General features: G+C 73.6%; 53 protein-coding genes and 1 riboswitch (2 of these 54 only partly in view). Of the genes, 22 read left to right on the forward strand and 31 right to left on the reverse strand.

The genetic code is table 11. The annotated features are described in order from the left end of the window. The 5 genes from SAM23877_RS10220 to rsmH form a co-directional block, all read right to left on the reverse strand. Positions 1-281, reverse strand: partial view of a UDP-N-acetylmuramoyl-tripeptide--D-alanyl-D-alanine ligase gene (locus SAM23877_RS10220; protein ID WP_053129386.1) — the start only. It extends 1,150 nt beyond the left edge of the window; the window shows 281 of its 1,431 coding nt (coding positions 1-281); it begins with the start codon at positions 279-281; its stop codon lies beyond the left edge, outside the window. Positions 282-318: 37 nt separating this feature from the next. Then, the gene (locus SAM23877_RS10225; RefSeq protein WP_053129389.1) at positions 319-1,854 is read right to left on the reverse strand and encodes a UDP-N-acetylmuramoyl-L-alanyl-D-glutamate--2,6-diaminopimelate ligase; all 1,536 of its coding nucleotides are present in this window, start codon (positions 1,852-1,854) and stop codon (positions 319-321) included. Between the two features lie 193 nt (positions 1,855-2,047). Continuing rightward, the gene (locus SAM23877_RS10230) at positions 2,048-4,015 is read right to left on the reverse strand and encodes a peptidoglycan D,D-transpeptidase FtsI family protein (RefSeq protein ID WP_053129393.1); all 1,968 of its coding nucleotides are present in this window, start codon (positions 4,013-4,015) and stop codon (positions 2,048-2,050) included. Further along, positions 4,012-4,578 (reverse strand): cell division protein FtsL, encoded by a 567-nt coding sequence (ftsL, locus tag SAM23877_RS10235; RefSeq protein ID WP_053129396.1) that lies wholly within the window; start codon positions 4,576-4,578, stop codon positions 4,012-4,014. The genes SAM23877_RS10230 and ftsL overlap by 4 nt, the downstream gene beginning before the upstream one ends. Before the next feature lie 60 nt (positions 4,579-4,638). Further along, complete coding sequence (rsmH, locus tag SAM23877_RS10240) at positions 4,639-5,595, reverse strand: 16S rRNA (cytosine(1402)-N(4))-methyltransferase RsmH (protein ID WP_079030121.1); 957 nt, start codon at positions 5,593-5,595, stop codon at positions 4,639-4,641. Between the two features lie 427 nt (positions 5,596-6,022). Here rsmH and SAM23877_RS10245 point away from each other — a divergent pair, with 427 nt between their 5' ends. The 4 genes from SAM23877_RS10245 (at position 6,023) to SAM23877_RS10260 (ending at position 11,728) form a co-directional block, all read left to right on the forward strand. After that, complete coding sequence (locus tag SAM23877_RS10245) at positions 6,023-6,571, forward strand: beta-class carbonic anhydrase (protein WP_053129402.1); 549 nt, start codon at positions 6,023-6,025, stop codon at positions 6,569-6,571. A 258-nt stretch (positions 6,572-6,829) separates the two neighbouring features. Then, on the forward strand, positions 6,830-7,867 hold the full coding sequence (locus SAM23877_RS10250) for an AAA family ATPase (RefSeq protein WP_053129404.1): 1,038 nt from the start codon (positions 6,830-6,832) through the stop codon (positions 7,865-7,867). Continuing rightward, a complete protein-coding gene (locus tag SAM23877_RS10255; protein ID WP_053129406.1) occupies positions 7,867-9,231 on the forward strand; it encodes a DUF58 domain-containing protein in 1,365 nt (454 codons plus the stop codon). Before SAM23877_RS10250 ends, SAM23877_RS10255 begins: the two co-directional genes overlap by 1 nt. A 106-nt stretch (positions 9,232-9,337) precedes the next feature. Further along, positions 9,338-11,728: a transglutaminase TgpA family protein gene (locus tag SAM23877_RS10260; RefSeq protein ID WP_053129409.1), complete on the forward strand. Its 2,391-nt coding sequence runs from the start codon at positions 9,338-9,340 to the stop codon at positions 11,726-11,728. Positions 11,729-11,971: 243 nt separating this feature from the next. Here the strand turns inward: SAM23877_RS10260 and SAM23877_RS10265 are convergent, their stop codons facing one another. The 3 genes from SAM23877_RS10265 to SAM23877_RS39640 all read right to left on the reverse strand — a co-directional run bounded on the left by SAM23877_RS10265 (position 11,972) and on the right by SAM23877_RS39640 (position 14,336). Beyond that, positions 11,972-12,373 (reverse strand): spore wall synthesis complex protein, encoded by a 402-nt coding sequence (locus SAM23877_RS10265; protein ID WP_053129412.1) that lies wholly within the window; start codon positions 12,371-12,373, stop codon positions 11,972-11,974. 276 nt (positions 12,374-12,649) lie between these two features. Then, positions 12,650-13,477 (reverse strand): methyltransferase, encoded by an 828-nt coding sequence (locus SAM23877_RS10270; protein ID WP_053129415.1) that lies wholly within the window; start codon positions 13,475-13,477, stop codon positions 12,650-12,652. A 202-nt stretch (positions 13,478-13,679) separates the two neighbouring features. After that, positions 13,680-14,336 (reverse strand): SAV_6107 family HEPN domain-containing protein, encoded by a 657-nt coding sequence (locus tag SAM23877_RS39640; protein WP_053129418.1) that lies wholly within the window; start codon positions 14,334-14,336, stop codon positions 13,680-13,682. A gap of 199 nt (positions 14,337-14,535) precedes the next feature. On the opposite strand from SAM23877_RS39640, the gene SAM23877_RS10280 reads away from it, so the two are divergent. The 4 genes from SAM23877_RS10280 (at position 14,536) to SAM23877_RS10295 (ending at position 20,211) form a co-directional block, all read left to right on the forward strand. Further along, a complete protein-coding gene (locus SAM23877_RS10280) occupies positions 14,536-15,462 on the forward strand; it encodes an ATP-binding cassette domain-containing protein (RefSeq protein WP_053129421.1) in 927 nt (308 codons plus the stop codon). Beyond that, positions 15,434-17,518 (forward strand): YhgE/Pip family protein, encoded by a 2,085-nt coding sequence (locus tag SAM23877_RS10285; RefSeq protein WP_053129424.1) that lies wholly within the window; start codon positions 15,434-15,436, stop codon positions 17,516-17,518. Before SAM23877_RS10280 ends, SAM23877_RS10285 begins: the two co-directional genes overlap by 29 nt. A gap of 55 nt (positions 17,519-17,573) precedes the next feature. Continuing rightward, complete coding sequence (locus SAM23877_RS10290; RefSeq protein ID WP_053129428.1) at positions 17,574-18,203, forward strand: TetR/AcrR family transcriptional regulator; 630 nt, start codon at positions 17,574-17,576, stop codon at positions 18,201-18,203. 487 nt (positions 18,204-18,690) lie between these two features. Further along, positions 18,691-20,211, forward strand: a complete 1,521-nt coding sequence (locus SAM23877_RS10295; protein ID WP_053129431.1) for a phytoene desaturase family protein — start codon at positions 18,691-18,693, stop codon at positions 20,209-20,211. Positions 20,212-20,248: 37 nt separating this feature from the next. On the opposite strand, the gene SAM23877_RS10300 is transcribed toward SAM23877_RS10295, so the two are convergent. The 6 genes from SAM23877_RS10300 to SAM23877_RS10325 form a co-directional block, all read right to left on the reverse strand. Next, complete coding sequence (locus SAM23877_RS10300; RefSeq protein WP_053129434.1) at positions 20,249-21,235, reverse strand: SCO2102 family sporulation regulator; 987 nt, start codon at positions 21,233-21,235, stop codon at positions 20,249-20,251. A 56-nt stretch (positions 21,236-21,291) separates the two neighbouring features. After that, on the reverse strand, positions 21,292-22,215 hold the full coding sequence (gene metF, locus SAM23877_RS10305) for a methylenetetrahydrofolate reductase [NAD(P)H] (protein ID WP_053129437.1): 924 nt from the start codon (positions 22,213-22,215) through the stop codon (positions 21,292-21,294). Between the two features lie 118 nt (positions 22,216-22,333). Further along, positions 22,334-22,993, reverse strand: a complete 660-nt coding sequence (thiE, locus tag SAM23877_RS10310) for a thiamine phosphate synthase (protein ID WP_053129440.1) — start codon at positions 22,991-22,993, stop codon at positions 22,334-22,336. 273 nt (positions 22,994-23,266) lie between these two features. After that, positions 23,267-23,632 (reverse strand): Rv2175c family DNA-binding protein, encoded by a 366-nt coding sequence (locus SAM23877_RS10315; RefSeq protein ID WP_053142343.1) that lies wholly within the window; start codon positions 23,630-23,632, stop codon positions 23,267-23,269. A gap of 88 nt (positions 23,633-23,720) precedes the next feature. After that, positions 23,721-24,992 carry an NAD(P)/FAD-dependent oxidoreductase gene (locus SAM23877_RS10320; RefSeq protein ID WP_053129442.1) on the reverse strand — a complete coding sequence of 424 codons (1,272 nt, stop codon included), beginning with the start codon at positions 24,990-24,992 and terminating at the stop codon, positions 23,721-23,723. Positions 24,993-25,024: 32 nt separating this feature from the next. Then, on the reverse strand, positions 25,025-25,375 hold the full coding sequence (locus SAM23877_RS10325; protein ID WP_053129445.1) for an avidin-fold protein: 351 nt from the start codon (positions 25,373-25,375) through the stop codon (positions 25,025-25,027). Between the two features lie 52 nt (positions 25,376-25,427). Further along, positions 25,428-25,539, forward strand: a riboswitch (TPP riboswitch). Here SAM23877_RS10325 and thiO point away from each other — a divergent pair. The 5 genes from thiO (at position 25,537) to SAM23877_RS10350 (ending at position 30,868) form a co-directional block, all read left to right on the forward strand. Next, positions 25,537-26,724, forward strand: a complete 1,188-nt coding sequence (thiO, locus tag SAM23877_RS10330; protein ID WP_053129448.1) for a glycine oxidase ThiO — start codon at positions 25,537-25,539, stop codon at positions 26,722-26,724. (Overlaps the previous riboswitch by 3 nt.) Next, the gene (gene thiS / locus SAM23877_RS10335) at positions 26,721-26,921 is read left to right on the forward strand and encodes a sulfur carrier protein ThiS (RefSeq protein ID WP_053129451.1); all 201 of its coding nucleotides are present in this window, start codon (positions 26,721-26,723) and stop codon (positions 26,919-26,921) included. The genes thiO and thiS overlap by 4 nt, the downstream gene beginning before the upstream one ends. A 2-nt stretch (positions 26,922-26,923) precedes the next feature. Further along, positions 26,924-27,718: a thiazole synthase gene (locus tag SAM23877_RS10340; protein ID WP_053129454.1), complete on the forward strand. Its 795-nt coding sequence runs from the start codon at positions 26,924-26,926 to the stop codon at positions 27,716-27,718. A 210-nt stretch (positions 27,719-27,928) separates the two neighbouring features. Next, a complete protein-coding gene (gene pknB / locus SAM23877_RS10345; RefSeq protein WP_053129458.1) occupies positions 27,929-29,911 on the forward strand; it encodes a Stk1 family PASTA domain-containing Ser/Thr kinase in 1,983 nt (660 codons plus the stop codon). Between the two features lie 57 nt (positions 29,912-29,968). Beyond that, a complete protein-coding gene (locus tag SAM23877_RS10350; RefSeq protein ID WP_053129461.1) occupies positions 29,969-30,868 on the forward strand; it encodes a deoxyribonuclease IV in 900 nt (299 codons plus the stop codon). A gap of 23 nt (positions 30,869-30,891) precedes the next feature. On the opposite strand, the gene SAM23877_RS10355 is transcribed toward SAM23877_RS10350, so the two are convergent. Then, positions 30,892-31,539, reverse strand: a complete 648-nt coding sequence (locus tag SAM23877_RS10355; RefSeq protein WP_053129464.1) for a sulfite oxidase-like oxidoreductase — start codon at positions 31,537-31,539, stop codon at positions 30,892-30,894. A gap of 182 nt (positions 31,540-31,721) precedes the next feature. On the opposite strand from SAM23877_RS10355, the gene bfr reads away from it, so the two are divergent. Beyond that, positions 31,722-32,225: a bacterioferritin gene (gene bfr, locus SAM23877_RS10360; RefSeq protein WP_053129467.1), complete on the forward strand. Its 504-nt coding sequence runs from the start codon at positions 31,722-31,724 to the stop codon at positions 32,223-32,225. A 16-nt stretch (positions 32,226-32,241) separates the two neighbouring features. On the opposite strand, the gene SAM23877_RS10365 is transcribed toward bfr, so the two are convergent. Together SAM23877_RS10365 and SAM23877_RS10370 are read right to left on the reverse strand one after the other, a co-directional pair. Further along, positions 32,242-32,475: a (2Fe-2S)-binding protein gene (locus SAM23877_RS10365; protein ID WP_053129480.1), complete on the reverse strand. Its 234-nt coding sequence runs from the start codon at positions 32,473-32,475 to the stop codon at positions 32,242-32,244. Positions 32,476-32,637: 162 nt separating this feature from the next. Continuing rightward, on the reverse strand, positions 32,638-33,990 hold the full coding sequence (locus SAM23877_RS10370; protein WP_053129483.1) for a class II 3-deoxy-7-phosphoheptulonate synthase: 1,353 nt from the start codon (positions 33,988-33,990) through the stop codon (positions 32,638-32,640). Positions 33,991-34,218: 228 nt separating this feature from the next. Between SAM23877_RS10370 and SAM23877_RS42065 the strand changes: the two genes are divergently transcribed. From SAM23877_RS42065 to SAM23877_RS10380, 4 genes are all read left to right on the forward strand, one after another. Continuing rightward, the gene (locus SAM23877_RS42065; protein ID WP_063796775.1) at positions 34,219-34,479 is read left to right on the forward strand and encodes an N-acetylmuramoyl-L-alanine amidase; all 261 of its coding nucleotides are present in this window, start codon (positions 34,219-34,221) and stop codon (positions 34,477-34,479) included. A gap of 28 nt (positions 34,480-34,507) precedes the next feature. Beyond that, a complete protein-coding gene (locus SAM23877_RS42070; protein ID WP_063796776.1) occupies positions 34,508-34,921 on the forward strand; it encodes a peptidoglycan recognition protein family protein in 414 nt (137 codons plus the stop codon). Positions 34,922-35,159: 238 nt separating this feature from the next. Continuing rightward, entirely contained in the window at positions 35,160-35,216 is a 57-nt protein-coding gene (locus tag SAM23877_RS42075; RefSeq protein ID WP_079033853.1) for a trp operon leader peptide, read from the forward strand. Between the two features lie 107 nt (positions 35,217-35,323). Beyond that, on the forward strand, positions 35,324-37,264 hold the full coding sequence (locus tag SAM23877_RS10380; RefSeq protein WP_053129487.1) for an anthranilate synthase family protein: 1,941 nt from the start codon (positions 35,324-35,326) through the stop codon (positions 37,262-37,264). Here the strand turns inward: SAM23877_RS10380 and SAM23877_RS10385 are convergent. The 5 genes from SAM23877_RS10385 to SAM23877_RS10405 all read right to left on the reverse strand — a co-directional run bounded on the left by SAM23877_RS10385 (position 37,216) and on the right by SAM23877_RS10405 (position 42,144). Then, positions 37,216-38,211, reverse strand: a complete 996-nt coding sequence (locus SAM23877_RS10385; protein WP_053129491.1) for a 2-hydroxyacid dehydrogenase — start codon at positions 38,209-38,211, stop codon at positions 37,216-37,218. The genes SAM23877_RS10380 and SAM23877_RS10385 overlap by 49 nt on opposite strands. 111 nt (positions 38,212-38,322) lie before the next feature. Beyond that, positions 38,323-39,351, reverse strand: coding sequence for a 6-phosphofructokinase (locus SAM23877_RS10390; RefSeq protein ID WP_053129494.1), 1,029 nt, complete (start codon positions 39,349-39,351; stop codon positions 38,323-38,325). 58 nt (positions 39,352-39,409) lie between these two features. Further along, the gene (locus SAM23877_RS10395; RefSeq protein ID WP_053142345.1) at positions 39,410-40,057 is read right to left on the reverse strand and encodes a response regulator; all 648 of its coding nucleotides are present in this window, start codon (positions 40,055-40,057) and stop codon (positions 39,410-39,412) included. Between the two features lie 22 nt (positions 40,058-40,079). Next, entirely contained in the window at positions 40,080-41,321 is a 1,242-nt protein-coding gene (macS, locus tag SAM23877_RS10400) for a MacS family sensor histidine kinase (protein ID WP_053129497.1), read from the reverse strand. 37 nt (positions 41,322-41,358) lie between these two features. Next, on the reverse strand, positions 41,359-42,144 hold the full coding sequence (locus SAM23877_RS10405) for a lysophospholipid acyltransferase family protein (protein ID WP_053142347.1): 786 nt from the start codon (positions 42,142-42,144) through the stop codon (positions 41,359-41,361). A 223-nt stretch (positions 42,145-42,367) separates the two neighbouring features. Here SAM23877_RS10405 and SAM23877_RS10410 point away from each other — a divergent pair, with 223 nt between their 5' ends. Both SAM23877_RS10410 and SAM23877_RS10415 read left to right on the forward strand, forming a co-directional pair. Beyond that, complete coding sequence (locus SAM23877_RS10410; protein WP_053129500.1) at positions 42,368-43,171, forward strand: alpha/beta hydrolase; 804 nt, start codon at positions 42,368-42,370, stop codon at positions 43,169-43,171. Beyond that, positions 43,164-43,820: a hypothetical protein gene (locus tag SAM23877_RS10415; RefSeq protein ID WP_053129503.1), complete on the forward strand. Its 657-nt coding sequence runs from the start codon at positions 43,164-43,166 to the stop codon at positions 43,818-43,820. Before SAM23877_RS10410 ends, SAM23877_RS10415 begins: the two co-directional genes overlap by 8 nt. Positions 43,821-43,878: 58 nt before the next feature. Here the strand turns inward: SAM23877_RS10415 and SAM23877_RS10420 are convergent, their stop codons facing one another. The 6 genes from SAM23877_RS10420 to SAM23877_RS10445 all read right to left on the reverse strand — a co-directional run bounded on the left by SAM23877_RS10420 (position 43,879) and on the right by SAM23877_RS10445 (position 49,733). Next, complete coding sequence (locus tag SAM23877_RS10420) at positions 43,879-44,643, reverse strand: endonuclease/exonuclease/phosphatase family protein (protein WP_053129506.1); 765 nt, start codon at positions 44,641-44,643, stop codon at positions 43,879-43,881. 510 nt (positions 44,644-45,153) lie between these two features. Then, entirely contained in the window at positions 45,154-46,107 is a 954-nt protein-coding gene (locus tag SAM23877_RS10425) for an ROK family glucokinase (RefSeq protein ID WP_053129509.1), read from the reverse strand. 54 nt (positions 46,108-46,161) lie between these two features. Next, positions 46,162-46,716 (reverse strand): DUF5304 domain-containing protein, encoded by a 555-nt coding sequence (locus SAM23877_RS10430; RefSeq protein ID WP_053129512.1) that lies wholly within the window; start codon positions 46,714-46,716, stop codon positions 46,162-46,164. A gap of 290 nt (positions 46,717-47,006) precedes the next feature. Further along, complete coding sequence (locus SAM23877_RS10435; RefSeq protein ID WP_053129515.1) at positions 47,007-48,182, reverse strand: ArsA family ATPase; 1,176 nt, start codon at positions 48,180-48,182, stop codon at positions 47,007-47,009. Positions 48,183-48,384: 202 nt separating this feature from the next. Further along, positions 48,385-48,825 carry an SRPBCC family protein gene (locus SAM23877_RS10440; protein ID WP_053129517.1) on the reverse strand — a complete coding sequence of 147 codons (441 nt, stop codon included), beginning with the start codon at positions 48,823-48,825 and terminating at the stop codon, positions 48,385-48,387. A 152-nt stretch (positions 48,826-48,977) separates the two neighbouring features. Further along, entirely contained in the window at positions 48,978-49,733 is a 756-nt protein-coding gene (locus SAM23877_RS10445; protein ID WP_053142348.1) for a metallophosphoesterase family protein, read from the reverse strand. Positions 49,734-50,072: 339 nt separating this feature from the next. Between SAM23877_RS10445 and SAM23877_RS10450 the strand changes: the two genes are divergently transcribed. Beyond that, complete coding sequence (locus SAM23877_RS10450; protein ID WP_053129531.1) at positions 50,073-51,869, forward strand: AMP-dependent synthetase/ligase; 1,797 nt, start codon at positions 50,073-50,075, stop codon at positions 51,867-51,869. Between the two features lie 112 nt (positions 51,870-51,981). Here SAM23877_RS10450 and SAM23877_RS10455 read toward each other — a convergent pair whose 3' ends face one another. Further along, positions 51,982-53,124 (reverse strand): glycosyltransferase family 4 protein, encoded by a 1,143-nt coding sequence (locus SAM23877_RS10455; protein WP_053129534.1) that lies wholly within the window; start codon positions 53,122-53,124, stop codon positions 51,982-51,984. Between the two features lie 136 nt (positions 53,125-53,260). On the opposite strand from SAM23877_RS10455, the gene SAM23877_RS10460 reads away from it, so the two are divergent. Further along, entirely contained in the window at positions 53,261-54,511 is a 1,251-nt protein-coding gene (locus tag SAM23877_RS10460) for a glycosyltransferase family 87 protein (RefSeq protein ID WP_053129537.1), read from the forward strand. On the opposite strand, the gene SAM23877_RS10465 is transcribed toward SAM23877_RS10460, so the two are convergent. After that, entirely contained in the window at positions 54,468-55,661 is a 1,194-nt protein-coding gene (locus tag SAM23877_RS10465; RefSeq protein WP_053129541.1) for a hypothetical protein, read from the reverse strand. The two genes, SAM23877_RS10460 and SAM23877_RS10465, sit on opposite strands and share 44 nt — an antisense overlap. 90 nt (positions 55,662-55,751) lie before the next feature. After that, positions 55,752-56,700: the 3' portion of a C40 family peptidase gene (locus SAM23877_RS10470; protein WP_053129545.1), read on the reverse strand. The gene runs 65 nt beyond the window's last position; 949 of the gene's 1,014 nt are visible here — the last part of the coding sequence; its start codon lies off the right edge, out of view; its stop codon occupies positions 55,752-55,754.

The following is a 56,700-nucleotide window of genomic DNA, read 5'->3' on the forward strand; positions in this document are numbered from 1 at the left end:
CGGGCGAGGGCCCCGAGGGCGGTCTGTACGTCGTCCACGACGATCGCGGGCACGCCGACGGGCCGGGAGCCGAGCACGGCCACCGCGCCCGCCTCGACGACCGACGGCGCGTAGTCGTGGCCGTCCACCCGCTCGCCGACGAAGGCGACGAACAGGCTGCCGGGCCCCGCTTCCCGCGAGTCCCGGACGACCGGCCCGGTGACCTGCACGGACGCGTCCGGTATGTCATGCATCCGCCCGCCGACGACTTCTGCGATCTCGGCGAGAGAGAGGGCGATCACAAGTTCATCCCCTGGATCATCTGGATCATTCGGGACTTCATCCCTGGGTCTTCTGGACGGGGGTCTTCCTGATGGCTTCGCGGAGCACCTGGCGGTCGTCGAAGGGACGGACCACCCCGGCGATGTCCTGGCCCTGCTCGTGGCCCTTGCCCGCCACCACCACGGTGTCGCCGGGCTCGGCCCGGGCGACGGCGGCGGCGATCGCGGCGGCCCGGTCCTCGAAGACCTGGACCTCGCCGCGCTCGTGCGCGGGCACGGAGGCCGCGCCCTGGAGCATGGTGGCGAGGATCGCGAGGGGGTCCTCGGAGCGGGGGTTGTCGGAGGTCAGCACCGCGGTGTCGGCGAACCGGGCCACGGCGGCGCCCATCGGCTCCCGCTTGGTGGTGTCCCGGTCGCCGCCGCAGCCGAGCACGGCGTGCAGCCTGCCCTCGGTGACCTTGCGCAGGGCGCGCAGGACGGACTCGACGGCGTCGGTCTTGTGGGCGTAGTCGACCACCGCGAGGTACGGCTGGCCCTCGTCCACGCGCTCCAGGCGGCCGGGCACGCCCGGCACCGCGGCGATGCCGTCCGCGGCCGTCTGCGCATCGAGGCCGGCGGCGGCGAGGGCGACGATCGCGGCGAGGGTGTTCGCCACGTTGAACGGGCCGGCCAGCGGCGACTTGGCCCGGACGCGCTCGCCCTTGGGCCCGAACACGGTGAACGACGAGTCCAGCGGGCCGACCTCGACCTCGTCGGCGCGCCAGTCGGCGTCGGGGTGGCCCTCGGCGGAGTAGGTGACGACCGGCACGGTGGCCTCGTTCGCGAGGCGGCGCCCGTACTCGTCGTCGACGTTGACGACGCCGAGCCTGCTGCGCTCCGGCGTGAAGAGCTGCGCCTTCGCCTGGAAGTAGTCCTCCATGCCGGAGTGGAACTCCATGTGCTCCGGGCTGAGGTTGGTGAAGACCGCGATGTCGAAGACGCACGCGTCGACCCGGCCGAGCACCAGCGCGTGGCTGGAGACCTCCATGGCGACCGCCTCGGTGCCGCGCTCGCGCATCACCGCGAACAGGGCCTGGAGGTCGGTGGCCTCGGGCGTGGTGCGCTCGGACTTGATGCGTTCGTCGCCGATGCGCATCTCGACCGTGCCGATCAGCCCGGTGGACCTCGCCGTGCGCAGACCGCCCTCGACGAGGTAGGCGGTGGTGGTCTTGCCGGAGGTGCCGGTGATGCCGATCTGGAGGAGATCGCGGCCGGGGTGGCCGTAGATCGTGGCGGCCAGCTCGCCCATCCGCGCGCGCGGGTCGTCGACGACGAGGGCCGGCAGGCCGGCGGCGGCGACGCGCTCCGCGCCGGCCGGGTCGGTCAGCACGGCGGCGGCGCCGAGGCCGGCGGCCTGGGTGGCGAAGTCGGCTCCGTGCAGCCGGGCGCCGGGCAGGGCGGCGTACAGGTCGCCGGGGCGGACGGCGCGCGAGTCATGGGTGATGCCCGTGACGGCGGCGGTGCCCTCCGGCACGGCGACACCCAGTTGACCGGCGAGTTCCGCGAGGGGTGTGGCGGAGTTCCGCACCGGACGGGGCGGTCCCGGGTAGGTCACGGGGTGGCCCTTCTGGGTGGTTTGGGACTGATCAGCGTGTGGCACGGCGGTGAGCGTACCGGGCGTACCCGCTTCCCGGCGAAGTGAGGGGCTGGGGTTGCTCTGGTTCCCGGGCTCGGGGGTGATCGTTGTCACGGGTGGTTCCTGGTGGCTCGGTACTGAAACGGCGCTGGCTCGGTACTGGCTCGGTTTGTCAGGGTTTGAAGGCGACCGGGAGCCTCGCGGGGGCGGCCCCGGTCGGTGGGATCTGGAGGGTCTTCAGGGCGAACTCCATGACCTGCTTGTAGATGGGGCCGCAGATCTGGCCGCCGAAGTAGCTGCCCTGCGTGGCGTTCTGGATGGCGCAGTAGACGGTGACGCGGGGCTTGTCGGCGGGGGCGAACCCGGCGAAGGAGGAGGTGTATCCCTTGTACTGGCCGGTGGCCGGATCCACCCGGTTGGCCGTCCCGGTCTTGCCCGCGACCCGGTAGCCGGGGATGCGGGCCTTGGTACCGGTGCCCTCCTCGTCGTCGACGACCGACTCCAGCATCCGCGAGAGGGTCTTGGCGGTCTTCTCGCTGATCACACGGGTCTTCTTGGGCTCGGGTGCCGGGGTGAAGCGGTCGTCGTCGCCCTTGGTCCCGCGCACGAGCGTGGGCTCGACGCGGACGCCGCCGTTGGCGATGGTCGAGTAGACGGAGGCCGCCTGCAGCGCGTTCACGGAGACGCCCTGGCCGAAAGGAATCGTGTACTGCTGCGAGGTCGACCACTGGTCGGGCGGCGCGAGGATGCCCTTGGTCTCTCCCGGGAAGCCGAGGCCGCTGTAGCCGCCGAGGCCGAACTTGCGCAGGTAGGAGTGGAGCACCTTGTTGGCCTCCTGCTGCGTCCTGCCGAGCTCGCCGGTGGCCATGATGGTGCCGATGTTGCTGGACTTGGCGAGTACGCCGTTGAGCGTGAGGTACCAGGTCGGGTGGTCGACGTCGTCCTTGAAGAGCCGGTCGCCGCGCTTGAGCCGGTTGGGGACGGTGATGTGGGTGCCGGGCGTGGCGGCGTTCTCCTCCAGTACCGCCGCCATCGACATCACCTTGGCGGTGGAGCCGGGCTCGAAGGCGTCCTGGAGGGCCGCGTTGCCGAGCGCGTCCGGGTCGGCGTGGGCGAGGTCGGCCGGGTCGAAGCCGGGCGAGTTGGCCATGGCGAGGATCTCGCCGGTGGCGGTGTCCTGGACGATGACGTAGCCCCCGTCCGCCTTGGACTTCTCCACCTGCGCGCTGATCGCCTCCTGGGCCGCCCACTGGATGTCGCGGTCGATGGTGAGCTCGACGTCGCTGCCGGGCACGGCGGGCGTCTCGGTGGAGCCGGCGGTGGGCACCTGGCGGCCGCCGGACTGCACGTAGCGGATCTCGCCGTCCTTGCCGGCCAGCGTCTCGTTCAGCTTCCGTTCGAGGCCGCCGCCACCCTCGCCGTCGGCGTTGACCCAGCCCAGGATGGAGGCGGCGAGGTCACCGCCCGGGTACACGCGTTTGCTGCTGGGGTCGGCGAGGACGCCCGCGAGGACGTTGACCACGGACTCGTCCGTCTCCGCCTTCTTGGTGAGCGCGCTCTTCAGGTCCTTGATCTGGTTCCAGACCTGTGGGGTCTGCCGGCGAGCGAGGACGACGTAGCGCAGCTTCTTGTTCTCGGGGCGGAGCCGGTCGACCAGGTCCTCCTGGTCCTCGCCGAGGATCGGCGCGAGGAGCGCCGCCGCCTGCTCGGGACCGTCGCCGACCTTCAGCTGCTCGCGGGTGAACAGCGTCGGGTCGGCGGTGATGTCGTAGGCGTCCACCGTGGACGCGAGGGCGACGCCGTTGCGGTCGGTGATCCCGCCGCGCTCGGAGGGGAGTTTGTGGACGACGTAGTGGTTCTGCTCGGCCTTGGCGGTGTACGTGCCGGCGTCGACGGCCTGCACCTGGAGCAGCCGCACGACGAACGCGGACAGCACCAGGGTCAGCGCGAGGCCGATCAGGCGCAGCCGCGGGCGGGGGCTGCCCAGGCGGATGACACGGGGCGCGGCCGGCCGGGGCGGGCCGGGCCGGCGGGCCGGCCGGGAGCCGGGGCCCGGCTGCCGCCGCCCGCCGGGGCGTACGGGCCTGGCGGGTCCGGGCACGCGGCGGCGCGGCGGTTCCCTGTCGGACACTTCCGTCACCTGCCGGGGGTCGGGGTCGGGTCGGTCGCTGCCGTGGAGCCGGCCGCCGTACCGGGGGCCGGGCCGGCGGGCCCGGTGGTGGAGGGCGCGACACCGGGGGACGTGCCGGTGCCGGACGTGTCCGTCGACAGCGTGTCCGTGCCGGGCGGCGCGGTCAGCGCCTCGGGGGCGACGACCAGCGGGGTGACCGCGGTGGGCGCGGGGCTCGGCGAGCCCTTGACGGAGCCGTCGGGGGCGAGGAAGGCGGGGTCACCGCCGGGCACCATGCCCAGCTCGCGGGCGCGGCGTTGGAGGGCCCGGGGGGCGGAGTAGGCGTCGATGTCCCGTTGGAGCGCCTGCTCCTCGTCGGTGAGCTCCTTCGTCTCCTGCTTCAGGTCGTCCAGCTGGAACGAGCCCTCGCTCAGGGCGGAGTTCAGCAGCAGGAGCCCGATGAGGCCGCCGCCGAGGAGGACGACCACGAGGAGGACGAAGGGGGCTCGGGCCGCCTGGCCCCGTGCGCCGCCGGGCGGGAAGAGCCGGGCCAACCGGGCCGCCCGCCCCTTCAGCTCGGGGTTCCTACCCACTCGTCCTCCCCTCGGCCCGGGTGGACCGTCCGCACCCGCACCTGGCCTGCCTCTCTCGCTTCACCCGATGGACTCCCTGATCCGCTGGGCTCCGCGCAGCCGGGCCGGCGCCGCCCGCCGGTTCTCGGCGATCTCCTGCTCGGTGGGAAGTTCGGCACCGCGCGTGAGGAGCTTGAGCCGGGGCGCGTAGCGTTCGGGCACGACCGGCAGTCCGGGGGGTGCGGTGTTCGCCGCGCCGGCCGCGAACACCTGCTTGACGAGCCGGTCCTCCAGGGAGTGGTACGACAGGACGGCGATCCGTCCGCCCACGTCGAGGGCCTCGACGGCGGCCGGGACCGCCCGCTCCAGGACGGACAGCTCGCCGTTGACCTCGATGCGCAGGGCCTGGAAGGTGCGCTTGGCCGGGTTGCCGCCGGTGCGCTTGGCCGCCTGCGGCAGGGCGGCGCGGATCAGCTCCACGAGCCGTGCGCTGTTACTGAACGGCTCCTTGTCGCGCTCCCGCACGATCGCGGACACGATCCGCTTGGCCTGCTTCTCCTCGCCGTACGCCCGCAGGATGCGGACGAGTTCGCCCGGCGGGTAGGTGTTGAGGACCTCGGCGGCGCTCATGCCGGTCGTCTGGTCCATGCGCATGTCCAGCGGGGCGTCCTGGGCGTAGGCGAAACCGCGGTCCGCCTCGTCGAGCTGCATGGAGGAGACGCCGAGGTCGAACAGCACGCCCTGGACGCGCGGGACGCCGAGGCGGTCCAGCACGTCGGGCAGTTCGTCGTACACGGCGTGCACCAGGGTGGCGCGCTCCCCGTACGGGGCGAGCCGCTCGCCGGACAGGCGCAGCGCCTCCTTGTCCCGGTCGAGGGCGACGAGGCGGGCGTCGGGGAAGCGGGTGAGGAGCGCCTCGCTGTGCCCGCCGAGTCCCAGCGTGCAGTCGACGACCACGGCGCCCGGCTCCTGGAGGGCGGGCGCCAGCAGGTCCAGGCACCGCTGGAGCATCACCGGGACGTGTCGACTCTGGCTCAAGTGGGGCGGCCTCTCAGGTCCGGCACGGCGTCACGCACCGCCGGGTCCCCACCCGCTCGCTCGTGAAGGGGAGGCCTGCCGGCGCCGGAGGCGTCGGCCGGCCGGGAGCGGGAGGAGGCCGAGCCGTACGTACGCGCCGCGCACGTGGGGAGATCTGGCGGGACGTCGTCCAGGTCTCCGGGGTTTCAGTCCAGCAGGGAGAGCCTCGCCTCCCGCTTCGCGTCACTTTAGTCCACCGTGTCGCCCGGTCAATCAACCGGCCTGCGCGTCGCGGACGCGGGCGCACACGAATCGGCGCGAGGTGGCACTTCACCCGCACGGATGCACCCGTGCGGGTCTGTGGGGTGGCTCACAACAAGCCGTGATGGCGTTCTTTGTCCCTCTTCACAGCGGGTCCGGAGCAAGGGTGACCAGTAACGTCATGGTTATGACGACTTCTGCATCGATTCCCGCAGGCTCCGCGTCCGCCGCCACCGGCGACGGCTCCGTCACCGACCGCCTCGTCGAGGCGAACGCGCGGTACGCCACCGAGTTCGCCGACGCCGAACTGGCAGGCCGCCCCGCCCTGCAGGCCGCCGTCGTGGCCTGCATGGACGCGCGTCTGGACGTGACCGCCGCGCTCGGTCTGCGCAACGGCGACTGCCACGTCATCCGCAACGCCGGCGGCGCCGTCACCGACGACGTGATCCGCTCCCTCACCATCAGCCAGCGGGCGCTCGGCACCCGCAGCGTCATCCTCGTCCACCACACGGCGTGCGGCATGGAGACCCTCACCGAGGAGTTCCGGCACGAACTGGAGCTGGAGGTGGGCCAGCGCCCCGGCTGGGCGGTGGAGTCCTTCCGCGACGTCGACCAGGACGTACGGCAGTCCATCCAGCGGGTCAGGACCTCGCCCTTCCTGCCGCACACGGACGACGTACGCGGCTTTGTCTACGACGTGAAGACCGGCCTGCTCCGCGAGGTCGACCCCGCCTGACCAGTCGGCCCGGCCCGGCGACCCTCGCCGCCCAAGCGCCGCAAAGGCCGCAAGGCCTGACATATCGCGGCCAGTTGTCCACAGGCGAGTGACACGAATCGGTAACGGCGGCAAGAATGCGGGAAGTGATGTCGCGCGGAACTTTTTCCGCGCGGTGTCCGTGATTCGGGGTGGGGTCGGTCCGCACTGCGGGGACGGCCCGGCAAGTTGGGGTAACCCCGCTTCCCAGGGAGCGCGGGAAAGGCCGAGGAGGGCCGGGTGACGACCTATGACGATCGAGCGAGCCTCACTGATCTGACCGCTGTGGTCGAGCGCGTACGCGGTTCGGTGGAGGACGTGATCGAGGGCAAGCCCGAGGTCGTACGGCTCTCCCTGACCGTGTTGCTCGCCGAGGGACACCTGTTGATCGAGGATGTCCCGGGCGTCGGCAAGACCATGCTGGCCAAGGCGCTGGCGCGGTCGATCGACTGCTCCGTGCGCCGGATCCAGTTCACGCCGGACCTGCTGCCCTCGGACATCACCGGGGTGTCCATCTGGGACCAGCAGCGCCGGGACTTCGAGTTCAAGCCGGGCGCCATCTTCGCGCAGGTGGTGATCGGCGACGAGATCAACCGCGCCTCGCCCAAGACCCAGTCCGCGCTGCTGGAGTCGATGGAGGAGCGCCAGGTCACCATCGACGGGCAGACCTACGAGCTGCCCAGCCCCTTCATGGTGGTGGCCACGCAGAACCCGGTCGAGATGGAGGGCACCTACCCGCTGCCGGAGGCCCAGCGCGACCGCTTCATGGCGCGGGTCTCCATCGGCTACCCGAGCCCGGAGGCCGAGCTCCAGATGCTCGACGTGCACGGCGGGGTGAATCCGCTGGACGACCTCCAGCCGGTGGCGCACGCGCACGAGATCCTCAAGCTGATCGAGGCCGTCCGGGGCGTCCACGTCGCGGACCCGGTCCGGCGGTACGCGGTGGACCTGGTCGCCGCGACCCGCACCCACCCGGACCTGAGACTCGGCGCCTCGCCGCGCGCCACGCTGCATCTGCTGCGCGCGGCGAAGGCGTCCGCCGCCCTGAGCGGCCGGGAGTACGCGCTGCCGGACGACGTGCAGGCCCTCGCGGTCGCCGTCCTGGCCCACCGCCTGCTGCCCACCGCCCAGGCCCAGCTCAACCGCCGCACCGCCGAGCAGGTCGTCCAGGAGATCCTGCAGCGCACTCCGGTGCCGGCGGCGCCCCAGCAGCAGACGGGCTTCGGCATGGGCCGCGGCGCGTCGGCGTACGGCCAGCAACCGCCGCGGAGGCTGTGATGGACGCCGGGGGGACGGACCGGTCGGAGGACGACCGGGGCGAGGGCGGCGGCATCCGCACCGCCCTGACCGGTCTGACCACCCGCGGGCGTTCCTTCCTGGCCGCCGGCATCGCCGCCGCGGTCTGCGCCTACGTCCTCGGACAGAGCGACCTGCTGCGGGTCGGACTGCTGCTGAGCGTGCTGCCCCTGGTCTGCGCGACGGTGCTCTACCGCACCCGCTACCGGGTGGCGGGCAGCCGCCGGCTCTCCCCGGGGCGGGTGCCCGCGGGCAGCGAGGCCCGGGTCCATCTGCGCGTCGACAACGTCTCGCGGCTGCCCACCGGTCTGCTGATGCTCCAGGACCGCGTCCCCTACGTACTGGGGCCGCGCCCCCGCTTCGTCCTCGACCGGGTGGAGCCCGGCGGCCGCCGCGAGGTGTCCTACCGGGTCCGCTCGGACCTGCGCGGGCGCTACCCGCTGGGCCCGCTGCAACTGCGCCTGACCGATCCCTTCGGGCTGTGCGAGCTGACCCGCTCCTTCTCCACGTACGACACCCTGACCGTCATCCCGCGTGTGGAGGCGCTGCCGCCGGTGCGGCTGAGCGGGGAGGCGAGGGGGTACGGCGAGGGCCGGCAGCGCTCGCTGGCACTGGCGGGCGACGACGACGTGATCCCGCGCGGGTACCGCTACGGCGACGACCTGCGCCGCGTGCACTGGCGCTCCACCGCGCGCTACGGCGAGCTCATGGTGCGCCGCGAGGAGCAGCCCCAACGAGCCCGCTGCACGGTGCTCCTTGACACCCGGGGCCTGGCCTACGAGGGCGCGGGCCCCGACTCCGCCTTCGAATGGGCGGTTTCGGGCGCGGCCTCCGTGCTGGTGCACATGCTGGAGCGGGGCTTCTCCGTCCGGCTGCTGACGGACACCGGCAACTCGGTGCCCGGCGAGGGGGCCGACGGCTTCGCGGGCGCGAGCCAGGGCACGGCCGACGCGGCCGGGCTGATGATGGACACCCTCGCCGTGATCGACCACTCCGACGGCACGGGCCTGTCCCGCGCCTACGACGTGCTGCGCGGCGGGAACGAGGGGCTGCTGGTGGCGTTCTTCGGCGATCTGGACGAGGAACAGGCCACGGTGGCGGCCAAGATGCGGCAGCGCAGCGGTGGTGCCGTCGCCTTCGTCCTGGACGGCGGGGCCTGGGAGCGGGAGTCGCCCGCGGTCCCCGGCCCGGCGGACGGGGGCGGGGAGCGGCTGCGGATGCTGCGTGAGGCGGGCTGGACCGCCGTGGGCGTCCCGCGGGGCGCCCCCCTGGAGGAAGTGTGGCGCCTGGCGGACCGCGAGCGCAGCGGCCTCACGGCGGCGAGCGGCGGGGAGGGCACGGGATGAACGGACCGGCGCTGTACACGGGGCCCGGCGGGCCCGACCGGCACCGGGGGCGGACACGCCCCGGTCGCCCCGGTCGCGGGACAGCCGCCGGTGAGGAGGGTTCGCGATGAGCGGGCGGGCTCGGCTGGCCCTGTGCGCGTGGGCGGCCACGCTGATGACGGCGTGCGCGATGCTGCCCCTGGTCGATCCGGCCACCTGGATCCTGCAGGCCGCGTTCCTCCTGGCGGTCCAGTCCGGGGTGGGCGCGGTGGCGCGCCGGGTGCCGCTGGCCCGGCCGCTGACCGTCGCCGCGCAGGCCGTGGTCACGCTGCTGCTCCTGACGCTGGTCTTCGCCCGGCAGCAGGCGCTCGCCGGGCTGGTCCCCGGCCCGCAGGCCTTCCAGCGCTTCGCCGACCTGCTGCAACAGGGGGGCGACGACATCGCGCGGTACGCGATCCCGGCGCCGCTGGGGTCCGACGGCATCCGGCTGATGCTGGTCGGCGGGGTCCTGGTGATCGGGCTGCTGGTGGACACCCTCGCGGTGACCTTCCGCAGCGCCGCCCCGGCGGGGCTGCCGCTGCTCGCGCTCTACTCGGTGGCCGCGGGGCTGTCCGAGGGCGGCACGGACTGGCTGTGGTTCCTGGTCGCCGCGGCCGGCTATCTGATGCTGCTGCTGGCCGAGGGACGCGACCGGCTCGCGCAGTGGGGCCGGGTCTTCGGCGGCGCACCGAGGACGCCGGGCGGGGAGCCGAGCGGGGCGGTCGCTCCGGTCCGCACGGGGCGGCGCATCGGCGCCTTCGCGCTGGGCATCGCCCTGGTGGTGCCGCTCGCCCTGCCCGCGATGGACGGCGGGCTGCTGGACAGCGCGAGGTCGGGCGTCGGCGACGGCACCGGGGGCGGGGGCACGATCTCCGCGGTGAACCCCCTGGTCTCCCTGCGTGACAGCCTCAACGTCGACGAGAACCGCCAGGTCCTCTCCGTCGACACCGACTCGAACGACATAGCGAACCTGTACCTGCGCATCGTGTCCCTGGACGACTTCGACGGCACCACGTGGAAGCCCTCCAAGCGGCACATCACCGCCGTGCCGAACGGTGCCTTCCCGACGCCGGTCGGCCTCGGCCCCGACATCGAGCGTGCGGAGACCCGGGCCACCATCTCGGCCGCGGACTGGTACGCCCAGGACTGGCTGCCGATGCCGTACCCGCCGAGCGGCGTCCGGGTCGCCGGCAACTGGCGCTACGAACCCGTCGGCATGACACTGGTCGGCGACCACGGCCAGAACACACGCGGGCTGACGTACGAGGTGCGGAGCCTGAGCGTGCGGCCGACGGCGGACCAGCTCGCCGCGGCACCGCAGCCGCCGGGTGCCCTGAAGCGGGAGTACACGGAGCTGCCGGACTCCTTGCCGGAGGTGGTCTCCCAGACCGCCCGACAGGTCACGGCCGGCGCGGCGAACCCCTATGAGCAGGCGGTCCGGCTCCAGGAGTACTTCGCGGTCAACGGCGGTTTCGAGTACGACACCCAGGTGAAGGTCGGCAGCGGTTCGGAGGCGATCGCCCGCTTCCTGAAGGACAAGCAGGGCTTCTGCGTCCACTTCTCCTTCGCCATGGCCGCCATGGCCCGCTCCCTGGGCATTCCGGCCAGGGTCGCGGTCGGCTTCGCACCGGGGTCCCCGCAGGCGGACGGCTCGGTGTCGGTGGGGCTGCGGGACGCGCACGCCTGGCCCGAGGTGTACTTCGAGGGCGTGGGCTGGACCCGCTTCGAGCCCACACCGACCCGTGGCTCGACTCCCTCGTACACCCTGACGGACACGCCGGACAGCTCGGTCCCGGACCCCGCGCTGCCGTCCCGGGACGCGCGGACGGAGCCGTCGGCGGCACCCTCGGTGAGCGAGTCCTGCTCGGCCCAGGACAAGAAGCTGGAGGCCTGTGCGAGCGAGTCCGCGGCGGCGGCGCCGGTCACGGGCGGCAGCGGACCGAAGTGGTACGCGGTGCTGGCCTGGGTCCTGGGCGGGCTCGCGGTGCTGCTGGTCCCGCTGGCACCGATGCTGTGGCGGATGCGCACCCGCGCGGTGCGGCTGGGGGCGCACGGCCGTGGCGAGGCGGACGCGGGGCCGCACACCCTGGCGGTCTGGCAGGAGCTGACCGACACGGCGTGGGACTTCGGGATCCTGCCGGAGGAGTCGCAGACGCCGCGCAGGGCGGCGGCCCGCATCGTCCGGCTCGGGCAGCTCGATCCGGCGGCCGCGGCGTCGGTGCACCGGGTGGCGGACGCCGTGGAGCAGGCTCTCTACGCGCCCCGCCCGCGCCTGACGTCGGGTCTCACGGAGGACGTGCGCCGGGCGGAGGCCGGCCTGCGGGCCGGGGTCGGCCGTGCCACACGGCTGCGCGCACGGTTCGCCCCGCGTTCGACCGTACGGGTGGTGTGGGCGGCGTCGGCCTGGTGGACGGCGTCGAAGCGGCGGGTCGCGGCGGTCCGGCCGACGCTGCGGAAGGCGCCGGGACAGCAGGGCTGAGTTGTCGGCCCGTGCGCAGGGCTGAGTTGTCGGCCCGTGCGGCGCGGTGTGTGCCGGGCGGGCCACGGCAGAGCGGGGGCCACGCGGCAGCGCGGCCCCCTGGCTCGTCGGGCGGGTGCGGCACGGCCCGGACCCCACGGGTACGCGCGGGCGCCCGGGGCGCCCGCGGGTACGCGTGAGGGGGTGACCACCGATCGGTGGTCACCCCCTCACGCGGATGTCCTGGTGGAGCGGCCGCCTGGACTACTGGCCGCCCTGCTGCTCGTCACGGCGCCGCTGCCAGCGCTCGTCGATGCGGTCCATCATGGAGCGTTTTTGACGCCCCTGACGGCGTGTCTGTGGTCCGGCACCGGCGGCGGGCTGCTCACCCGGCTTCGGGGCCTTGCGCCAGCCGGTCACGGCGAGGACCGCACAACCCAGCATGACGAGGAAGCCCACCACGCTGAGCCAGACCTGCTGGGCGACCATACCGGCCATGAGGAGCGCAATACCTACGAGGAAGCCCGCGACCGCCTGGTAGACCCGTCGCCGGGTGTACGTACGCAGCCCGCTTCCCTCGAGCGCTGTCGCGAACTTGGGATCTTCGGCGTACAGCGCTCGCTCCATCTGCTCGAGCATGCGCTGCTCGTGCTCCGAGAGCGGCACGGAGTCCTCCTCATCGTGCAGTCGCCGGGGCGACCCGGGGGGTCCCTTCAGGATAGGCAGGGAATCGCCCCCGTGAAACCCGCCCCATTACGCCAATTGGCCAACCGGTCTCCGTCATGGCCGTGCCGGTCGCTGAAGTTTCCATTCCCCAGCGGCCGACCCGTCATGCCGGGCGGTCTCCCTCGATCATACGGCGACTGGCCCCCGTTCGGGGGGCCTGTGGCGTACTCCATCTGCAGTCGCGGCCCTGATCAGCGGCTTACCCCACGGGGCGGCTCAGGTCTCCTGGGTCCCTCGGGTCTCACCGAGCACATGCAGCTGGGTGGCCACAGAATGGAAGGCGGCGAGTTCGGCCGCCGCGGCCTCCAGCTTCAGCAGGGCGTCCATGGCGCCGGGCTCGGTGTCCACCAGCACCCCGGGAACGAGGTCGGCGAAGACCCGCACGCCGTGCACGGCGCCGATCCGCAGCCCCGCGGCCTCGACCAGTCCGGTGAGCTGTTCGGCGGTGAACCGGCGGGGCACGGGATCACCCGAGCCCCAGCGGCCGTTCGGGTCGTCGAGGGCCTGGCGGGCCTCCGCGAAGTGCCCGGCGAGGGCGCGCGCGAGCACGGCACCGCCGAGCCCCGCGGCGAGCAGACTGAGGACGCCCTCGGCGCGCAGGGCGGCGACGGCGTTGCGGACGCCCTCGGCGGGGTCGTCCACGTACTCCAGGACGCCGTGGCAGAGCACCACGTCGTAGCCGCCGCGCTCGGCCACGTCGAAGAGGCCGTGGACGTCTCCCTGGACGCCTCGCACCCGGTCGGCGACGTCGGCCTCGGCGGCGCGGCGCTCCAGCGCGAACAGGGCGTTGGGGCTCGGGTCGACGACGGTGACGCGGTGGCCGAGGCGGGCCGCCGGCACCGCGAAGTTGCCGCTGCCGCCGCCGGTGTCCAGGACGTCCAGCGCCTGGCGCCCCGTGGCCTTGACCCGGCGGTCGAGGGCGTCCTGGAGGACGTCCCAGACCACGGCGGTGCGGAGGGCGGCGCGGGAACGCGAGGGCTCGGAGCGCGGCGACGCCGGGTGCGGGCGGTGGGGGGAGACGGGCGGGCGCATCGGGTCCGACACGGCAGTTGACTCCTCGGCGCGGCACCGCCTCGGGCACGGGCGGAGCGAACGGGCTGCCGCCCCGGCCCGGTGCGGGAAGGGGCAGGCTTCAGGCTTCTCCCACCCTATTGCCTCCGGTGCGCCGGCCGATCACCCCCGTGCCGCCGTCCCGCAGCCGCTCACCCCGCGGCCCCCGGTGCTCACCCCCGCGGCTCCCGGGCGCTCACCCCGCGTCCGGCAGGCGCCGGCCCGTACGGCCGTCCCCCGGGGGGTCCGGGGCCGGCCGGGCGGGGTCCCGGTGCTCGTCCCCGGGGTGCCCCGGGCGGGCCGGACGGCCGGAGTCCCGGTGGTCCGCCTCGGAGTGGTCCGCGTCGGGCCGGGGCTGCGGGAGGACCGGCTGGAGGACGAGCATGCGCTCCACCAGGCGCAGGAACGTCGCCACGTCGCGTATCAGGTCGTCGGCGTCCCGGCTGCCCGCCGCGCCCTGGATGCCCGCCTCGGCCCGGGCCCGGCGCCGGGCACCCGAGGCGAAGAGCGCGCTCCAGTCGGAGAGCTCGGGCGCGATCTCGGGGAGCACCTCCCAGGCGCTGCGGATGCGGGCCCGGGCCCGCGGGGTGGTCTCCGGGCGGCCCCGCGCGGCGAGCACCGCGGCGGCGGTGCGCAGTGCGGCGAGATGGGCGGTCGCGTAGCGCTCGTTCGGCGTTTCGAGGACGGTGGCCTCCTCCAGACCGGCCCGGGCCTGCGCGAGCAGGTCGAGGGCGGCGGGCGGGGCGGTTGTCCGGCGCAGCACGGGGTGCACGTCGCTCGCCGGACCGGTCAGTGAGGTTGCAGGGCCGGCTGCGCGGCGCCGCCGGGCGGCGGCTGCGGACGAGTGGGCCATGACGATCCTCCTGTCGTCTTCGTGACGGCACGCACTGTGAGAGGTGCCGTATGTGCCCATCGTGAGGTATGCCACTGACAATCCGTTCTGACCAGGGCTTTTGCCTCGATCGTAGGTTCGGGCTAGCTTTTGCACTGACCAGTCAGTTCAAAAACCTTCCCGGATGTCGGTCCGGGCGGGGATCAAGGGGTGAGGCGGCGTGGACGGTCCGCTCGGGCTCGCGGTGACGGCCCGCGACTTCGGACTCAGGGGGCCACGCGGCTGGGCGTTCCGGGGGGTCCGCGTCGACGCGGACCCCGGCGCGCTGATCGCGGTGGCGGGACCGTCGGGGTCCGGGCGTACCTGCCTGCTGCTCGCGCTCACGGGCCGGATGAGGCCGACGGAGGGAACGGCGACCGTGGGCGGTCTGCGGCTGCCCCGGCGGATGTCCGCCCTGCGCCGGGTCTGTGCCCTGGCCCACGTACCGGGCGTCACGGACCTCGACCCGGCCCTGACCGTCGCCGAGCACCTGCGCGAGCGTGCGCTGCTGCAGCGCCGGTTCGGCGACTCGGTGCGCGGCCTGCTGCTCCCGCGCGCGGAGCGGACGGCGAAGGAGCGGCTGCGCATCGACGAGGCGCTGACCGCGGCCGGACTGGAGCCGGGGGCGCTGCCCAAGGGGCTCCGGACCGCCGTACGGGATCTGGAGCGCACGGAGGCGCTGCGGCTGTCGGTCGCGCTCGCGTTGATCGGCCGCCCCCGGTTGCTCGGTGTCGACGACACCGATCTGAAACTGTCGGCCGCCGAGCGGGCCGAGGTCTGGGCCCTGCTGGCCTCGGTCGCCGCGTCCGGCATCACGGTCCTGGCGGTGTGCAGCGAGGCGCCCGAGGGAGCGGTGACCGTCTCCACCCGCCGCGACGGCCCGGCCCCCGGAACGGACCCCGGCACGGACCCGGCGGACGACGGGACGGACCCGGCGGACGACGGGACGGATCCGGCGGACGACGGGACAAGCACGGAGGCGCGAGACGGGACGGACGCCCAGGCACACGACGAGACGACCACCGAAGCGCAGGGCGGGACGGACGCCCAGGCGCACGACGGGACGGAGGAGGCCGCCGATGCGCTCGCCGCGACTGGCCGCCCTTGAGCTCAGGCGCTTCGGGCGCGGACGGCTGCCGCGGGCCGCCCTGGTCGCGCTCTTGTTGCTGCCGCTGCTCTACGGCGCCCTGTACCTGTGGTCGTTCTGGGACCCGTACGGGCGCCTGGACCGCATACCCGTGGCGTTGGTGAACGACGACCGGGGGGCGACCTCGCACGGCGAGAAGCTCACGGCGGGCGACGACATCGCCGAGGGGCTGCGCGAGAGCAAGGTGTTCGACTGGCACGAGGTGAGCGCCTCCGAGGCCCGCCGCGGCGTCGAGGACGGCACGTACTACCTGTCGCTCACCATGCCCGCGGACCTCAGCCACCGCATCGCCTCCAGCGGGGGCGACTCGCCGGAGACCGGCGCCCTGCGGGTCCGTACGAACGACGCGAACAACTACCTCGTCGGCCAGATCTCGCGGACCGTGTTCGGCGAGGTGCGCGAGGCGGCGTCCGGCAAGGCGTCGCGCTCCTTCCTGGACCGGATCTTCATCTCCTTCTCCGACATCCACGGCGAGACGGTGGAGGCGGCCAAGGGCGCCGACGAGCTGGAGGGCGGCATCGGGAAGGCGGAGAAGGGCTCCAAGGACCTCGCCGACGGCCTCGAGGACGCCGAGGACGGCAGCGGCAGGCTCTCCAAGGGCCTGCGGAAGCTCGACACCGGGGCCGGCGACCTGGAGAAGGGTTCGAGGCAGGTCGCCGACGGCACCCAGAAGCTCGCCGACCAGGTCAACGCCGCCGCCGGGCGGGTGGGCCCCTTCCTGGAGGACAACGAGAAGACCATCGGCGAGACGGCCCAGTTCGTCGCCGACTCCTCCGGCGCGATCCGCGAGGACCTCGACGCCCTGGTGGACAAGGCCCCGGCGGCCGCGAAGGACGCCCGCGCGGAGTCCGACGCGCTCGCCTCGGTGTACCGGACCCGGTGTGCGGACCCCGCGCTGCCCGACGCGGCCTGCCCGGACCTGGAGAAGGCCCGGGACGCCGCGGCGGCCGTGGCGACCGTCGCCGACGACCTCAGCGGCCTGGTCACCGACCACAAGGAGCAGTTGAAAACGCTCGACGACAACCTGGCCGACCTCCAGGAGCAGGCTCAGGCCCTCTCCGACCGGGCGCCCCACCTCTCCGAGGACCTCGACGACGCCGTCAAGAAGGTCAACGACCTGAACACGGGCGCCGGCAAGGTCGCCGACGGCGCCGAGAGGATCCACAAGGGGATCGGCACGGCCAAGACCGGCGCCAAGGACCTGGACGAGGGCGTCGGCAAGCTCCGTGTCGGCGCCGACGACCTGAACGGCGGCATCTTCAAGCTGGTCGACGGTTCCGGGAAGCTCGCCGGCGGGCTGCACGACGGCGCGGAGAAGATCCCCGACTACGACGAGCGCGAACGCGACCGGCGCACCGCCGTGATGGCCGACCCGGTGCGGCTCGCCTCCGAGTCCCTGCATCAGGCACCGAACTACGGCACCGGTTTCGCCCCGTACTTCATTCCGCTGTCCCTGTGGGTGGGCGCCATGGTGGCGTACATGCTGATCCCGCCGATGAACCGGCGGGCGCTCGCCGCGGGGGCGTCCGCGCGGCGGATCGCGCTGGCGGGCTGGCTGCCGGTCGTGGCGATCGGGATCCTTCAGACGACGGCCCTGATGGCGGTGCTGCACTGGGCGGTCGGCCTGCAGATGGTCCGGGCCGCGGGGACGGTGGGCTTCCTGTTCCTGGTGACGGCGTGCTTCGCGGCGATCGTGCAGTGGCTGAACGCCCGCTTCGGGGCGGCGGGCCGCATCCTGGTGCTCGCGCTGCTGATGCTCCAGCTGACGTCCGCGGGCGGCACGTACCCCGTCCAGACCAGTCCGGCCTTCTTCAACGCCATCCACCCCTTCCTGCCGATGAGCCACGTCGTCGAGGCCCTCAGGAGGCTCATCACGGGCGGCGGGCTGGAGCCCGTGTGGCACGCGTGCGTGGTGCTCACCGCGTTCACCGCGGCGGCCCTCGCGCTGACCGCGGTGTCGGCCCGGCGCCGGCAGGTGTGGACGCTCGACCGGCTGCATCCGGAGCTGACCCTGTGACCGCCGCGGGCCCTGCGGTGACGCGCCCGGGGGCGGTGCTGTGACAATCGGGACCATGGAAAGCAGCAGCACCGCCTCGCAGGGCAGCAGCCGTCGCGAGGCCACCCGGCAGAAGCTTTACGAGGCGGCCGTGACCCTCATCGCCGAGCAGGGCTTCTCCGCCACCACGGTGGACGAGATCGCCGAGCGCGCCGGGGTCGCGAAGGGCACGGTCTACTACAACTTCGCCAGCAAGTCCGTCCTCTTCGAAGAGCTGCTGCGCCATGGTGTCGGGCTCCTCACCGCGTCGCTGCGCCAGGCCGCGGAGCAGGCGGCGCGGGAGGGCCGCGGCCGGGTGGACGCCCTGGACGCGATGATCCGCGCGGGGCTCGCCTTCATCGACCGCTACCCGGCCTTCACCCAGCTCTACGTGGCCGAGCTGTGGCGCACCAACCGGGCCTGGCAGTCGACGCTGCTGGTGGTCCGGCAGGAGGCCGTCGCGGTGGTGGAGGGGGTGCTGCGCGAGGGCGTGGAGAGCGGTGAGTTCAGCGAGGAGATCGATGTGCCGCTGACCGCCGCCGCTCTGGTCGGCATGGTGCTGGTGGCCGCGCTGGACTGGAAGTCGTTCCAGCCGGAACGCTCCCTCGACGACGTGCACGCGGCCCTCTCCCGGCTGCTCCAGGGGCGCGTGAGCGGCCGCCCCTGAGACGCCGGCGCCGCGCGGAGCCGGCCGCACACGAAGAACGCCGGTCCGTGGTGGCCGCGTCCCCCGCGGGCCACCGTCGGACCGGCGCCTTCTCCCCCGTACGTCCCCCTCCGGAACACCCGTGCTCGGTCGTTCCCCCGGGCTCCCCCGTGCCTCGCTCCCGCCGACCGCGGTCGGCGGAAGGAGCGGATCGCGGGCCCGGCTCCGTTCCGGCGCCCCGTGTCGCCGGTCCGCAGCCGTGCCCCTCTCCGTGCCCCCACTCTCTCGTTCTCGCAGGTCGGACCCCATCCGCGCGGGTACTCATCTGACGGACTAGGTAGGCGTACTCAGGCATGCGCACCCCGCCTCACGGCGGGGTGCCGTCGACCGGTCACGCGCGCGCCCGTCGCGGTACTCAGCTCCGGGTCGTGGCCGGCCGTTCTCGCAGGTGGACGGCGTGCCCGCCCCTGGGGCCGGGCTGTCGGCGGCGGCGGATAAAGTCCCTGGCATGGCACGGATTGCGGTGATCGGCGCCGGGATGGGCGCGATGGCGGCCGCCGCCCGGCTGGCCGTCGCGGGCCACCGGGTGGCGGTGTACGAGCGGACGACGACCTACGGCGGGGCCCTGCGCCGCTTCGAGCGGGACGGGTTCTCCTTCGACACCGGTCCCGGTCTGCTGCCGCTGCCGGCGGTCTGGCGCGATCTGTTCGTCAAGACCGGCAAGGAGCCGCTGGAGTCCTGTGTCGAGCTGGTCCAGGTCGACCCCTCGTCACGGCACGTGTTCGCGGACGGCACGGAGGTCTCGCTGCCGAACGCGTCGCGGGCCGGCGTCGTCGCCGCCCTGGACGCGGCGCTCGGTCCGACCGCGGGGCAGCGCTGGGGCGACTTCCTGGTGCGGGCCCGGGAGACCTGGGACCGCACCCGCCGCCCCCTCCTGGAGGAGCCCCTGTGGCCGAACTGGGAGGTGCTGGCCGCGCGCGAGCCCTATCCGGCGGTCCCGCACAAGCGCCTGCTGCGCACCCGCCGGGCCGGCACGCTGGCCGAGGTCGGTGCCTGGGAGCTGCGGGACCCGCGGCTCGCCGCCCTCCTGGAGAGCCACGCGCTGGCGTACGGGCTGGACCCCCGGACCGCTCCGGCGAACGCCGCCGTGCTGCCGTACATGGAGTACGCCTTCGGGATGTGGTACGTGCGCGGCGGCGGGCTGCGGGAGCTGGCGCGGGCGGTGTACGAGCGGTGCCTGGCCCGTAGGGTCGAGTTCCGCTTCGGCGCCGAGGTCACGGGGATCGTGGAGAAGGACGGCCGGGCGGCGGGCGTCGAGCTGGCCGACGGTGCCGTGCACGAGGCCGAGTTCGTGGTCGCCGGGGTGGCGCCGGACGTACTGGACCGCCTCCGCGGGGGTGCGGCGGTGCGGGGCGACGGGGAGGTGCCGCCACAGCGGGGTGCGGCGAGCCGGCTGACGGTGCTGCTGGCGCTGCGCGGTGGCCGTCCGGAGGGGACGGCGCACCGGACGGTGGTGCATTCCCCGGATCGCGAGACCGAGTGGGACCGCCTGTCCGACGCCACGCCCGGCGTGGCCGCGCGGCCGACGGTGACGGTGCTCCGGCCCGACGACCCGGCGCTCGTCCCGGACGCGGAGCACGAGGCGGTGACGCTCACCGCGGTGGTGCCCGCCCTGGGCGGCGCGTCGGACCGGGCGGCGACGGAGGCCTTCGCCCTGCACGCCGAGCACCTGATCGACGCCGCGGAAAGGGCGGTTCCCGGCCTGCGCGACCGTCTGCTGTGGCACGAGGTGCGCACCCCGGCCGACGTCGCGGCGGCCACCGGTGTGGCGGACGGCGCGGTCCCGGTGCCGGCGCTGGCGGGGGCGGACGGACGGCTGCTGCACCCGGCGAACGGCACGCGCACGGAGGGGTTGTTCACGGTGGGCGGCTGGTCGCACCCCGGCGGGGGCCTCCCGCACGCGGGCATGTCGGGCGCGCTGGTGGCCGGACTCGTCGTGGAGGGACCGGCGTTCCAGGGCTCCCGGTGAGCGGCCGGGGGCCGGTCACCGGACGGCCCGAGCGCCGTCAGTAGCGGTACTGCTCGTCGTAGCCCTGGCCCTGCGTCTGACCGTTGCCCTGGTAGGGATACGTCTGCTCGGGCGGGAGTTCGCCGCCGTAGGGATCGTCGGGGCTGCGCTGCTGCGGCACCCAGACGCCGCCGGCCGGGGTCTCACCGCCGTAGCCACCGGGCGCCCCGCCGGCGTACGGGTCCTGCCCGTAGCCCTGCTGGCCGTACTGCTGGCCGCCCGTCGTGTCGTAGCCGCCCGTGTCGTAGGACGCCCCGCCGTAGGTGTGGGTGCCGATGTACGGGTCGGAGTAGGCGGCGTACTGCTGCTGGCCGCCGGTGTCGTAGCCGTAGCCCTGCTGGCCGTAGCCGGAGTAGTCGTAGGCGTAGGCCTGGTCGGCGCCCTGGGCGGCCGGCGCCTGCTGGTCGTGGCCGTAGCCGGTGTCGGCGTACACGCCGTAGGACCCGGTGTCGTCCGGCATGGGCTGCGGCTCGTAGACGGCGGTCGTCTCGGCGGCCGTGGCGTCGAGGGGGCGGGCCGGGGTGAAGACGTCGTCGCGGTCGTGGTCGTCGAGGCCGTAGGAGTGGCCCCCCTGGCCGGTCCCGCCGGTCCCGTGGCCCTGCGCGTGTCCGTCGTGGTCGTAGGTGTCGCGGTCGCCCGGGCCGCTCCCGGCCGCTTCGAGGCCGGAGACCTCCAGCGTCGGCTCCTGCCGGCCCCGTGCGGGGCGTCCGCGCCTGACGGCCAGGCCCGCCGGGGCGTTGACCGCCCAGCCGGCCTCGAAACCGCGGCGGAAGGACAGCGTGACGTAGGTCTGGCCGACCGCGAAGGCGGCCGCGCCCAGCCCGATGACGACGACGTTCGACATCAGCACACCGGCCACGACACCGAGGAAGCCGCCGAAGGCGAGCAGCCGCCAGCGCAGCCGTGCCTTGTACTGCAGCAGCACCTCGCCGAGCAGCCACAGTGCGACGACGCCGAACGCGATGTAGAGGACCGCCCAGCCCATGTACGCCCCTCTCCCAGTGGCCGCTACGCAGTGTGTCGCAAGTATGTGCGGCCGGTCTAGGCCCGCGGTGAGTGGTGCAGGCCCAGGTTCTCGTAGATTTCCAGGGTCGCCGTGGAGTTGTTGAGCGTGATGAAGTGCAGTCCGGGCACACCCTCGGCCAGCAGCCGCGCGCAGAACTCCGTGGCGAACTCGATACCGATGGAGCGTACAGCGGCCGGATCGTCCTTGGCTGTGAGGATCCGCTCTTCCAGTTCGGCCGGGATCGAGGCGTTGCTGAGCTTCGGCAACCTCTCCAGCATCTTCACGCTGGTCACCGGCATGACCTCGGGAATGACCGGGGTGTCGCAGCCGGCCGCGGTGACCCGGTCGCGCAGGCGCAGGTAGGACTCGGGCTGGAAGAACATCTGCGTGATCGCGTAGTCGGCGCCGGCCCGGCACTTGTCGACGAAGCGCGCGACGTCCGCGTCCCAGTCGGCGGAGCGCGGGTGCATCTCCGGGAAGGCCGCGACGCCGACGCAGAAGTCGCCCGACTCCTTGATGAGTTCCACCAGCTCGGCGGCGTAGGTCAGGCCCTGCGGGTGCGGGATCCAGTCGCCCATGGGGTCGCCGGGGGGATCGCCGCGCACGGCCAGCATGTTGCGGATCCCGGCGTCGGCGTACTGGCCGATGATGTTGCGCAGCTCGGCGATGGAGTGGTCGACCGCGGTGAGGTGGGCGACGGGGGTCAGCGTCGTGTCGGCGACGATCTGCTGGGTCTCCTTGACCGTGCCGGCGCGGGTGGAACCGCCGGCGCCATAGGTCACGGAGACGAAGTCCGGGGCGACCGCCTCCACCCGCCGCAGCGCGCTCCAGAGGTTCTTCTCGCCCTTGGGCGTCTTCGGCGCCGAGAACTCGAACGAGCACGTCGTCTTGCCGGTGGCCAGGATGTCGCGCACGGTGCGTGCGCGATCGGTCCTGGTGGATGCGGTTCCGAGGGCCATACGGGCAGGTTAGTCAGGGGGCGGCGGTCACCCAACCGGATCGGAAGATTTGTCCGCATTGTCGAGTTGTTGTCCACCCCTTGGACACATGCCCCCGGCATCGGCCTGCGCAGCCTCCCTACGCCTGGCGCAGCCGTTTCGCGAACTCGGCCGCCGCCGCGCCCGGGTCGTCGGCGGCGGTGATCGCGCGGACGACCACGACGCGCCGGGCACCGGCCTCCAGGACCTCGTCGAGGTTGCCGAGGTCGATGCCGCCGATGGCGAACCAGGGGCGGTCGGTGCCCAGCGCCGCCGTGTGCCGGACCAGGTCGAGGCCGGGTGCGTGGCGGCCGGGCTTGGTGGGGGTCGGCCAGCACGGGCCGGTGCAGAAGTAGTCCACGCCGTCCTGGACGGCGGCGGCGTCGGCCTCGGAGCCGGCGTGCGTGGAACGGCCGACGAGGACGTCGTCGCCGAGGATCGCGCGGGCGGCGGGCACCGGGAGGTCGCCCTGCCCGAGGTGCAGCACGTCGGCACGGGCGGCATGGGCGACGTCCGCCCGGTCGTTGACCGCGAGGAGCTTGCCGTGGCGGGCGCAGGCGTCGGCGAAGACCTCGAGGTGCTCCAGTTCCTCGGCCGCCTCCATGCCCTTGTCGCGCAGCTGCACGATGTCGACGCCGCCGGCCAGCACCGCGTCCAGGAACTCGGGCAGGTCGCCCTGGCCGCGGCGGGCGTCCGTGCAGAGGTAGAGCCGGGCGTCGGCGAGCCGGGCGCGGGCGGTGGTGGCGTCTGGTGCGGGCATGCGGGTTCCCCCAGGTCGGTGGCGTGGGCCCGCGGTGGGCGCACGGCCTCGGTTGACGGGCCTCGGCGGCCGCGGTGCGTGGTGCCCCGTCACCTCGCGTCGAGCCCCGCGGGTACGGACACGGCCGGCGGCCCGGGCACCCCGGGCCGGTGGAGCGCGGCACCCGGGCCCCGGCGGGGGCGGGTACGCCGACGGCCGCACCGCCGCCCGTGGGTGGGGCGGCGGCAGCGGAACGTACCGCACCCGGGTGCCGGGCGGTGATGTCGGGTCAGGTCAGACGGCGAGCGCCTGGGCGCGGCGCTTCACCTCCGTGCCGCGATTCTCACTCAGCGCCTGGGCGGGGGTGCCGGGCAGGGACGGGTCCGGGGTGAAGAGCCACTCCAGCATCTCCTCGGCCGTGAAGCCGTCGTCCCGCAGCAGCGTCAGGGTCCCGACCAGGCCCTTGACGACCTTGTCCTCGTCGATGAAGGCCGCCGGGACGTGCAGCGCGCGGTTCTCACCGCGGCGAACGGCGATGAGCTGGCCTTCCCTGATCAGCTGGCGTACGCGGGTCACCTCGACGCCGAGCATCTCGGCGATGTCGGGGACGGTGAGCCAGGCAGGCACGAGCGCGTCGATCTTTGCGTCAATCTCGGTCACGCCCACAAGCCTGCCATCCGGCACCGACAGTCGGAAACCGGACCCGTCCGTCACGGCCCCCGGCCCGGGGCGGAAGGGCGCGGAAGGGCTAGGCCGCCGCCGCCTTCAGCGGTCTCGCCGGGTCGGTCAGCAGCCGCGGGTCCATCCCCGTACCCGACTGGATCAGGCGTCTGCCCTGCGCCAGGTCCCGGGGGCGGCCCACCGCGAGCAGGGCGACCAGGCGGTCCTCGCGCAGCCAGCAGACCGACCAGGCCGGCCCCGTGGGATCACCGCGCCACAGGGTGGTGTCGGCCGCCGTGTGGTGACCGGCGTACTGGACGAAGCGCCCGAACTGCTCGGACCAGAAGTACGGCACGGGGTCGTAGGCCTCGGGGGCCTCGTCGGCGGGGGCGCCGACGATGGCGGCGGCGACCGTGCGCGGGCCCTGCAGGGCGTTGTCCCAGTGGTGCACCAGCAGCCGCTCCCCGTAGCGGGCGGAGGGGAAGGACGCGCAGTCGCCGACCGCGTAGACGTCCGGCACCGAGGTGCGCAGGCGGTCGTCGGCCGGCACCTCGCCGTGCGGACCCAGGTCGATCCCCGAGCCGGCGAGCCACGCGGTGGCGGGGCGGGCGCCGATGCCGACGACGACCGCGCCGGCGGGCAGCCGTGAGCCGTCGTCGAGGACCACGTGGCCCGGCCCCCCGGGAGCGGCGGGCTCGACGCGCTCCACGCGCGCGTGCGTGCGCAGCACCGCGCCCGCCTCGGCGTACCAGGCGGTCATCGGCGCGGCGACCTCGGCGGGCAGCGCGCCGGCGAGGGGCCGGTCGGCGGCCTCCACGACGGTCACCGCACAGCCCGCCTCCCGCGCGGCGGTGGCGAACTCCGCGCCGATCCAGCCGGCGCCGACGACCACGATGTCGTGCTGGCGGGCCAGCACCGGGCGCAGCCGTTCGGCGTCGTCCAGGGTGCGCAGCAGGTGCACGCCGGGCACGCCCTCGGCGCCGGGGAGCCGGATCGGTTCGGCGCCGGTCGCGAGGACCAGGGCGTCGTAGGGCACGGGTCCCGCGGAGGTGTCGAGGACGTGCTCGCCGGGACGGACGCCCAGGGCCTCGCAGCCCAGCCGCAGGGTGATGTCGAGGGCCTCGAAGTCGACGTCGAAGGCGGAGCCCTCGGCGGTGCCGAGCAGGACGGCCTTGGACAGCGGGGGCCGGTCGTACGGCTGGTGCGGCTCCGCTCCGATCAGCGTGACGGCACCCGTGAAACCCTGCTCCCGCAGGGCGACCGCGGTCTGCACGCCCGCCATGCCCGCGCCCACGACGACCACGCCGTGCTCCGCGTCCGCCGCCCGGCCCCGGGTCCGCTCCTGCGTCTGCTCGCTCACCTGATCACCTTAGACACCTGACGTTCTGTCAGTCAGTGCTCGTGCGGAGTGACCTGCTCCACAACGCTCGTCCCGCTGCCCCGCCTCGACTCCCACTCCCAGGTCTCCTCCAGGCGCACCCGACCGTCCGGCAGCTCGACGACGGTCGAGGCGCAGTGCCCCGAGGACGTACCGCCGTCCGTCTTGAGCTGCACGTACCGGAAGTCGAGCCGGTCGCCCTCCCGGGTGCCCACCAGACGGCCGCGGACCACGTCACCACCCTCGTACTCGGCCCACACGGCGCCGTCCCTCTCGTGGTAGGTGAACCGGGTGCGCGTGCCCACCTGACCGGGCGCCTGGTCGGCGACGGGGGCGAGGACGAGACCGTCGAGTGAACGCGCCATGGGCACAGGCTCCCTTACACGTGCGATGCGCTGCGGGCTAGGGTGGCCAACGTAAAGCACTCGCGGGAGCCCGGACGCACCGGGCTGAGAGGGAGGCTGGCGGCCTCCGACCGTACGAACCTGATCCGGGTCATGCCGGCGAAGGGAGGGGCTGGACGCCCATGTCGTCTCCGTCACACACGTCGTCCCGTGCATCCGACGTCCTGGTCGTCGGCGGGGGGATCATCGGCCTGGTCACGGCCTGGCGCGCCGCGCAGCGCGGGCTCGTCACCGCCCTCGTGGACCCCGAGCCGGGCGGCGGGGCCGCCCAGGTGGCGGCCGGGATGCTGGCCGCCGTCACGGAACTGCACTACGGCGAGCAGACGCTGCTCGCCCTGAACCTCGCCTCGGCCCGCCGCTACCCGCGGTTCGCGGCCGAGCTGGCCGACGTCACGGGCCACGACCTCGGTTACCGCCGCTGCGGCACCCTCGCCGTCGCGCTGGACGCCGACGACCGCGCCCACCTGCGGGAACTGCATGCGCTCCAGCAGCGCTCGGGCCTGGACTCGGAGTGGCTGTCGGGGCGCGAGTGCCGCCGCCTGGAACCGATGCTCGCGCCGGGCGTGCGCGGCGGGCTCCGGGTGGACGGCGACCACCAGGTCGACCCCCGGCGTCTGGCCGGTGCGCTCCTGGCCGCCTGTGAAGGCGCGGGGGTGGTGTTCCACCGGGTGTGGGCCGACCGGCTCACCGTCGGGCGCGGCGAGCGGGCCACGGGGGTGGTGACGGCCGACGGGACGGCGCTGGAGGCCGGGCAGGTGGTGCTGGCCGGGGGCAGCCTGAGCGGACGGCTCGCGGGCGTCCCGGACGACGTGCTGCCGCCGGTGCGGCCCGTGAAGGGGCAGGTGCTGCGGCTGGCGATGCCGGCGGCGCACGGGCCCCTGCTGAACCGGACGGTACGGGCGGTGGTGCGCGGCAACCCGCTCTACCTGGTGCCCCGGGAGAGCGGCGAGCTGGTCGTCGGCGCCACCAGCGAGGAGCTGGGCTGGGACACGACGGTCACCGCGGGCGGTGTCTACGAGTTGCTGCGCGACGCCCACGAGCTGGTCCCCGGCATCACCGAGCTGCCCCTGACCGAGACCCGCGCGGGGCTGCGCCCGGGCTCCCCCGACAACGCCCCCCTGCTCGGTCCGACCGAGCTGGAGGGTCTGCTGCTGGCCACCGGGCACTACCGCAACGGCGTCCTGCTCACCCCGGTGACCGGCGACGCCATGGCGCACGTCCTGACCACCGGGGAGCTGCCGGCCGAGGCCCGCCCCTTCACCCCGCGGCGTTTCAGCGCCGCTCCCGCACTCTCGGAGCAGTCCGCATGAACATCTCCGTCAACGGCGAGCCGCGCGAGGTGGCTCCCGGCACGGCCCTGGACGCCCTGGTGGGCACGCTCACCGCGGCGCCGTCCGGAGTCGCCGCCGCCCTGAACGAGACCGTCGTCCCGCGCGCGCGGTGGTCCGCCACCGCCCTGGCCGAGGGCGACCGCGTCGAGGTCCTCACCGCTGTCCAAGGAGGCTGACCATGGCCGACGATCCCTTCGTCCTCGGCGGTACGTCCTACACGTCCCGCCTGATCATGGGCACGGGCGGGGCGCCCAGCCTCGATGTGCTGGAGCGCGCGCTTGTGGCCTCCGGTACGGAGCTGACGACCGTCGCGATGCGGCGGGTGAACGCCTCGGTGCACGGGTCCGTGCTGTCGGTGCTGGAGAGGCTCGGCATCCGGGTGCTGCCGAACACGGCGGGCTGCTTCACCGCCGGGGAGGCCGTCCTCACCGCCCGGCTGGCGCGCGAGGCGCTCGGCACGGACCTGGTCAAGCTGGAGGTCATCGCCGACGAGCGCACCCTGCTGCCGGACCCGATCGAGCTGCTGGACGCGGCGGAGACGCTGGTCGACGACGGGTTCACGGTGCTGCCGTACACGAACGACGACCCGGTCCTCGCGCGGAAGCTGGAGGACGTCGGATGTGCGGCGATCATGCCGCTCGGCTCGCCGATCGGGTCCGGGCTCGGCATCCGCAACCCGCACAACTTCGAGCTGATCGTGGAGCACGCGCGCGTGCCGGTGATCCTGGACGCGGGGGCCGGCACGGCCTCCGACGTGGCGCTGGCGATGGAGCTGGGGTGCGCGGGGGTGATGCTCGCGTCGGCGGTGACGCGGGCGCAGGAGCCGGTGCTGATGGCCGGCGCCATGCGGGCCGCGGTGGAGGCGGGGCGGCTGGCCCGGCGGGCGGGGCGGATACCCCGGCGGCGGTTCGCCGAGGCGTCCTCCCCCTCGGAGGGCTTGGCGGCGCTGGACCCCGAGCGGCCCGCCTTCTGAGCACGGGTGCCGTCCCCCGGGGCTCACGCGCTCAGGTCGTGCCGCCGCCCGCCCTCCGCGTCGTCCCGAAGTCGCCTCCCGGGCCGTTCGGGCGCCGGGGCGCACGCGGGTCCGCGGCGCCGGTGGAGTACGTCACAGGTGCGCTGCAGTACCGCCCCCGATCGCCGACGGCGACGCCGGGTGTCCGTGGTGGCTCGTACACTCACCTGCGTGGACACGACCCTTCAGGACCCTCTCGTCGGGCAGGTGCTCGACGGCCGGTACCGCGTCGAGGCGCGGATCGCGGTCGGCGGGATGGCCACGGTCTACCGGGCCGTGGACACCCGCCTGGACCGCGTGCTCGCGCTGAAGGTGATGCACCCGACGCTCGCGACCGACGCCACCTTCGTGGAGCGCTTCATCCGGGAGGCGAAGTCGGTCGCCCGGCTCGACCACCCCAACGTGGTGCAGGTCTTCGACCAGGGCGCCGAGGGGGCGTACGTCTACCTGGCGATGGAGTACATCGCCGGCTGCACGCTGCGTGACGTGCTGCGCGAGCGCGGGGCGCTCCGGCCGCGGGCCGCGCTGGACATCCTGGAGCCGGTGCTGGCCGCGCTCGGCGCCGCGCACCGGGCCGGGTTCGTGCACCGGGACATGAAGCCGGAGAACGTCCTGATAGGGGACGACGGCCGGGTCAAGGTCGCCGACTTCGGGCTGGTCCGGGCCGTGGACACCGTGACGCACACCACCGGGTCCGTCCTCGGCACGGTGTCCTACCTGGCGCCCGAGCAGATCGAGCACGGCACGGCCGACCCGAGGGTCGACGTGTACGCCTGCGGTGTCGTCCTGTACGAGATGCTGACCGGCGGCAAGCCCCACGAGGGCGACACCCCGGCCCAGATCCTCTACAAGCACCTCCACGAGGACGTGCCGCCGCCGTCGGCCGCCGTCCCGGAGATGGCCTTTGAGCTGGACGAGCTGGTCGCGACGGCCACCGCGCGCAACCCCGGGATCCGTCCGCACGACGCCGTGGCGCTGCTCGCGCAGGCCCGCCTCGCGCGCGGCACGCTGAGCGCGGAACAGCTGGACGCGGTGCCGCCGCAGGCACTCAGCGGCGAGCACGACAACGCCGAGGACCGCACGAGCGTGATCCCGCGCGCGCTGGCCTCCTCCCCGACGCCCGGCTTCACCCGCGCGGGGGGTGCCCCCTCCCAGCCGCTGCCCGCCGACGAGGAGGGCACGGCCGGCCGGTACCCCGCGGACGGCGTCGACCGCACCAGTCGGCTCGCCACTCCCCCACCGCCGCCGCCCCGGCGCAGGCGCCCGGAGCTGCGGCGCGGTCCGCTCGCGGTCGTCGTGGCCGTCCTGCTGGTCCTCGGAGTCGGCACGGGCGTCTGGTACATCAACTCCGGCCAGTTCACCAAGGTGCCGCCGCTGCTGTCCAAGAGCGAGGAGCAGGCCCGGGACCGCCTGGAGGACTCCGGCCTGGACGTCGGCAAGGTCCGGCACGCCTACAGCGACACGGTGGAGCGCGGGAAGATCATCAGCACCGACCCCGGCGCGGGCGCCCGCATCCGCAAGAACGACTCCGTGTCGTTCACGATCTCCGACGGTCCCGACACCGTGAAGCTGCCGGACGTCGCGGGCTACAAGCTGGACCGGGCGCGGACCCTGCTGGAGGACGAGGGACTGGAGCCGGGCATGGTGACCCGGGCCTTCAGCGACGAGGCACCCAAGGGTTTCGTGATCTCCACCAAGCCGGCCACGGGCACCACCGTGCGGGCCGGCTCGGCGGTCGCCCTGGTCGTCAGCAAGGGCAGCCCCATCGACGTGCCGGACGTCACCGGTGACGCCCTGTCCGACGCGCGGGCCGAGCTGACCGAGGCCGGTCTGAAGGTGAAGGTCGCCACCGCGCAGGTGCACTCCGAGTACGACAAGGGCCAGGTCGCCCGGCAGACGCCGGACCCGGGCAGCCGGGCGGCCGAGGGCGACACGGTGACGCTCACGGTGTCCAAGGGACCCGAGATGATCGAGGTGCCGGACGTGGTCGGCGACAGCGTGGACGACGCCGCGCGGAAGCTGGAGGACGCCGGCTTCGCGGTGGACGAGGACCGGGGCCTGCTCGGGCTGTTCGGCGACACGGTGAAGGACCAGTCCGTGGACGGCGGGGACACGGCCCCCAAGGGCTCCACCATCAAGATCACCATCAGGTGACCGGCGGCGGGGCCCTCGCGTGACGGGGCGGGGCGGGACGCATGACACCCTGAACGGGTGAACAGTGAACGGTCCGCCCTCTCCCGCACCACCGCCCCGCTCCCCCGCAACCCGGTCGGCGGGCACGTCCCCGTGGCCGGGGGCCTGCACTCCGTGGGCCTGTCCTACGCCCGTGAGCTGAGGGCGGAGGCCGTGCAGGTCTTCGTCGCCAACCCGCGCGGCTGGGCCACGCCGGCCGGCAGTCCGCAGCAGGACGAGGCGTTCCGGGAGGCATGCGCGGCGGAGTCGATCCCCGCGTACGTGCACGCGCCGTATCTGATCAACTTCGGCTCGCACACCGAGGCGACGGTGGAGCGGTCCGTGGACTCGCTGCGCCACTCACTGCGGCGCGGGCGGGCGATCGGAGCGCTCGGCGTGGTCGTGCACACCGGCAGCGCCACCGGCGGCCGGGACCGGTCGGTGGCGCTGAAGCAGGTACGGGAGTACATGCTGCCGCTGCTCGACGAGCTCACCCACGACGACGACCCGTACCTGCTGCTGGAGTCGACCGCCGGCCAGGGCGCCTCCCTGTGCTCACGGACCTGGGACTTCGGGCCCTACTTCGAGGCGCTGGACGCCCACCCGAAACTCGGCGTGTGCCTGGACACCTGCCACATCTTCGCGGCCGGGCACGACCTGACCGGACCGGCGGGCATGCACCAGACCCTGGACCTGCTGGTGGACACGGTCGGCGAGGGCCGGCTGAGGCTGATCCACGCCAACGACTCCAAGGACGTGGCCGGCGCCCACAAGGACCGGCACGAGAACATCGGCGCCGGTCACATCGGCGAGGACCCGTTCCGGGCGCTGATGACCCATCCCGCGACCGAGGGGGTTCCGCTGGTCATCGAGACGCCGGGTGGCAAGGAAGGACACGCGGCGGATGTGGAGCGGCTGAAGAAGCTGCGCGACGGCTGACCGCCGCCGGGACCGCACGGCGGTCAGAGATCGGGGCCGTCCCCGGGCTCCTCCTGGTAGGAGTAGCGCTGCTCCCGCCACGGGTCGCCGATGTTGTGGTAGCCCCGCTCCTCCCAGAAACCGCGGCGGTCGGCGGTCATGTACTCGATGCCCCGGACCCACTTCGGGCCCTTCCAGGCGTACAGGTGCGGGACGACCAGCCGCAGCGGGAAGCCGTGCTCGGCGGTGAGCAGCTCGCCGTCCTTGTGGGTGGCGAAGAGGGTCCGCTCGGCGGCGAAGTCGGACAGCCGGAGGTTGGAGCTGAACCCGTACTCCGCCCACACCATCACGTGGGTGACGGCGGGCGCGGGCGGGGCGAGGTCCAGGATGGTGCCGGCCGGGACACCGCCCCATTCCGAGCCGAGCATGCTGAACTTCGTGACGCAGTGCAGGTCGGCGACGACCGTGGTGTACGGCAGGGCGGTGAACTCCTCGTGGTTCCAGCCGCGCTTGTCGCCGTCGGCGGTGGCGCCGAAGACCCGGAACTCCCAGCGCTCGGGGCGGAACTTGGGCACCGGACCGTAGTGGGTGACCGGCCAGCCGCGCTGGAGCCGCTGTCCCGGCGGGAGCTCGAACCGCTGCGCTCCTTGCGAACCGCCTTCTCCCGATTCGTTTCCCACCGGCTGACCCATGCCTCCATCCTGACAGACCCGGACCGATGCCCCTGACCCACCCCCCTTACATTCGGGCAAAGCCGGGCGTTACGGACTAAGCCTGCACTTACTTACTAAGTCAAGACTTACTGGACGATCTTCGATACCGGTGCAATCATGCGGCGCAACAGGCCGGTTCCCGTTCGAAGGAGCGTCAAGCGATGCAGGGCGACCCCGAGGTCATCGAGTTCCTCAATGAGCAGCTGACCGCCGAGCTCACGGCGATCAACCAGTACTTCCTGCACGCGAAGCTGCAGGACCACAAGGGCTGGACCAAGCTCGCGAAGTACACGCGCGCGGAGTCCTTCGACGAGATGCGCCACGCCGAGGTGCTCACCGACCGCATCCTGCTCCTCGACGGCCTGCCGAACTACCAGCGGCTGTTCCACGTGCGGGTGGGCCAGAGCGTGACCGAGATGTTCCAGGCCGACCGGGAGATCGAGGTCGAGGCCATCGACCGGCTGCGCCGGGGCGTCGAGGTGATGCGGGCCAAGAACGACATCACGTCGGCCAACGTCTTCGAGGCCATCCTCGCCGACGAGGAGCACCACATCGACTATCTGGACACCCAGCTGGAACTGATCGACAAGCTGGGCGAGTCGCTCTACCTGTCGACGGTCATCGAGCAGACGCAGCCGGACCCGTCGGGGCCGGGCTCGCTCTGAGGGCCCGGGGCCCCACCTAGGCGGCTTCGGGAAGCTCCGCGAGGACCGGTCCGCCCTGGTCGGCCAGCTCCCGGCGGGGGCACGCGCCGCGACCGAGGAGCGCCTGGATGCGCCGCACACAGCCGCCGCAGTCGGTGCCCGCCTTGCAGGCGGAGGCGATCTGCCGGGGCGTGCAGGCACCGGCCTCCGCGTGGCCCTTCACCTGTTCCTCGGTGACACCGAAGCAGCTGCAGACGAACACGCGGTTCACCTCCCGAGCGGGTACAAGGTCGTGCCGTACCGACGGCCGGAAGGCCCGTTGATCGGTGAGGCAAACCTAACCTTACCCATCACCCAAGATCGAAAAAAGTGGAGGGGCGCGGATCGTGTGTGACCCGCGCCCCATTCACCCGCCCGTCCGAGGGGCGGACCGTCACTGGTCCCGGTACATCTCCGCCACCAGGAACGCCAGGTCGAGCGACTGGCTGCGGTTCAGGCGCGGGTCGCAGGCGGTCTCGTAGCGCTGGTGCAGGTCGTCGACGAAGATCTCGTCGCCGCCGCCGACGCATTCGGTGACGTCGTCGCCGGTCAGCTCCACGTGGATGCCGCCCGGGTGGGTGCCCAGGCTCTTGTGCACCTCGAAGAAGCCCTTGACCTCGTCGAGCACGTCGTCGAAGCGGCGGGTCTTGTGACCGGAGGCGGCCTCGTAGGTGTTGCCGTGCATCGGGTCGGTGATCCAGGCGACGGTCGCCCCGGAGGCGGTGACCTTCTCGACCAGCTCGGGGAGCTTGTCGCGGATCTTGTCCGCGCCCATGCGGACGATGAAGGTCAGCCGGCCGGGCTCGCGCTCGGGGTCCAGGCGCTCGATGTACTGCAGCGCCTCCTCGGCCGTGGTGGAGGGGCCGAGCTTGATGCCGATGGGGTTGCGGATGCGCGAGGCGAACTCGATGTGCGCGTGGTCCAGCTGCCGGGTGCGCTCGCCGATCCACACCATGTGCGCGGAGACGTCGTACAGCTGCCCGGTGCGCGAGTCGACCCGCGTCAGCGCCGACTCGTAGTCGAGCAGCAGCGCCTCGTGCGAGGAGAAGAACTCGACGGTCTTGAACTCCTCCGGGTCGGTACCGCAGGCCCGCATGAAGTTCAGCGCGTTGTCGATCTCCCGGGCGAGCTGCTCGTAGCGCTGGCCGGAGGGGGAGGACTTCACGAAGTCCTGGTTCCAGGCGTGCACCTGGCGCAGGTCGGCGTAACCGCCGGTGGTGAAGGCGCGCACCAGGTTCAGCGTGGACGCGGACGCGTGGTACATGCGCTTGAGGCGCTCGGGGTCCGGGATCCGGGCCGCCTCGGTGAAGTCGAAGCCGTTGACGGAGTCGCCCCGGTAGGTCGGCAGCGTCACGCCGTCGCGGGTCTCGGTCGGCTTGGAGCGCGGCTTCGAGTACTGGCCGGCGATCCGGCCGACCTTCACGACGGGCACGGACGCGGCGTACGTGAGGACGGCGCCCATCTGGAGCAGCGTCTTCAGCTTGTTGCGGATGTGGTCCGCGGACACCGCGTCGAAGGCCTCGGCGCAGTCGCCGCCCTGGAGGAGGAACGCCTCTCCCTTGGCGACGGCCGCCATCCGGGCGCGCAGCTGGTCGCACTCGCCCGCGAAGACGAGCGGCGGATACGACTCGAGGTCCGCGATCACTGCGCGCAGAGCCTCGGTGTCGGGGTACTCGGGCTGCTGCGCCGCGGGCAGGTCTCGCCAGGTGTTGCCAGCGCTCGGGCTGGTCTTAGCGTTCACGGTCACCCCTCAACCCTACGGGGTCCCGTCCAGCGGTTTTCGCACGGCTCGACAGGTGAGACGGCACCCCCGCGCGGCCCGTGGGACAGGGGTTGGTAACCTCACGCGCCTTCGACGTGCTCACCCTGCCGGCCGATCCGGCGGTGGAGCCGGACCGGGGCACCGACTTCGACCTCGCGGGCGCCCGGGCCGCCGGGGCCCCCGACCGGCCTGGACGACTGGGGCGACTACGCCGTGGCGAGCCGCCCCGAGGCCGGTCACGAGATCGACTCCATCCTGCTGCACGACACCGAGGGCAGCTACCAGAGCGCGCTCGGGATCTTCCAGAACCCGAAGACGTACGCCAGCGCCCACTACCTGATCCGCGCCTCCGACGGCCCGGTCACCCAGACGGACGAGAACAACAACGAAGGTGGCACGCGGGCAACAAGAGCCTCAACATGCACTCGATCGGCATCGAGCGCGAGGGCTCAAGGACGGCAGCTGGTACCCTGAGCCGCAGTACGAGTCCTCGGCCGCCCTGGTGAAGCACCTGGCCGGCAAGTACGGCATTCCGCTGGACCGTGAGCACATCATCGGCCACGACGAGGTGCCGGGCGTCCTGGACGCCAAGGTCACGGCACAGCACTGGGACCCGGGCCCGTTCTGGGACTGGAACCACTCCATGGACCTGCTGGGCGCCCCGACCGGCGCCGAGGGCCCGGGCGGCCCGTACCGGGCCGGTCAGGTGATCCGCGTGGTGCCGCCGTTCACCACGGCGAACCAGCCGAAGCTCACCAACGGCGGGGCGGCGGTTCCCGCGCAGCCCGCGAACTTCACGTACCTGCACTCCTCGCCGAGCACCACCTCGGCCACCCTCACCGACCCGTACCTGGGCAGCCGGACCTCGACCGAGGGCTGGAACCGGGCCAACAAGGTCGTGGCCGGCGGCGAGTAGGTCGTCGCCGAGGCACAGCAGGACTGGACCGCCATCTGGTACGGCGGCAAGAAGGCGTGGTTCCGCAACAAGCCCGGCCAGTTCGCCACCGCCGCCGGCACACCGGACGTGACCACGCCCACGGCGGGCCCCGTAGGTCCCGGTGTACGGGCGCACCTATCGCGAGGACGCCGCGTGCCGCCGCCGACGTGGGTGCATCCCGGGACGTGCCGCGGGCGGATGCGTTAAGGTCGTCGGCATGTTCGCGCACTCGATCCAGAACTGGTGGTGGACCGCTCATCCGGCGGCCCGCTGACTGCGCGTGACGTAAGACTTCGCGAAGGCCGCCCGAGGGGCGGCCTTCGGCGTTTTTGCGACCGGGGACCGTTCCTCTCTCCCACAGACCGAGAAGGAAACGGACCCATGACACCGCTCGACGCCCTTGCGACCGACTCCCGCCCGTTCGCCCTGCTCCGCCGGCGCACCCCGGGCCTGGACCACGACACCGTGGAGCTGCTCCTCGGCCCGGTCACGGAGCACGACAGACTCGCCGGGCTGCCCGACGAGGGGCTGGCGCTCGTTCCCTTCCGGCAGATCCGCGAGCGCGGATTCGACGTCCGCGACGACGGCACGCCGCTGCTGGTGCTGACTCCCGAGGAGCGGTACGACATCCCGCTCGCCGAGGTCCTCGACCGGCTCCCCGCGCACGACGTCCGCGTCGAGGGCGGCGGCTTCGACGTCGGTGACGAGGAGTACGCGCGGATCGTCGGGCGGGTGCTGGACGAGGAGATCGGGGCCGGCGAGGGCGCCAACTTCGTGATCCGCCGGACGTACGAGGGCCGCGTCCCGGGGTTCGGGCGGGCGGACGCGCTGGCGCTGTTCCGGCGGCTGCTGGAGGGCGAGCGGGGCGCGTACTGGACCTTCGTCGTGCACACCGGGGACCGGACGCTGGTCGGGGCCAGCCCCGAGGTGCACGTGCGGATGTCCGGCGGGCGGGGCGAGCGCGACGCGCTCCCGGTGGAGGGCGGCGGCGGGAGGCGGACCGGCGGCACGGTCGTCATGAACCCGATCAGCGGGACCTACCGCTACCCCGCCGGGGGGCCGACCCCCGAGCACCTGCTGGGCTTCCTCGCCGACGGCAAGGAGATCGAGGAGCTGTCGATGGTGGTCGACGAGGAGCTCAAGATGATGTGCACCGTCGGCGACATGGGGGGCGTGGTCGTCGGTCCGCGGCTCAAGGAGATGGCGCACCTCGCGCACACCGAGTACGAGCTGCGCGGCCGTTCCTCGCTGGACGTGCGGGAGGTGCTGAGGGAGACGATGTTCGCGGCGACGGTCACCGGCTCGCCGGTGCAGAACGCCTGCCGGGTCATCGAGCGACATGAGGTCGGGGGACGCGGATACTACTCCGGCGCGCTGGCGCTGCTGGGCCGGGATTCCGGCGGTGCCCAGACGCTCGACTCGCCCATCCTCATCCGCACCGCCGACATCGACGCCGCCGGGCGGCTGCGGGTGCCGGTCGGCGCGACGCTGGTGCGGGGCTCCGATCCGGCGGGCGAGGTCGCGGAGACCCACGCCAAGGCGGCCGGGGTGCTGGCCGCGCTGGGCGTACGCCCTTCCCGGCCGCGTACGGAGGCAGGGCGGCCGAAGCTGGCCGACGACCCGCGCGTACGGGCGGCACTGGACGGGCGACGCGCGTCGCTCGCCCCGTTCTGGCTGCGGATGCAGGAGCCGTCCCGCGCGCTGGAGGGACACGCCCTGGTCGTCGACGCGGAGGACACCTTCACGGCGATGCTGGCGCACGTGCTGCGTTCGTCGGGGCTCACGGTGAGCGTGCGGCGGTACGACGAGGAGGGACTGCGCGCGACCGTGCTCGCTCACGAGGGCCCGGTGGTGCTGGGGCCCGGCCCCGGCGACCCCTCGGACCCGGCCGACCCCAGGATGCGCTTCCTGCGCGCCCTGACCGCCGACGTCCTCCGGGAGACGCGGCACGGCGTCCTCGGGGTCTGCCTCGGGCACGAGCTGATCGCGGCGGAGCTGGGACTGGACATCGTCCGCAAGGAGGTGCCGTACCAGGGCGCCCAGACGGAGATCGACCTGTTCGGGCGGCGCGAGACGGTCGGCTTCTACAACAGCTTCACCGCGCGCTGCGACGACGCGGCGGCCGGTGAGCTGGCCGCGCACGGCGTGGAGGTGAGCCGGGCGGCGGGCGGCGAGGTGCACGCCCTGCGCGGGCCGGGCTTCGCCGGGGTGCAGTTCCACCCGGAGTCCGTGCTGACGCTGAACGGCGCGGCGATCGTGCGGGAGCTGGTCGGTCAGCTGCGCGGGACGAGCACGTTCTCGGAGCGGCGGCCCGCCCGGTAGTCGAGGACGTTCTTCACGGTGGCGTCGACGATCTGGCCGACGGCGTCCTCGGTGTAGTACGCCTGGTGCGAGGTGACCAGCACGTTCGGGAAGGTGACGAGGCGGGCCAGGGTGTCGTCGGCGATGGCCTCCAGGGACTTGTCGAGGAAGAACAGGCCCGCCTCCGCCTCGTACACGTCCAGGCCGACGCCGGTGAAGCGGCCCGCGCGCAGCTCCGTCACGAGGGCGGCGGTGTCGACGAGCCCGCCGCGGCTGGAGTTGAGCAGGATCGCGTCGTCCCGCATCGTCTTCAGGGCGGCCGCGTCGATCAGGTGCCGGGTCTCGGGCATCAGCGGGACGTGCAGGGTGACCAGGTCGGACCCGGCGAGCAGCTCCTCCTTGTCGACGTAGCGCATGCCGAGCGCCGTGCAGGCGGGGTTCTCGGCGACGTCCCAGCCGAGCAGCCGCATGCCGAAGCCGTGGGCGATGCGGGCGAAGGCCTCGCCGATCTTGCCGGTGCCCAGGACTCCGGCGGTGCGGCCGTGCATGTCCCGGCCCATCAGGCCGTTCAGCCGGAAGTCGAAGTCGCGGGTGCGGGTGGAGGCCCGCACGATCCTTCGGTTGACGGCCATGGCGAGGGTCCAGGCGAACTCGGCCACCGAGTACGGGGAGTAGTACGAGACCCGGGCGATGGTCATGCCGAGGCGCCCGGCGGTGTCGAGGTCGATGTTGTTGAAGCCGGTGGAGCGCTGGGCCACCATCCGGGTGCCGCCGGCCGCGAGGATCTCCAGGACGTCCGCGCCGAGGTCGGCGTTGACGGACGAGGAGACGATCTCGTGGCCGGCCGCGATGGGGGCGGTGACCTCGTTGAGGAAGACGTCGAGGCAGCGGACCTCGTCGTGGCCGTGGAAGGCCTGCTCGATCAGGGGCTTCTCGTCGGCCTGGACACCGAAGGCCAGGATCTCCATGACCGCTCCCGTTCTGCTGGGCTCCGGCCGAATATACGGTCCGGGGCCGCCGCCCGCCGCTCGGTCGGGCCGGTCGGGCCGGTCGGTCGCCGGTCGGGCCGGTCGGGCCGGTCAGCCGAAGAAGACCCCGACCTCCGCGTAGAGCTTCGGGTCCACGGTCTTCAGCCGGGCCGTGGCCTCGGCGATCGGGACGCGGACGATGTCCGTGCCGCGCAGGGCGACCATCTTGCCGAAGTCGCCGTCGCGGACGCAGTCGACGGCGTGCAGGCCGAAGCGGGTGGCGAGCCAGCGGTCGAACGCGCTGGGCGTGCCCCCGCGCTGGACGTGGCCGAGGACGGTGGTCCGGGCCTCCTTGCCGGTGCGCTTCTCGATCTCCTTCGCCAGCCACTCGCCCACGCCGGACAGCCGGACGTGCCCGTAGGAGTCCAGCGACCCGTCCTTGAGCACCATGTCGCCGTCCCGCGGCATCGCCCCCTCGGCGACGACCACGATCGGGGCGTAGGAGGCACGGAACCGGGAGGTCACCCAGTCGCAGACCTGCTCGATGTCGAAGCGCTGCTCGGGGATGAGGATGACGTTGGCGCCGCCGGCCAGGCCGGAGTGCAGCGCTATCCAGCCGGCGTGCCGGCCCATGACCTCGACGACGAGGACGCGCATGTGCGACTCGGCGGTGGTGTGCAGCCGGTCGATGGCCTCGGTGGCGATGCCGACCGCGGTGTCGAACCCGAAGGTGTAGTCGGTGGCGGACAGGTCGTTGTCTATCGTCTTGGGGACGCCGACGCAGGGCACGCCGTACTCGTCGGCCAGGCGGGTGGCGACGCCGAGGGTGTCCTCGCCGCCGATGGTGATGAGCGCCTCGACACCGAGCTTCGCGAGGTTCTCCTTGATGCGCCGGATGCCGTGCTCGTGCTGGAGCGGGTTGGTGCGCGAGGAGCCCAGGATGGTGCCGCCGCGGGGCAGGATGCCGCGGACGGCCGGGATGTCGAGGCGGACGGTGTCGCCTTCCAGGGGGCCGCGCCAGCCGTCCCGGAAGCCGGTGAAGTCGTAGCCGTACTCCTGGACGCCCTTGCGGACGATGGCGCGGACGACGGCGTTGAGCCCGGGGCAGTCGCCGCCTCCGGTCAGTACTCCGACCTTCATCGCTTAACTCCCTTGCCACGGCGGGTGGTTCAGGACCCTGCCACTGTCCCGCGCGGGGTCACGCGTCGTCCAGACCCCGTTCTATCGCGTACCGCACGAGTTCCACCCGGTTGTGGAGCTGGAGCTTGCCGAGGGTGTTCTGGACGTGGTTCTGCACGGTGCGGTGGGAGATGACGAGGCGTTCGGCGATCTGCTTGTAGCTCAGGCCCTTGGCGACCAGGCGCAGCACCTCCGTCTCGCGGTCGGTGAGCCGGGGCGCTCCGGGTTCACCGGTCTCGGCGGCGGGGGCCGGTTCGGAGGCGAGGCGGCGGTACTCGCCGAGGACCAGACCGGCCAGTCCCGGGGTGAAGACGGGATCGCCGAGGGCCGTGCGGCGGACCGCGTCCTGGAGCTCCTCGGTCGAGGCCGACTTCAGCAGGTATCCGGTCGCGCCGGACTTCACCGCCTCCAGCACGTCGGCGTGCTCCCCGCTCGCGGAGAGCACGAGGACGCGCAGCGTCGGGTCGGCGCCGACGACCTCCTTGCAGACCTGGACGCCCGGCTTGCCGGGCAGGTTGAGGTCGAGCACGAGGACGTCGGGGGTGACGGCCCGGGCGCGGCGGACCGCCTGGTCCCCGTCGCCGGCGGTGGCGACCACGTCGAAGCCGGACTCGGCCAGGTCCCGGGCGACGGCGTCGCGCCACATCGGGTGGTCGTCGACCACCATGACCCTGATCGGGCCCTGTCGTTCACTCACGGTCCGCTGCCTCCTCCCGGGCGACGGCGTCGCCGGTTTCCTTGGGTGTCCTCAGTTCGACCTCGGTGCCCTGCCCGGGCACCGAGATCAGCTCGGCCCTGCCGCCGAGATCGCGCAGCCGGCCCCGGATCGACAGGGCCACGCCGAGCCGTCCCTCTCCCTCGGCCTCGGCGAGCCGCCCTTCGGGGATGCCGGGTCCTTCGTCGCGGACGGTGACGATCACCTCGTCCGGCTCGTCCTCGACCAGGATCCAGGCGCGCGCGTCCTCCCCCACGTGTTTGCGCACGTTGTCCAGGGCGGCCCCCACCGCCGCCGCGAGCTCCCGGGCCGCGGGGGGCGCGAGCAGGACCGGCGCGCCCGGCTCGGCGAGGTGCACGCGTGAGCCGGCGTACGGGGCGAGCAGGGCGCGCAGGTCGACGGGACCGCCCGGTCCCTCGCCCTCCGGTTCCTCCACCGCCCGTACGACCGCGCCCTCGGCGGCGTCCTCCGACACCCGGGACACGGGGACCAGGCCCCCGGAGACCAGCGTGCGCAGCGCCACCTCCTGCTCACCGGCCATCCGGCCCAGTTCGGCCGCCTCGCCGCCGATGACGGCGCCGCGCCGCTGCACCATCGCGAGGACCTGGAGCACACTGTCGTGGATGTCCCGGGCGAGCCGCTCCCGCTCCCGGGTCGCCGCCTCGATCTCCAGGGCGCGGGCGAGGGTGCGCTCGGAGGCGCGGGCGACCTCGACGACGTAGCCGATGGCGATGGAGGCGACCCACACGAGGATGACGTTGTGCACGGTGTCGCGGGCCGGGCTGCCCCGCTCGACCAGGTTGGCGACGGCCACGAGGGTGGAGGCGACGGCGGCCCAGCGCCAGCCGCCCTTGATGGCGAAGGCGAGGACCGAGCCGGCGGTCCATATCGAGGGCAGCGTCGGGCCGCCGTCCATGACCCGCTCGGGCGCGTCGGCGAGCGGGGTGAGGAGGATGCCGGTGAGGGCGACGGTGAGGTCGGCGGCGAGGAACCGCTTGGTGCAGCTCGCCTCGCCCGAGACCTTGGGGAGGGTCGCCAGGGTCCAGACGAAGAGGACGGCGTAGTAGGCGACGGCCAGCCAGGGCCGGGTGAAGCCCGAGTAGGCGGTGGCGAAGAAGCCGATCGCGTACAGCATGGTCAGCACGCGGTAGCCGGCGAGCGCGCGCCACAGCGGCTGCTCGACCGACATCCTCATGACTCTCTCGCGCCTGGCCATGTCCCCCCGTCCCCGGCCCTACGTCCTGGTCTCCGGCCTACCGGTCGTCGGACCGGTCCTGCTCGGCCGCGGCCTTCTCCTTGGCCGTCTGTTCCTTCTCGGCCTGGGCGAGCGCGGCCTTCGCCGCCTTGCCGGCCTCCCTCTCGGCCTTCGCCGCGTCCGCGAGCTGCCGCTTCATGGCGGTCGCGTACATGTCGACGTACTCCTGGCCGGAAAGCTTCATGATCTCGTACATGACCTCGTCGGTCACCGCGCGCAGGACGAAGCGGTCGTGCTCCATGCCCTGGTAGCGCGTGAAGTCCAGGGGCCTGCCGACACGGATGCCGGGCCGCATCAGCTTCGGCATCACCTTGCCGGGCGGCTGGATCTTCTCGGTGTCGATCATGGCGACCGGGATCACGGGCGCGCCGGTGGCGAGGGCCACGCGCGCGAGGCCGCCCGGCTTGCCGCGGTAGAGCCGGCCGTCCGGGGAGCGCGTGCCCTCGGGGTAGATGCCGAACAGCTCGCCGCGCTCCAGGACCTCTATGCCGCTCTTGATCGCGGCCTCGCCCGCGCCGCGCACGCCGGAGCGGTCGACGGGCAGCTGGCCCACCCCCTTGAAGAAGGCGGCGGTCAGCCGGCCCTTCACCCCGGGCGTGTTGAAGTACTCGGCCTTGGCGATGAAGGTCACCTTGCGGTCGAGGACGGCCGGCAGGAAGAACGAGTCGGAGAACGACAGGTGGTTGCTCGCCAGAATGGCGGGGCCGTCGGCCGGGATGTGCTCCAGGCCTTCCACCCAGGGCCGGAAGGCGAGCTTCAGCGAACCCCCGACGGTGACCTTCATCGCGCCGTACAACAACCGAGTGCCTCCTGTGTCTGTGGGTCAGACCTTATCCCGGGGCACCGTCAATGGCCCCGACGGCCCTGGTCGGTGTCAGTACGGTCGCGTACGGTGAAGTACCCACAAGTACCGCACCCGCAAGTACCGCATCCGCGTGCACAGCACCCGTGTGCGTCCCGCCCGACGTGCCGGCTGTGCCGGCCCCCTGACGACAGGAGACCGAGTCGTGCCGGTCCTGCCCGGAGCCGAGCCGTTCCGCCACGAGGGCGGGGAGGTCGGCGTCCTCCTCTGCCACGGCTTCACCGGTTCCCCGCAGTCGCTGCGCCCCTGGGCCCGGTACCTCGCCGCGCGCGATCTGACCGTCGCCCTGCCCCTGCTGCCCGGGCACGGCACCCGCTGGCAGGACCTGCAGGTCACGGGCTGGCAGGACTGGTACGCGGAGGTGGACCGCGAGCTGCGCGCCCTGCGGGAGCGCTGTGCGCGTGTCTTCGTGGCGGGCCTGTCCATGGGCGGCGCGCTGGCGCTGCGGCTCGCCGCCAAGCACGGGGACGCGCTGTCGGGCGTCGTCGTCGTCAACCCGGCGAACCGGATGCACGGCGTGGCCCAGCACGCTCTTCCGGTCCTGCGCCACCTGCTGCCCGCGACGAAGGGCATCGCCAGCGACATCGCCAAGCCGCTCGGCACGGAGCTCGGGTACGACCGGGTGCCGCTGCACGCGGCGTACTCGCTGCGGACCTTCTTCCGTCTCGCCGACGGCGATCTTCCGCAGGTGACCCAGCCGCTGCTGCTGCTGCGCAGCCCGCAGGACCATGTCGTACCGCCGGCCGACTCGGCCCGCGTCCTCGGCCGGGTGTCGTCCACGGACGTGACCGAGATCCTGCTGGAACAGAGCTACCACGTGGCGACGTTGGACCACGACGCGGACCGGATCTTCGCGGAGAGCGTCGCGTTCATCGGCCGGCTCGCGCCCGGTTCCGTCAAGGAGCCGGAGCCCGGTCTCGGCAAGGAAGGGACGGCCGCAGGTGGCTGAGCACGACTCCGACCGCGAGGACCGCGAGGAGCGGGACGTGGAGCGGGAGCGGGAACACCGTGAGGGACCGGGGCGCGCGGAGGACCGCGGTCCCGGGGAGCGGGGCGTGCCGATCGACGAGGACGCCGCCTGGGCCGCGATCGTCGCCGGGTACGGGGACGAGCCGCCGGACCCGCCGGGCGCGAAGCCCTTCAAGTCGGTGGAGGACCTGGCGCTTCTGGAGCCGGAGACCAACGACGACAAGCCGGACCCGGAGGCGCCCGCGTCGGACCGGCCCGCGTCGGACCGGCCTGCCTCGGCCCGGCCGCTGGGGGGCTCCGTGGCGTTCGCGCCCGGGGTCGGCGGCCCGCGCGACCACAGCCTGGCCGAGTCCTCGGACGACGATCTCGGCGAGGACGACGAGGGTCACTTCGTGCCGCCCGAGCCGCCGCCGCTGCCCGAGGGTGACACCACGGCGAAGTTCGCGTGGCTGGGCGTGCTCGGCGGACCGGTGCTGCTTCTGCTGGCCGTGGTGCTCGGCTGGGACATGACGTGGTGGCTGACGACCCTGAGCATCGGCGGCTTCCTCGGCGGTTTCGCCACCCTGGTCATGCGGATGCGCACGGGCGACGAGGACGACGACGATCCGGGACGCGGCGCGGTGGTCTAGGGCGCGGTGGTCTAGGGCGCGGTGGCCGGGGCGCCGAGGTCGGGCTCTGTCGGGCGGGTCAGGTCGCGGAGGCGGGTACGCGCAGGGCGGTCAGGACCGGGAGGTGGTCCGTGGCCGCCCTCAGGTCGGCCTCGGCCACCCCGGGCAGGCCGAGCGGCACGCCGCAGCCCAGGACCTCGATGCCCTCCGTGACGAACACCGCGTCGATGCGCCGGTCCGGCTCGGTGGCGGGAAAGGTGTACTCACGGCCCCAGGGCTCGGCGGTCCAGCAGTCCCGCAGCCCGTCGCCGAGCCGCCGGAAGGTGCGGCCGCCGGGGCGCTCGTTCAGGTCACCGCCCGCGACCGCGTGCGTCACGCCCAGGGCCTTCAGCCGGTCGAGGAGCAGACCGGCCTGCTCGTGGCGCTCGTCCGGCCGCAGCGAGAGGTGACAGCTCAGGACGCCGACGCGGGCCCCGCCGAAGCGGACCAAGGCGGTGGACAGGCCGCGGCGGTGCTGCCCGGGGGTGAGCGGGAGCAGTACGTCCTCCGTGCGCTCGACGGTGGCGCGCAGGGAGCACAGCAGCGCGGGACCGGCGGCGGTGGCGCCGCCGGAGAGGAGGACCAGCCCCGACGCGGCGGCGAGCCGGGTGAGCTTCTTGCGCCAGCGGAAGAGGCGGGGGGCCTCCTGGAGGAGGACGAGGTCCGGGGCGCAGGCGGCGATCACGCGGGCGAGGGCGTCGGTGTCGTCGCGCATCGAGCGGATGTTGTAGCTGAGGACCCGGATGACGGCGGAACCGTCGGCGTCGGTGCGGGAGTTGGGGAGCGGTTGGAGCGACGTTGCCATGCCGTCAATTTACGGGACCGCACGGCCGGTGCCCCGACGACTCGGGGCGCGAGGCGCACGGCGTCTGCCGTCGGTACGGGGCTTGTCGGGGCGTCGGTAGGGGGCTTGTCGGGGCGTCGATGCGTCGGCGCTGGGCTCGTCGGGGCGTCGGCGCTGGGCTCGTCGGGGCGTCGGGGCGTCGGGGCGACGCCCGCCGGTGCGGGGCTCGACGGGCGCCGGTACGGGGCTCATCGCCCGTCGGTACGGGGCGTGACGCCCGCCGATGCGCGGCTCGGCAACCGCCAGTACAGGACTCAACGCCCGTCGATGCGCGGCTCGACACCCACCGATGCGCGGCTCAACGCCCGTCGATGCGCGGCTCGACACCCACCGATGCGCGGCTCAACGCCCGTCGGTACAGGGCTCAACGCCCGTCCGTACGGGGTGGGACGCGCCCGCGGGGCGCAGCCGTGGATCGGCTCCGCCCCGCGCTCGTCGGTCGGCACACCCCCCGGCACCGGAGGGCGATCGTCACATGATCGGGTCGGGTTCCCTGGCCAGGTCGGCCGCGCCCACCAGGCCGGCCTTGTTGCCCAGCTGGGCGGCGATCACGTCGGCGACCGGACGCCAGTTGCCGCCGACCAGCCACCGCTTGTAGGACTTGCGGATCGGGTCGAGGACCAGGTCGCCCTCGTCGGAGAGGCCGCCGCCGACGATGAAGGCGGACGGGTCGAAGAGCGAGGCCAGGTCCGCCAGCCCGGCACCGGCCCAGCGGGCCAGCTCCCGGTAGGAGTCGACGGCGACGGGGCAGCCCTGCCGGGCGGCGACCGAGATGTGCTTGCCCTCGATGCCGTCGGGGGTGCCGTCGCCGAGCGCGAGCAGCACCTCGGCGCGCTCGGGGGTGGCGTTGGCGCGCTGCTTGGCGTACCGCACGAGGGCGCGGCCGGAGGCGTACTGCTCCCAGCAGCCCTGCGAACCGCAGCCGCACAGCAGGCCGTCCGGCACCATGCGGATGTGGCCGAACTCGGCGGCGACGCCGAAGTGGCCGCGGCGCAGCTTGTTGCCGATGATGATGCCGCCGCCGAGGCCGGTGCCGAGCGTGATGCAGATGACGTTGCGGTGGCCCTTGCCCGCGCCGAACTTGTACTCGCCCCAGGCCGCGGCGTTGGCGTCGTTCTCCACGACGACCGGGAGGCCGACGCGGGCCTCGACCTTCTCCTTGAGCGGTTCGTTGCGCCAGTCGATGTTGGGCGCGAAGTAGACCTCGGAGCGCTGGCGGTTGACGTACCCGGCGGCACCGATGCCCACGCCGACGATCTCGTGCCCGGCCCGTGCGCCCTCCACCGCGGAGGCGATGGCGTCCACGATGCCCTCGGGTGTGCCCGGGGTCGGCACCTTGTGGGTCGAGAGGATGTTGCCTTCCTCGTCGACCACGCCGGCCGCGATCTTCGTGCCGCCGATGTCGACGCCGATGGTGAGTCCCATGAATCCCTCAGTTCGGTCGAGCCCCGCTAAGGCCAACCGTACCCGAGGGGAGTGTCAGTCCAAGTCGATGCGCTGGCCCGGGCCGGTGCCCTCGTCACCGTCGTCACGCCCGTCGGCGCGGCGTTCGTCCAGGTCGCGGGGGTCACGGGGGTCCGTGTCCGCGGTGTTCCCGGCGGCCGCGGTGTCTCCGGCGGTCCAGCGGCTCTCCTGGTTCTGTACGGCGGAACGGTAGGCGGCGAGGAGTTCACCGCCGGCGGCCGCGAGGTGGTCGAAGACGCCCGGGTTGCGCTCGATGACCGGTTCGACGGCGGCCTTGGCCTGCTGGACGACCTGCCGGACCACCTGCTGGGCGGCGGGTCCGGCGACCTGGCCGAGCAGCGGGGACTGGAGGCCGGACAGCTTGTCCGCGACGGTGTCGACGAGCCGGCGCAGCTCCTCGGCGGCCGAGCCGGGCTGCGGCCCGTGCTCGGCGCGGCGGCGGGCCTTCTCCGCCTTCAGGTCCTCGGCACACGCCGTCGCCCAGGCGTCGGCGTCGGTCGCCCGCACCTCGTCGACCGCGTCGGCCTCGTCGGGGCGAGCGGCCTCGGGCTTGGGGAGCTCTTCGCTCATGACGGACTCCTGACTACGGTTCGTCCCTACGACGTTACCCGAACGGACCCGGGGTACGTCCGACGGATCGGGCCACGGCCTCGGGAACAGCCCGGCACCCGCCGCTCCCCCGGCCGCACCGCCGCACCCCCGCACCGGCTCCCGCCGGCGTGCTCCGCCGCACCCAGCCACACGGGCGGGACGCCGCCGGTCCCGCCACCCCCGCCACCCCCGCCGCCCCCGGGCAAACGGGCAGCCGGACAACCGGGCAACCGGGCAACCGGGCAACCGGGCAACCGGGCAACCGGGCTTCAGCGTCCTTGCGGCCACAGCCGCGGGTCCGGTGCGAACCGGACGGCGAGGACGCCCTCCCGCAGCGCGGCCCCGTCGACGGTGCAGCGGCGCAGCGCGGAGGGCAGCGGGACGATGCGGCGGAACGGCCCGGCGGTGACGACCAGTTCGTCACCGCGGCGGACCAGGTCCAGTTCGTCGCGTACGGCGCCGGGCAGCGGGATGTGCCAGACCAGCACGCCGTCCCCGGCCAGCCGGTCGGTGACGGGCCACTCGACCGGGGTGGCGTCCGGGTTGACGCCCGGCGCTGCGAGCGCGGCGAGGTCGTCGGTGCCTCGCGGGTCGTGCCCGAGGTGGGCGAGGGCGCGGACGTCGTGGGTGCCCCGCCACTCCTCCAGTGTCTTGCGCTGCTGCGCGACGGGGCCGGCGAGCCAGCCGCCGCCGGGGGCCGCGTCCTCGGGCAGGACGCGGTTGGCGACCAGCAGGTCGGTGCGCAGGCCGCGCAGGGCGAGGCCGAGGGCGGCGGCGCGGACGGCGTCGTCTCCGGCCGGGCCGGGCTCGGCGACCAGGCGTACGACGGTGCGCCGGTCGGCGAGGACGGCCTCGGCGGCGGCAAGTTCCAGGTCCCAGCGGGCCGCGGCCTCGTACAGCGCCTCGGTGGGCATGGGGACGCCGGCGAGCCGGCCGAGGACGGGGCGCAGGGCGCGGGCCGCCTGCCGCTCGGGCGGGAGCAGGCGGCGCAGGTAGCGGCGCAGCTCCTCGGGCAGGGCGAGCAGGGCGAGGGCGCGGGGCGCGGGCGGGAGGTCGACGACGAGGAGGTCGTGGGCCTCGGCGAGGGAGGCGTCGCGCACGGCGCGCAGCAGGGCGAGTTCGCCGGCGCCGGGGAGCGGGGTGAGCTCCTCGGCGTCGAGGCGGGTGGCGCCGAGGAGGTCGAGGGCGGAGGCGGCGCGGTCCTGGAGGGCGGCGAGACCGTCCCGGAACCCCTGGTCGGCGTCGGGCCGCCAGGCGGTGAGGCGGGGCTCGACACCGACCGGCGCCGGGCCCGTGCGCACGCCGAGCACGGCACCGAGGGTGTCGTCACGGTCGGCGCCGAGGAGCAGGGTGCGGGTCCCCGCACGGGCGGCGGCGAGCGCGGTGGCGGCCGCGACGGTGGTACGGCCGCTGCCGCCGGGCCCCGTGATCAGGATGGTGCGCATGGTGCTGAACGGTACCTTCGCGCACGGCCCGTAAGCCGCCTCCGCGCTGGCCGCCCCCGCGCGGCAGGGCGGGCGGCGGCGGCACGCCGAGGGCCGCGGGGCGGGGCCCCCGGAGTCCCGCACGTCGGGCGGGCCGCCCACGGTCGTCTCCGGGCCGGCACCGCCCGCCCCGGGGCCGGGGTCTCGGCGGCCGCTCCGCGGACTACTTCGCGCCCGACTCCACGCGCTTCTTCAGCCCCGCCAGCGCCCGGTCGGTGATGACCTTCTCGGCCTTGCGCTTGATCATGCCGAGCATGGGGATCTTGACGTCGACCGTGAGCCGGTAGGTGACCTCCGTGCCCGCGCCCGCCGACCGCAGCAGGTAGGAACCGTCGAGGGAGCGCAGCATCTGGGACTTGACCAGGGTCCAGGAGACCTCGTGCTCCCCGGCCCAGGTGTAGGCCAGCGTCTGGTCGTCCTTGATGGCCCCGGCGTCCATGACGAGGCGCACCTGCTCGGCGCGCCCCTGTGCGTCGGTGGCGAGGACCTCGGCCTCCTTCACCTCTCCGGTCCAGTCCGGATAGCGGGCGAAGTCGGCGATCACCGCCATGACGTCGGCCGGTGCCGCCTCGATGGTGATGCTCGAGCTGGTGTGTTCCGCCATCGCCGTGGCTCCTCCGAATGCGGGCCGCTACTGAGGTCGTCGTGCGCCCGTGGCGCGCACGTGTGTGCCGCGTGAAGGCTATCGCGCACGGACCCGGCGATCGTCACCACCTGCCCGCGCAGGTCGGCCGCCGAGGCGCCGGCGGCCCCGGCTCACCACTCCAGCACCCACGGCTTCCCCGTGGACGCGAAGTGCCCCACGTTCACGCACTCGGTCGCCCCGATCCGCATCCGCCGCGCCAGCGGCTGGTGCACGTGCCCGAAGAGCGCGTACCGGGGACGGGTGCGGCGGATCGCGTCCAGCAGCGCCCGGCTGCCCCGCTCGAAGCGCCGCGCCACCGTGTCGTAGACGAGCTCCGGCACGTCCGGCGGGATGTGCGTGCACAGCACGTCCACCTCGCCGACGGCCTCCACCTTCGCGGCGTACTCCTCGTCGTCGATCTCGTAGGGCGTGCGCATCGGCGTGCGCAATCCGCCGCCGACGAAGCCGAAGACCCGGCCGCCGATCTCCACCCGCTCCCCGTCGAGCACGGTGGTGCCGGGGCCGGCGTACTCGCGCCACAGGGGCGGCATGTCGACGTTGCCGTAGGTGGCGTACGTCGGGGTGGGGAAGGCGGCGAACAGCTCGGCGTACTGCTTGCGCACGGCCCCCTCGATCACTGCCTGCCGGTCCCCGCCGACGCCCGCCCACAGCCGGGCCCCGAGCTCCCGTGCCTCGGCGAAGCGGCGGGCGGTGCGCAGCTCGACGATGCGGTCGGCGTTCGCGACGCCGAACAGGTCGGGGAAGATGCCGCGCGAGTGGTCGGCGTAGTCGAGGAAGAGGACCAGGTCCCCGAGGCAGACGAGGGCGTCCGCGCCCTCGCCGGCCCGTGCCAGGTCGCGGGCGTTGCCGTGGACGTCGCTGACCACGTGGACGCGGGTCGTCGTGTTGCCGGGCGGTGTGGGTGACATGGCGATCAAGCGTAAGCAGGGCGTGCCTCTTGTGAACAGTGGCGGCCGGACCTGCGGTTACTGGCTGGTCGGTTGATCCGTCGACTACTCTGCGCGAAGGAAACCCCTTCCGTGTGACGCAGCGAACATCTCGCGGGGACCCCCTGTCGGAGAAGCCATACCGGCGGGTAACGTCCGGGCAGTCCAGTCGTGCTCTGGATTTCAACATGTGAATCCACGAGTACTTGCCCGAGCCTTGGACCGCACCGTCGCATCACACAGTGTCGTGGCGCCGGCGCCCTATGAGGAGCAGCAGTCTTGCGCGAGTTCAGCCTTCCGGCTTTGTACGAGGTCCCTGCGGACGGAAACCTGACCGACATCGTCCGCAGAAACGCCGCGCAGCATCCGGACGTCGCCGTCATCTCCCGCAAGGCGGGCGGCGCCTGGCAGGACGTGACCGCCCGGGCCTTCCTCGGCGAGGTGCAGACCGCGGCCAAGGGGCTCATCGCCTCCGGCGTCCAGCCGGGCGACCGCGTCGGTCTGATGTCCCGTACGCGCTACGAGTGGACGCTGCTCGACTTCGCGATCTGGAGCGCGGGCGCGATCACCGTGCCGGTGTACGAGACCAGCTCGCCCGAGCAGGTGCAGTGGATCCTCAGCGACTCGGGCGCGACGGCGTGCCTCGTGGAGTCGGCCGGCCACGCCGCCGCCGTCGAGTCGGTGCGTGAGCAGCTGCCCGCCCTCAAGCACGTCTGGCAGATCGACGCCGGGGCCGTGGAGGAGCTGGGGCGCCTCGGCCAGGACGTCACCGACCAGGCCGTCGAGGAACGCGGCTCGATCGCGAAGGCCGACGATCCCGCGACCATCGTCTACACCTCCGGCACGACCGGCCGCCCCAAGGGCTGTGTGCTCACCCACCGCAGCTTCTTCGCCGAGTGCGGCAACGTCGTCGAGCGGCTGCGCCCGCTGTTCCGCACGGGCGAGTGCTCCGTCCTCCTCTTCCTCCCGCTCGCCCACGTCTTCGGCCGCCTCGTCCAGGTCGCGCCGATGATCGCGCCGATCAAGCTGGGCTGCGTACCGGACATCAAGAACCTCACCGACGAGCTGGCCGCGTTCCGGCCGACGCTGATCCTCGGCGTGCCGCGCGTCTTCGAGAAGGTCTACAACTCGGCGCGTGCCAAGGCGCAGGCCGACGGCAAGGGCAGGATCTTCGACAAGGCCGCCGACACGGCGATCGCGTACAGCAAGGCGCTGGACACCCCGTCGGGCCCGTCCGTCGGCCTGAAGATCAAGCACAAGGTCTTCGACAAGCTGGTCTACGGCAAGCTCCGCACGGTCCTCGGCGGACGCGGCGAGTACGCCATCTCCGGCGGCGCCCCGCTCGGCGAGCGCCTCGGCCACTTCTTCCGCGGCATCGGCTTCACCGTGCTGGAGGGCTACGGCCTGACCGAGTCCTGTGCGGCCACCGCCTTCAACCCCTGGGACCGGCAGAAGATCGGCACGGTCGGCCAGCCGCTCCCGGGCTCCGTGGTGCGCATCGCGGACGACGGGGAGGTGCTGCTGCACGGCGAGCACCTGTTCAAGGAGTACTGGAACAACCCGGGCGCGACCGCCGAGGCGCTGGCCGACGGCTGGTTCCACACCGGTGACATCGGCACCCTCGACGAGGACGGCTACCTGCGGATCACCGGCCGCAAGAAGGAGATCATCGTCACCGCCGGCGGCAAGAACGTCGCCCCGGCCGTGATCGAGGACCGCATCCGCGCGCACGCGCTGGTCGCGGAGTGCATGGTGGTCGGCGACGGGCGCCCCTTCGTGGGCGCGCTGATCACCATCGACGAGGAGTTCCTCGACCGCTGGTGCGCGGACCACGGCAAGCCGGCCGGTTCGACGGCGGCCTCGCTGCGGGAGGACGCGGACCTGCTCGCCGCGGTCCAGTCGGCCATCGACGACGGCAACATGGCGGTGTCCAAGGCGGAGTCGGTGCGGAAGTTCCGGGTGCTCTCGGCCCAGTTCACGGAGGACTCCGGGCATCTGACGCCGTCGCTGAAGCTCAAGCGCAACGTCGTGGCGAAGGACTACGCGGAGGAGATCGAGGCGCTCTACGCGAAGTAGGCGGGCGGGGGCGTCTGTCGGGGCGCCCCTGGTCCACCGCGGGCGGGTGCGGGGTCGGCGGGGTCGCTCACGCGGTTCCCCGCGCCCCTGGCGGCACGCGGGCCGCCCTCCGTCACAGCAGTGCCTTCAGGTTCTCCGCCAGCAGGTCCCAGCGCCACTTCTCCTCGACCCAGGCCCGGCCCCGCTCCCCCATGCGGCGGCGCAGTTCCCCGTCGCCGAGGAGGGCGACGATGCGGTCGGCGGCCTGCTCCTCGCAGTCGCCGCGCACGACCCACCCCGTCTCCCCGTCGAGCACCGCGTCGGGAGCCCCGCCGGAGTCACCGGCGACCACGGGCAGGCCGGTCGCGGAGGCCTCCAGGTAGACGATCCCGAGCCCCTCCACGTCCAGCCCGCCCCGCCGGGTCCGGCACGGCATGGCGAAGACGTCCCCGGCGCCGTAGTGCGCGGGCAGTTCGGACCAGGGCACGGCGCCGGTGAAGCGGACGGAGGCGTCCACCGCGGTCTCCCGGGCGAGCCGGCGCAGCTCCTTCTCGTAGGGTCCGCCGCCGACGATCAGCAGGACGGCGTCCGGCTCGGCCGCCAGGATGCGCGGCATCGCCCGGATCAGGGTGTCCTGGCCCTTGCGCGGCACCAGCCGGGAGACGCACACGACCACGGGCCGCTCGGTCAGTCCGAGCCGGGCCCGCACCTCGTCACCGCCGCTGGCCGGGTGGAAGGTCTTCTCGTCGACGCCGGGCGGCAGCTGCGTCATCCGTGCGGCGGCCTCGGGGGTGAGCGCGCCCGCGATCCGCGAGCGCGTGTACTCCCCGAGGTAGGTGATCGTGTCGGTCGACTCCCCGATCCGGCGCAGCAGCTGCCTGGCGGCGGGCAGCTGGGCCCACCCGGCCTCGTGGCCGTGGGTGGTGGCGACGAGCCGCTCGGCCCCCGCCCTGCGCAGCGCGGGCGCCATCAGCCCGAGGGGCGCCGCCGCCCCGAACCACACCGACGTGCACCCGTGCTCGCGCAGCAGCCCCACGGCCCGCCGGGTCACGGCCGGCGTCGGCAGCAGCATCGTCGTGCGGTCCCGTACGACGGTGAAGGGCTGCTCGGCGTCGAAGGCGGCGGTGGCCTCGACGCCCTCGCGGCTCCGCTTCCAGGTGGAGGCGTAGACGACCAGCCGCTCGGGGTCCAGCCGCAACGCCATGTTGTGCAGGAAGGCCTGGATGCCCCCCGGACGGGGCGGGAAGTCGTTGGTCACGATCAAGGTCTTGCGCACGCCGCCGACCCTACCGAACCCGCCGCGCGGGGCGGGGCCCGGCCGCTCCTGTGGCACGCGCGCAGGTGTCCGGGTCATCATGGCCGCAGAGCAGGCGGAGCGGACAGGGCACGGCACGCGGACGGGCAGGGAGCACGTGGAGACGACGGACGCGAGGCGCCCCGCGGCGCGCCTGCTGACGGCCTGGGGAGCCACGCGACTGGTCCTGCTGCTGTTCGTCCTGAAGGTACTGGTCTTCCCCGGCCCGGACGTCACCAGCGACGTGTCCGTCATCTACCGGGACTGGGCCGACGTCCTGCGCACCGGAACGTTTCCGCTGAACGACGTCACCTGGCAGTACCCGCCCGCGGCGGCCCTCGCGATGCTCTCCCCGGGGCTGCTGCCCTTCCTGGAGTACGCGACGGCGTTCTTCGTCCTGGCCTGCGTCACCGACCTGGCCGTCCTCGCCCTGCTGTGGCACGCGGGCCGGGGCTCGGGGCGCTCACCGCGCGGTGCGTGGGTGTGGGTGGCGGGCGTGCCGCTGCTCGGTCCGACGGTGTACGCCCGCTACGACGTGATGGTCACCGCCGTCGCGGTGGCCGCGCTGCTCGCCGCGGGCAGGCATCCGCGCCTGGCGGGCGCCCTGGCCGGGTTCGGCGCGCTGCTCAAGGTGTGGCCGGCTCTGGTGCTGGTCGGCATGCGCGGGCGGGTCCCCTGGGCCGCGGCCGCGGTGGCCGCCGCCGTGTCGGCCGTGCTGTTCGCCGTGAGCATGCCCGGGGCGTTCGCCTTCCTGACCTTCCAGCGCGAGCGGGGCACCGAGGTGGAGTCGCTGGGCGCACTGGTCTTCCACGTCGCCCGGCACTTCGGCTGGGACGGCGAGGTGCTGCTCCACTACGGCTCGGTCGAGTTCCTCGGTCCCCACGTGGGCGCGGTGAGCACGGCCGCCCTCGTGCTGAGCGCCCTCTCGTTCGGCTGGCTGCTGCTGTGGCGGCTGGCGGCCTCGCGTTTCGCGGCGCACACGGCGGCGGACGCGGCCTTCGTGGCGGTGCTGGTGTTCACCGTCACCAGCCGGGTGATCAGCCCGCAGTACATGGTGTGGCTGATCGGCCTGGCCGCGGTCTGCCGGTGCTTCCGGGCGAGCCGGATGCGGGTGCCGGCCGCGCTGGTGCTGGCGGCGAGCCTGGTGACGGTGCTGGAGTTCCCCGTGCTCTTCGGGTACGTCGTCGCGAGCGATCCGCTCGGCGTCGCGCTGCTGGCCCTGCGCAACGGCCTGCTGGTGGCCGCGGCGCTCCTCGCGGCCCGCGCCCTGTGGCGCGACACGGCCGCGCGCACCGCCCGCGAGCGGACCGTGTCCACCGGCCCGCTCAGCCGAACTCCGTCCGCAGATACTCCCGCCACCGCGCCGTGAACTCCTCCGGCGTGCTGCCGAGCACCTCGTCCGTCGCGTCCTCGACCGCGCCCGCACGCTCGTCGTGCGCGCCCACGGCCCGGTAGAAGGCGTCCAGCCGGTCCTCGCCCCACTGGTCGGCGATCATCCGGCAGGCCAGCCAGCCTCCCTCGTAGGCCCGGGCCAGCTCGTCCGCGTCGGCGGTGAAGCCGAAGTCCTCGTCCGTCGGCAGCCGGGCGGGCACACGGCCCTCGGACACTGCGCGGGCCAGTTCGGGAGCCGCCTGGGCGGGCGTGCGTCCGCCGTCGCGGTAGCCGACCCAGTCGGCGTAGCCCTCGGAGAGCCACAGCGGGGTGGCGGAGGTGGTGTCCGCGCGGGTGGCGACGTGGGTGGTCTCGTGGGTGAGCACGACCTGTCTGCCGAGGCCGCCGAGCAGTCCGTACGCGTCGGGGTTGACGATGATCCGGTCCGCGGGCGCCCGCTCCCGGCCACCCGTCTCTCCGGTGGTGACCGCGGCGATGCCCCGGTAGGAGGAGGCGGGCGAGCCGAGCAGGCCCGCCATGCCGTCCAGCGACTTCGGGACCAGGACGACGACCCGCCGGGCCCAGTCGCCGTCCCAGGCCCGCGTCACGGCGGGCACCGCCCGGTCGGCGAGGTCGGCGAAGCCGCGCAGCGTCCCGGTGGACTGCCCGACGCCGAGCACGAGGCTGTGCGCGCCCCGGACGGCCCGGACCGGGCCCTGGTCCCACGGCTGCTGACCGGAGTCCTCGGCGGGCCGCTCGGACTCGACGGTCCACCGCCCGCCGGCGTCGTCCCGGCTCAGCCGCACGGTGCGGCCGGCGGTCACGGCACCCCGGTCGTAGCCCTCGACGCGGTAGCTCAGCTCCACGTCGGCGGTGGCCGTGTCGCCGGTGCGGTCGACGTCCGTCACGCGGTACGCGAACGCGGCCAGCGGCACCTCGCTCAGGTTGTCGAAGCCGCCCGCGGCGCCCGTACCCGCGTAGGCGGCCCGGTCGTGGTCCAGGACGGCGGCCGCGCGACGGTCCAGCACCCCCTGCACCTCGGCCCGGGCCGGGTCGGCGGCGGTCCGGCCGCCGCAGGCCACGAGGGAGACGAGCAGCAGGCACAGCGCCACCACCGAGGAACCCGACACCCGCCTTCGACCGGCCATCTTCCCGATCGTACGGGCGTCGCGCCGCGGGCGGCGGCCGACCGGAGCACCTCGGGCACCGCGAAGGTCACACCGCTCCGGCCGGGCGGATCACACGCGGGTGACCGAGGACACCGGCATCATGCCGACCGGGTCGTAGCGCACGGGGGCGCCGGGGTAGGGCGCGTGGATCACCTGGCCGTCGCCGACGTACATGCCGATGTGGCTGGCGTCGTCCCGGTAGGCGACCAGGTCGCCCGGGCGCGCGTCGGCCAGGGAGACCTGCCGGCCCGCGCCCGACTGCGCCTGCGAGGTGCGCGGCAGACCGACCCCGGCCTGCGCGTACGACCACTGGGTCAGGCCCGAGCAGTCGAATCCGCCGGGGCCGTTGGCGCCCCAGACGTAGGGCTTGCCGAGGGCGGAGCGGGCGGCGGCGACGGCGGCCGCCGCGCGGCCGGAGGCGGGACCGGACGCGCCGGGGGCGGGCAGGCCGGTCCGGCCGGAGCGGGAGCCGCGGTCGTAGGCGGCGCGTTCCTCGTCCGGCAGCGAGTCGAGCAGCTCGCGGGCCTCGGCGAGCTTGCGCTCCACGGTCCTCTTGTGGGCGGCGACGGCCTTGCGGCCCTTCTCCAGCTCGATGAGTTTCCGCCCGGCCTCCGCACGGTCCTGGGCGAGGTCGCGCAGGGCGGCCTGGAGCTCCCTGAGCTCTCCTGCCTGGTGGGTGGTGATCCGGTCCAGCACGGAGGCCTTGTCCAGGTAGTCCTCCGGGTCGGCGGAGAGCAGCAGCGCCAGCGACGGGTCGATGCCGCCGGAGCGGTACTGGGCGCCGGCCAGGGAACCGAGCGCCTCCCGCATGGTGTTGATCCGCTCCTGCTGCCGGGCGATCGCGTCCTGCGCGGTGCCGATCTCCTCGCGCAGGGCGTCGGTGCGCGCGTCGGCCTTGTTGTAGGCCTCGGTCGCCTGCTCGGCCTCCGTGTGGAGCCGTTCCACCTCCGCCCGCCGGTCGTCGTGCGGGGCGGCCGTGGCCGGTACGGCGCCGAGGACCGCGGCGGCGACGGAGAGG

Origin of the sequence: Streptomyces ambofaciens ATCC 23877, assembly GCF_001267885.1 — a bacterium.
GTDB classification, from domain to species: Bacteria; Actinomycetota; Actinomycetes; order Streptomycetales; family Streptomycetaceae; genus Streptomyces; species Streptomyces ambofaciens.

Coding starts and splice junctions, on each gene's coding strand:
- SAM23877_RS10245 (WP_053129402.1), top strand. CDS start 6,023: ATGACGACTTCTGCATCGATTCCCGCAGGCTCCGCGTCCGCCGCCACC.
- SAM23877_RS10255 (WP_053129406.1), top strand. CDS start 7,867: ATGGACGCCGGGGGGACGGACCGGTCGGAGGACGACCGGGGCGAGGGC.
- SAM23877_RS10260 (WP_053129409.1), top strand. CDS start 9,338: ATGAGCGGGCGGGCTCGGCTGGCCCTGTGCGCGTGGGCGGCCACGCTG.
- SAM23877_RS39640 (WP_053129418.1), bottom strand. CDS start 14,336: ATGGCCCACTCGTCCGCAGCCGCCGCCCGGCGGCGCCGCGCAGCCGGC.
- SAM23877_RS10285 (WP_053129424.1), top strand. CDS start 15,434: ATGCGCTCGCCGCGACTGGCCGCCCTTGAGCTCAGGCGCTTCGGGCGC.
- SAM23877_RS10290 (WP_053129428.1), top strand. CDS start 17,574: ATGGAAAGCAGCAGCACCGCCTCGCAGGGCAGCAGCCGTCGCGAGGCC.
- SAM23877_RS10295 (WP_053129431.1), top strand. CDS start 18,691: ATGGCACGGATTGCGGTGATCGGCGCCGGGATGGGCGCGATGGCGGCC.
- SAM23877_RS10300 (WP_053129434.1), bottom strand. CDS start 21,235: ATGGGCTGGGCGGTCCTCTACATCGCGTTCGGCGTCGTCGCACTGTGG.
- metF (WP_053129437.1), bottom strand. CDS start 22,215: ATGGCCCTCGGAACCGCATCCACCAGGACCGATCGCGCACGCACCGTG.
- thiE (WP_053129440.1), bottom strand. CDS start 22,993: ATGCCCGCACCAGACGCCACCACCGCCCGCGCCCGGCTCGCCGACGCC.
- SAM23877_RS10325 (WP_053129445.1), bottom strand. CDS start 25,375: ATGGCGCGTTCACTCGACGGTCTCGTCCTCGCCCCCGTCGCCGACCAG.
- thiO (WP_053129448.1), top strand. CDS start 25,537: ATGTCGTCTCCGTCACACACGTCGTCCCGTGCATCCGACGTCCTGGTC.
- thiS (WP_053129451.1), top strand. CDS start 26,721: ATGAACATCTCCGTCAACGGCGAGCCGCGCGAGGTGGCTCCCGGCACG.
- SAM23877_RS10340 (WP_053129454.1), top strand. CDS start 26,924: ATGGCCGACGATCCCTTCGTCCTCGGCGGTACGTCCTACACGTCCCGC.
- SAM23877_RS10355 (WP_053129464.1), bottom strand. CDS start 31,539: ATGGGTCAGCCGGTGGGAAACGAATCGGGAGAAGGCGGTTCGCAAGGA.
- bfr (WP_053129467.1), top strand. CDS start 31,722: ATGCAGGGCGACCCCGAGGTCATCGAGTTCCTCAATGAGCAGCTGACC.
- SAM23877_RS10380 (WP_053129487.1), top strand. CDS start 35,324: ATGACACCGCTCGACGCCCTTGCGACCGACTCCCGCCCGTTCGCCCTG.
- SAM23877_RS10385 (WP_053129491.1), bottom strand. CDS start 38,211: ATGGAGATCCTGGCCTTCGGTGTCCAGGCCGACGAGAAGCCCCTGATC.
- SAM23877_RS10390 (WP_053129494.1), bottom strand. CDS start 39,351: ATGAAGGTCGGAGTACTGACCGGAGGCGGCGACTGCCCCGGGCTCAAC.
- SAM23877_RS10395 (WP_053142345.1), bottom strand. CDS start 40,057: ATGGTGGTCGACGACCACCCGATGTGGCGCGACGCCGTCGCCCGGGAC.
- macS (WP_053129497.1), bottom strand. CDS start 41,321: ATGGCCAGGCGCGAGAGAGTCATGAGGATGTCGGTCGAGCAGCCGCTG.
- SAM23877_RS10405 (WP_053142347.1), bottom strand. CDS start 42,144: ATGAAGGTCACCGTCGGGGGTTCGCTGAAGCTCGCCTTCCGGCCCTGG.
- SAM23877_RS10420 (WP_053129506.1), bottom strand. CDS start 44,643: ATGGCAACGTCGCTCCAACCGCTCCCCAACTCCCGCACCGACGCCGAC.
- SAM23877_RS10425 (WP_053129509.1), bottom strand. CDS start 46,107: ATGGGACTCACCATCGGCGTCGACATCGGCGGCACGAAGATCGCGGCC.
- SAM23877_RS10430 (WP_053129512.1), bottom strand. CDS start 46,716: ATGAGCGAAGAGCTCCCCAAGCCCGAGGCCGCTCGCCCCGACGAGGCC.
- SAM23877_RS10435 (WP_053129515.1), bottom strand. CDS start 48,182: ATGCGCACCATCCTGATCACGGGGCCCGGCGGCAGCGGCCGTACCACC.
- SAM23877_RS10440 (WP_053129517.1), bottom strand. CDS start 48,825: ATGGCGGAACACACCAGCTCGAGCATCACCATCGAGGCGGCACCGGCC.
- SAM23877_RS10465 (WP_053129541.1), bottom strand. CDS start 55,661: ATGGCCGGTCGAAGGCGGGTGTCGGGTTCCTCGGTGGTGGCGCTGTGC.